This window comes from Streptomyces sp. NPDC001732 (genome assembly GCF_053596315.1).
The window spans coordinates 1-47,660 of sequence record NZ_JBSFFY010000052.1; the positions used below are offsets into that span (position 1 = coordinate 1).

Consider the following 47,660-nt stretch of genomic DNA (forward strand, 5'->3'; position numbering starts at 1 on the left):
CGAATACGTCCAGTATTCGGGCGTCCCTCCGCCTTGCGATGCACCGCGTCTGACGCCGCACGCTGATCCACCAGGGATTACGGGACAGCCCTTAGGGTGTGGCCATGACGATGTACGCGGCGCTGTTGCGCGGAATCAACGTGAGCGGCCACAAACGGGTCCCGATGGCCGAACTCCGCACACTGCTCACCGAACTGGGCCACGGAGACGTCCGTACCCATCTGCAGAGCGGCAACGCCGTCTTCAGCAGCGCGGCCGACGACGAGAACGCCCTCGCCGCAGAGCTGGAGCAGGCCATCGGGAAACGGTTCGGCTTCCCGGTCCCCTGCCTGGTCAGGGACGGCGCCTACCTGGCGGAGACCGCGGCGGCCTGCCCGTTCCCCGCCGCCGAACTCGAAGGCAGGCAGCTGCACATCACGTACTACGACCAGCAGCTCGACGCCGACCGCTTCGCCCCGATCGACCCGGCGGCCTTCCTCCCCGAGGAGTTCCGCCTCGGGAACCGCGCGCTCTACCTCTACACCCCCGGCGGACTGGGCACCTCGAAGCTCGGCGCCGCACTGGCACGCCCCTCCCTCACCAAGGGCCTCGTCGCCACCTCGCGCAACTGGAACACCGTGGTCAAGCTGGTGGAGATGACGGCGACGACCGGTACCGCACAGGACGGAGCCCGCACATGAGCGAACCGTCCCCCGGTGTGGCAGCGGCGGTCGAGGGCGAGCTGCGCCTCCTGGACCCGGCCGTACGCGCCTCCCCCGAACTCCTCTCCCGGGTGCTGCACCCCGAGTACCGCGAGATCGACCACGAGGGCCGGATCTGGGACCGCGACACGATCATCGCCGAACTCACCGCCGCGGACGCCCCCCGCCCCGGACCGCTCACCGCGTCCCGGATGAGCGGAGTCCAGTTCGGCGACGAACTCGTCCACCTCACCTACGACACCGAGACGAAGGGCCGCCTGTCCCACCGCAGTTCGCTCTGGCGGCCGACCGACGACGGCTGGGTGCTGTACTTCCACCAGGCCACCCCGTTCACCGCCACGGACCCCGGCACCACCTGCTGACCCGAGGTCTCAGGAGCGCTTTGCGCTTCCCGGGCGCGGGACCGGGAACCGGGGCGGGGCCCGGAAGTCGTGTGGATCGCTGTCGCCTTTCTTCAATTCCTGCTCCGGGGGCCGGTCATAGGCTGACGGCATGAAGAACGAGCACGCTCACATGACCGAAGTCGCCGCCGAGGCGGCCCGTATCGCCCGCTCCATCGGTGCCGGACAGCTCGACGCGCCGAAGACGCCCTGCGGTGACTGGGACCTGCGGGGGCTCATCAATCACTGGGTGCTCTACACCTCCCACGGCCTGGAACACCGGGCCCTGCGCAAGGATCTTCCGGACGAGCTCACCGGGCGGGACTTCACCGCCGACGCCGACTGGGCGCAGCAGTACGCCGAGCAGTTGGACCGGGCCGTCGCGGCCTGGGCGGACCCGGCCGTCTGGGAGGGGGAGGTGGACCTCGGGGGTTCGACCTCGCCGGCCGCCGACATCGCCGCGATGCTCATCGAGGAGACGGCCCTGCACGGCTGGGACGTGGCCCGGGTCGTCGGGGAGGAATTCCGGCTCTCCGACGAGGCGGCAGCGTACGTCCTCGGTGTCGTCGACAGCACCGCCGCGCTCTACCGGCAGTACGACGGCTTCGCCGACGAGGTCGCCGTGCCCGAATCGGCGTCGGTGTTCGAGCGCGCGGTGGCCCGCAGCGGACGCGACCCGTACTGGACCGCGGCCTGAGCCACGGTCTGCCGGAACCCCACCGGGTGCGGCCCGGCCCGGACGAGAGGCGTCAGTCCTGCCAGTAGAAGAGCAGGGTGCCGATGTCCAGGGGGCGGCGACCGCCGAAGTGGGAGACACAGAGGCCGGTGACCCGGATCTCGCCGGTGAGGCGGTGCAGTGCGTACGCCGCCCGCAGCTTCGCCTCGGTCGTCGGCGCCTCGCGGAGGTGGCCGCGGAGCCGGTCCGGGTCGGTGAGGAGATCCAGGAGCGCGATACGGGCCTCCGCCACGTCCTGCGGGTCGTGGGCGCGGGCACACAGGGCCTGCGGCGCCACCACGGATGCGCCGGATCGGTCACGTACTCGGCCAGTCCGTCCGCGTCGAACGCGCGCAGGCCATCGGTGTCGGTCTGCCCGGCCTGCGGGACCAGGGTTTCGACGGTGGGCATCAGCGGATGCCACCGCCTGCCGCCGACGCCCCGCCGCTGGATTGATTGGCCCAGGGGAAACGATGGCGAATGGCCCGGGACCGTATGCCACTTCGTGTCTACGCTCGACCCATGAACAGCACACCGCACACGCCCGGACCGGGCCGGACCACCGTCGACTTCTACTTCGACCCGGCCTGCCCGTTCGCCTGGATCACCTCCCGCTGGATGCTGGAGGTGGAGCAGCACCGCGACATCGAGCTCCGCTTCCGCGTCATGAGCCTCCATCTGCACAACATCGGCAACGAACTCCCCGACTGGTACCGGGACCTGGTCGACAGGTCGATCGGTCCGGTGCGGGTCGCGGTCGCCGCGGCGGCCGAACACGGCGACGGTGTCCTGCGCGACCTCTACACCGCGATGGGCACCCGCATACACCGGGAGAAGAACGAGGACTTCGACCAGGTCGTCGCCGAATCCCTCGCGGAACTGGGCCTGCCCGCAACCCTGGCGGACGCCGCGCACTCGCAGGCGTACGACGAGGCACTGCGGCGCAGCCACGACGCCGGCAAGGACCCGGAGGCGGACGCCTACGTCGGTACGCCCACCATCCACGTCGACGGCGCGGTCTGGTTCGGGCCCGTCCTGCGGGCCGCGCCGCGCGGCGAGGAGGCGGGGCGGTTCTTCGACAGCTTCCGCACGCTCGCCGGGAACCCGGACTTCTTCGAGCTCAAGCGGACCCGGACGGGCGGCCTGGACGTGGGGTGACCGCGCCGCGTCACGCGCTGAGCACGGCGGTCCGGGCCGCCGGGACCCGGGCCCCGTCGTACCGGGCCAGCAGCAGCCGCGCCAACTCCGGTGCCGGGCCCAGGACATCGGCCAGCACGTCCGCACCGGCCGCGCCCGCGGCGATCCGGTCGGGGAGCCGGCCGGGCGCGATGACACAAGGGGCCACCGCCACCCGTCGTACCCCCTCCTCCCGCAGGGCCCGTACCGCGTCCTCGGTGCGGGGGAACCCGTGGGGAGAGGTGGCGGAGGCGAACGCAGGCCGCACGGAACACCAACCGGTGTGCCGCAGCTCCCGCGCGATTTCAGCGATCACTGCGATCGCCTCCGGGTCCGTGGAGCCCGCCGAGGCCAGGACCAGCCCGGTCGAACTCCGGTCGCCGGGACGGATCCCGGCCTCGCGCAGCCGCCGTTCCAGGGCCGCGTTCAGCAACGGCGACGGGCCGAGCACCCCGGCCTGCCGGACGCGCAGCCGGGGCAGCCTCGTCCGGGCCTCGCGCAGCACCGCCGGGACGTCGGACTTGGCGTGGAAGGCCCGGGTGAGGAGCAGGGGGAGTGCGACGACCTCCGCCGCGCCCTGCGCCGCCAGCCGCTCCAGTACCCGCGGCACCGACGGCGCGTTGAAGTCCAGGAAACCGGTCTCCACGCGCAGCCCCGGCCGCAGCGACCGCACCCGCGCGGTGAGCGCGTGCACGGTCGCCGCGTGCCGCGGGTCACGGCTGCCGTGGGCGACGACGAGGAGTACCGGGGCGTTCATGACCGGGCTCAGTTCTTGACGAGGAGGCCGCGGCTGCGCAGCACCCACCGCTCCAGCGGGCTGAAGGCGAGCAGGTCGACCGCGATGCCGACGAACAGGATCAGGATGATGGCGAGGAAGATGCCCGGCATGTCCGCGTTGTTGCGGCCGTTCTCCAGCAACTGCCCGAGCCCCAGGCCGAGATCGGGGGAGGACGCGATGATCTCGGCGGCCATCAGCGAGCGCCAGGAGAACGCCCAGCCCTGCTTGAGCCCGGCCAGATAGCCGGGCAGTGCGGCCGGCAGCACGATGTGCCGGGTCCCGCGCAGCCCGGTCGCGCCGAGCGTACGGCCCGCCCGGAGGAACAGCGGCGGCACCTGGTCGACGCCGGAGACCAGCCCGTTGGCGACCGAGGGAACGGCGCCCAGCAGGATCACGGCGTACATCATCCGGTCGTTCAGCCCGAGCCAGATCACGGCCGGTGCGACCCAGGCCACCGACGGCAGGGACTGGAGCCCGGACAGGATCGGGCCGATCGCGGCCCGCACGAACCGCACCCGGGCGACCAGCAGACCCAGCGGCGTACCGATGGCCACGGCGAGCAGGAAGCCGAGCAGACCGCGCGAGACGCTGGTCCAGACGACGTCCAGGAGCGTCCCCTGCAACCACATCTGCGCCGCGCTGTCCCACACCGCGGCCGGTGACGGCAGCTTGTAGTCGTCGGTGACCTGGGCCCGGACGAGCAGCTGCCAGACGACGACCACCAGTCCCACCGCGAGCACCGGCGGCAGCACCTTGCGCACCAGCACCTCGCGCACCGGGGTGCGGCGCGGCTGCACGGTGTCCAGCGCGTCGAGCCCCGCCTCCAGACCGGCCAGGTCGTCGGGCTTCGTTTCAGTGCCGGCCATGACGGCGGATCTCCCCACGCAGTTGTTCGGTGATCTCGACGGACAGCTCCGCGACCGCGTTGTCCTCGATGCGGCGCGGCTGCGCGATGCCGACCGTCCACTCGCGGGCGATCCGGCCGGGGCGGGACGACAGCAGGACGACCCGCTCGGCGAGCCGCACGGCCTCGCGCACGTTGTGGGTGACGAAGAGGACCGAGAGGTTCGTCTCGCGCCAGATCCGGGTCAGCTCGTCGTGCAGCACGTCCCGGGTGATGGCGTCGAGCGCGGCGAACGGCTCGTCCATCAGCAGCAGTTGACTGTCCTGGGCGAGGGCGCGGGCCATTGCCACCCGCTGCCGCATGCCGCCAGAGAGCTCGTGCACCCGCTTCTTGTACGCCCCGCCGAGCCGTACGAGTTCGAGCAGCCGCTCCGCCTCCGCGCGGCGCTCCGGCCCGGCCACGCCGCGCAGCCGCAGCGCGAGCTCGATGTTCTTGCCCGCGGTCAGCCACGGGAACAGGGCGTGCTCCTGGAACATCAGGGCCGGCCGCCCGCCCGGGGTCTCGATGGACCCCGAGGTCGGGCGGTCGAGTCCGGCCACCAGATTGAGCAGGGTCGACTTCCCGCATCCGGAGGCCCCCAGGAGGGTGACGAACTCGCCCGGTGCGACATCGAGCGTGATGTCGTCGAGGACGAGCTGCCGCCCCTGCGGCCCGCCGAAGGACTTGGACACGTGCGTGATGCGGGCGGCGTGCCCGATCGCCGTACGGTCCTCGGCCCTGGTGAGAGTGTTCGCCATGGTCGTCACCTCCTGGGAATCCTGGGTTCGGGTCCGGACGGCTCGGGCCGCCCCGACCGCCGGTCTGCTACTCGACGCCGAGACCGGCGTCGGCGACCTCGGGCCTGCCCTCGGCCCTGAGGACCTTGTTCAGCGGCCTCAGGTCGTAGATCCCGTCGAGGTCCGGCTTCTCCAGCAGCCCGGCCTTCACCGCGTGCCGGGCCTGCGCGTCGAGCGTGGCGGCCAGCGGGTCGTCGGTGAGCCGGATCGACTTCCACGCGGGGTCGACGACATCGGCGGGCAGCGCCTTGCCGGTCAGCTTCTCCAGCGCGGAGTTGGCGGACTCCTTCGCCTTCTCGGGGTTGGCGTCGATCCACGCGTTGGTCTTCACCGAGCCGCGCAGCACCGCCTCGACGACGTCCGGGTGCGCGTTCAGGAACTTCTGCGACACGATGATGTTGGTGATCACGAACTTGTTGTCCGGCCACAGGCTCGACTCGTCGAGCAGTTCCTTCGCCCCCTCGGCGACCAGCTTGGACGCGGTGGGCTCGGGGACCCAGGCGCCGTCGACGGAACCGGACGCGTAGGCGCCCGGGGTCACCTTGTTGTCCGTGCGGACCACGGAGACGTCGCCCCTGCCGCTCTGGGCGTCGACCTTCCAGCCCTTCTCGGAGATCCAGTTGAGGAAGGCCACGTCCTGGGTGTTGCCGAGCTGCGGGGTGGCGATCCGCTTGCCCCTGAGGTCGTCCAGGGTCTTGATCTTCTTCGGGTTCACGACCAGCTTCACCCCGCCGGACGCCGAACCGCCGATGATCCGCAGGCTCTTGCCGCCGGACTTGGTGAAGCCGTTGACGGCGGGCGACGGGCCGATGAAGCCGATGTCGATCGAGTCGGCGTTGAGCGCCTCGATCTCGGAGGGGCCCGCGTTGAACTGGGCGGTCTTCAGCCGGGTGCCGCCCAGTTCCTTCTGGAAGATCCCCTCCCGGTCGCCGACCAGGGCGGTGGCGTGGGTGAGGTTGGGGAAGTAGCCGATCCGCACGGTGTCCGCGGAGAGCTTCCTGCCGTCGGCCGGCCCGCCCGCCTTCCCGGCGTCGTCCTCCTTCGCCTCGGAACCGTAACCGCAGGCGGTGAGCGCGACGGCGAGCAGCGGCAGTGCGGCGACGGCGGCGAGGCTTCGGCGCAGCGTGGTGCGGGGGGCAGGCACGGGAGGTCTTCCTCTCGTAGGCCCGGTGCTCGCGCCCCTCGGAGCTACGGGGACGCGGCCGGGCGGTCGGCAGGTTCTGACTGGCGGTTCGGGTGGTACGACCGGGCGCGCGGGCGGTGCGCGTACGTCATCGCGCACATCGCGCGACTCCGCCCTGGCCGCTGCCGAGGGCGCCGCTGCCGACGCGGCCGCCCTCCTTCGCGAACGTGGCGTAGACGTCGATGCTCATCAGAAGTCCCATTCGGCGTCGTCGGACGCGTCGTCGACGGACCCGGCCGCGGTGGCGAACGAGGCGCCCGCCATGCCGGCCGTCAGCGTGGTGCCGTCCGCCGGGTCGATCAGGAGGAACGAGCCGGTGCGCCGGGAGTCCGCGTACGAGTCCAGGGCGAGCGGCTCCGCGGTCCGCAGGACGACCCGGCCGATGTCGTTGGCGACGAGCCGGCCGGGCGCCGGGTGCTGGGAGAGGTCGTCCAGCGCGAGGCGCGAGGGGATGTCCTTGACGATCGCCTTGACCGTGCGGGTGGTGTGCTTGATCAGCACCCGCCGGCCGACGTCGAGCGGCTGGTCGGCGACGTGGCAGACGGTCGCCTCCACGTCCTGGGTGACCGCCGGGGCGTCGGCGGAGGGGGCGATCAGGTCGCCGCGCGAGATGTCGATGTCGTCGGCCAGCCGGAGCGTCACGGATTGCGGCGCCCAGGCGATGTCCACGCTCTCGCCGAGCGCGTCGATCGCGGTGATGGTCGACGTGCGGCCCGAGGGCAGCACGGTGACGGCCTCGCCGACCCGGAACGTCCCGGCCGCGATCTGGCCCGCGTAGCCGCGGTAGTCGGGGTGCTCGGCCGTCTGCGGCCGGATCACGTACTGCACGGGGAAACGGGCGTGGCAGGCGGTGAGGTCGTGGCTGACCGGCACCGTCTCCAGGTGTTCGAGGACCGTCGGGCCGCCGTACCAGTCCATGTGCGCGGACGGCTCCACGACGTTGTCCCCGGCCAGCGCGGAGATCGGTATCGCGGTGATCTCCGGGACGCCGAGCGAGGCGGCGTACGCGGTGAACTCCTCGGCGATGGCGGCGAACACCGGCTCCGCGTAGTCGACCAGGTCCATCTTGTTGACGGCCAGCACCACGTGCGGCACCCGCAGCAGCGCGGCGACGGCGGCGTGCCGACGGGTCTGCTCGACGACCCCGTTGCGGGCGTCGACCAGGACGACGGCCAGCTCGGCCGTCGACGCGCCGGTCACCATGTTCCGGGTGTACTGCACATGGCCCGGCGTGTCGGCCAGGATGAAGCGGCGGCGCGGCGTCGCGAAGTACCGGTAGGCGACGTCGATGGTGATGCCCTGCTCGCGCTCGGCCCGCAGACCGTCGGTCAGCAGCGCCAGGTCGGGCGCCTCCTGGCCCCGGCTGCGCGAGGCGTGCTCGACGGCCTCCAGCTGGTCGGCGAGGACCGACCTGGAGTCGTGCAGCAGACGCCCCACGAGGGTGGACTTGCCGTCGTCGACGGACCCCGCGGTGGCGAACCGCAGCAGGGTGGTGGCCGACAACTGCTCGGCTGTGGTGGTCATCTAGAAGTACCCCTCGCGCTTGCGGTCTTCCATCGCGGCCTCGGACAGCTTGTCGTCGGCGCGCGTCGCGCCCCGCTCGGTGAGCCGGGAGGCGGCGATCTCGGCGATCACGGCGTCCAGCGTCGTCGCGTCCGAGTCGACCGCGCCGGTGCACGACATGTCGCCGACGGTGCGGTAGCGCACCTGCCGGGTCTCGACGTCCTCGTGGTCCTTGGGGCCGCCCCAGTCGCCTGCGGTCAGCCACATGCCGTTGCGGTTGAAGACCTCGCGGTCGTGGGCGAAGTAGATCTCCGGGAGCTCGATGCCCTCGCGGGCGATGTACTGCCAGACGTCCAGCTCGGTCCAGTTGGAGATCGGGAAGACCCGGACGTGCTCACCGGGGGCGTGCCGGCCGTTGTAGAGCTGCCACAGCTCGGGGCGCTGGCGGCGCGGGTCCCACTGGGAGAACTCGTCGCGCAGCGAGAAGACCCGCTCCTTGGCACGGGCCTTCTCCTCGTCGCGGCGCCCGCCGCCGAACACGGCGTCGAAGCGGTACTGCTGGATCGCCTCGGTCAGCGGCACCGTCTGCAACGGGTTGCGGGTGCCGTCCGGGCGCTCGCGCAGCTTCCCGGCGTCGATGTACTCCTGCACGGAGGCGACGTGCAGCCGCAGTCCGTGCCGGGCCACCGCGCGGTCGCGGTATTCCAGCACCTCGGGGAAGTTGTGCCCGGTGTCGACGTGCAGCAGCGCGAACGGCACCGGCGCGGGCGCGAACGCCTTGAGCGCCAGGTGCAGCATCACGATCGAGTCCTTGCCGCCGGAGAAGAGGATCACCGGCCGCTCGAACTCGCCCGCCACCTCGCGGAAGATGTGCACCGCCTCGGACTCCAGCGAGTCCAGGTGGCTGAGTGCGTACGGACTGCCGGTGCCTTCCGACACGGTCGCGGCGGTCGTCATGCCACACCCCTCTCGCTCAGCAGCGCGTACAGCTCCGCCGCGGACTCCTGCACGCTCTGGCGATGCGACTCGATCCTCAGATCGGGCGACTCGGGCTCCTCGTACGGGTCGTCGACCCCGGTCAGCCCGCTGATCTCGCCCGCCGCCTGCTTGGCGTACAGGCCCTTCACGTCACGCTCGGAGCACACCTCGACCGGGGTCGCGACATGCACCTCCAGATACGGGGTGCCCTCGGTCCGGTGCCGTCCCCGCACCGCGTCCCGGCTGTCCGCGTACGGGGCGATGACGGGGACCAGCACCTTCACGCCGTTGGCCGCCAGCAGCTCGGCGACGAAGCCGATCCGCTGGACGTTGGTGTGGCGGTCCTCGCGGGAGAAACCGAGCCCCGCGGAGAGGAACTCCCGGATCTCGTCGCCGTCTAGCACCTCCACCCGGTGGCCCTCGCCGCGCAGCCGCCCGGCGAGTTCGTACGCGATGGTGGTCTTGCCCGCGCTCGGCAGACCGGTCAGCCAGATGGTGGCTCCCGTCTCCGTCACGCTCATCGAAGTCTCCTGATCAGTCGTCATCAGTCGTGCAGCCCGCACTCGGTCTTGCCCCGCCCCGCCCAGCGCCCGGCGCGGGCGTCCTCGCCCTCCAGCACCCGGCGGGTGCAGGGCGCACAGCCCACGGAGGCATAACCGTCCATCAGCAGCGGGTTGGTGAGCACGCCGTGCTCCGCCACGTACGCTTCCACGTCGTCCTGCGTCCAGCGGGCGATCGGCGAGATCTTGACCTTCTGCCGCTTCCCGTCCCAGCCGACGACCGGGGTGTTCGCCCGGGTGGGGGACTCGTCGCGGCGCAGCCCGGTCGCCCAGGCCGTGTACCCGGTCAGGCCCTCCCGGAGCGGCCCGACCTTGCGCAGCGCGCAGCACAGGTCGGGGTCGCGGTCGTGCAGCTTCGGCCCGTACTCGGCGTCCTGCTCGGCCACGGTCTGCCGGGGCGTGAGCGTGATGACGTTGACGTCCATCACCGCCTCGACCGCGTCGCGGGTGCCGATCGTCTCCGGGAAGTGGTAGCCGGTGTCGAGGAAGACCACGTCCACGCCGGGCAGGACGCGCGACGCGAGATGGGCGACGACCGCGTCCTCCATGGACGAGGTGACGCAGAACTTCCTGCCGAAGGTGTCGGCGGCCCACTTCAGGATCTCGGTCGCGGAGGCGTCCTCCAGCTCCCGGCCCGCCCGGCCGGCCAGTTCCGCCAGTTCCCCGGCGGTGGGTTCGGCGCTCAGCCGTCCGGCCGTCATGCTCCGTCCCCTTCCCCCGAGTCGCGTCGCAGGCCCCGGGTCAGCAGGCCCAGGAACCCGAGCTTGAACGCGCGGTTGCAGGAGGCGCACTCCCAGGCACCGTGACCGGCCTCGTGCGGGCGCAGGTCCTCGTCCCCGCAGTACGGGCAGTAGAACGGTGCGGCGCGTCCGCTCATGACAGCGACTCCGCACTGGCGCGCGCCGCCCAGGTCGCGAACCGCTCGCCGTCCTCGCGCTGCTCCTGGAAGCGGCCCAGGACCCGCTCGACGTAGTCGGGCAGTTCGGCCGAGGTGACCTTCAGACCGCGGACCTTGCGGCCGAAACCGGCCTCCAGCCCGAGGGCGCCGCCCAGGTGCACCTGGTAGCCCTCGACCTGGTTGCCGTCGGCGTCCAGCACGAGCTGGCCCTTGAGGCCGATGTCGGCGGTCTGGATGCGGGCGCAGGCGTTGGGGCAGCCGTTGATGTTGATGGTGAGCGGCTCGTCGAAGTCCGGCAGGCGGCGCTCCAGCTCGTCGATGAGCGAGGCGCCGCGCGCCTTCGTCTCGACGATCGCCAGCTTGCAGTACTCGATGCCGGTGCAGGCCATCGTGCCACGGCGGAACGGCGACGGCTTCACCTGGAAGCCGAGCGCCTCCAGGGCGGCGGCCAGCGACTCGACCCGGTCCTGCGCCACGTCGAGAACGATCATCTTCTGCTCGACGGTGGTGCGCACCCGGCCGGAGCCGTGCGCCTCGGCCAAGTCGGCGATCTTGGCGAGGGCGGCGCCGTCGACGCGTCCGACCCGGGGGGCGAAACCGACGTAGAAGCGGCCGTCCCGCTGCGGGTGGACACCGATGTGGTCGCGCCACCGGCTGCTGGGCTCCGCGGGCGCGGGCCCGTCCAGCATCGGGCGCTTCAGGTACTCGTCCTCCAGCACCCGCCGGAACTTCGCGACGCCCCAGTCGGCGACCAGGAACTTCAGCCGGGCGCGGTTGCGCAGCCGACGGTACCCGTAGTCGCGGAAGATCCCGACGACGCCGGCCCAGACGTCCACGACCTCGTCCAACGGCACCCAGGCGCCCAGCCGTTCGGCCAGCCGGGGGTTGGTGGAGAGGCCGCCGCCGACCCAGAGGTCGAAGCCGGGCCCGTGCTCGGGGTGCTCGACGCCGACGAAGGCGACGTCGTTGATCTCGTGCACCACGTCCTGCACGGGGGAGCCGGAGATCGCGGTCTTGAACTTGCGCGGCAGGTTGGAGAATTCGGGGTTGCCGATGTAGCGGGCGTGGATCTCCTCCAGCGCCGGGGTGCCGTCGACGATCTCGTCGGCGGCGATGCCCGCCACGGGGGAGCCGATCATCGTGCGGGGGCAGTCGCCGCACGCCTCGGTGGTGGAGAGCCCGACGGCCTCCAGCCTCTCCCAGATCGCCGGGACGTCCTCGATGCGGATCCAGTGCATCTGGACGTTCTGCCGGTCGGTGATGTCGGCGCTGCCGCGGGCGTACTCCTGCGAGATCTCACCGATGACGCGCAGCTGCTCGGTGGTCAGCTTCCCGCCGTCGATGCGGACCCGCATCATGAAGTACTTGTCCTCCAGCTCCTCGGGCTCCAGGACCGCGGTCTTCCCGCCGTCGATGCCGGCCCGCCGCTGGGTGTACAGGCCCCACCAGCGCATGCGTCCACGGAGGTCGTTGGGGTCGATGGAGTCGAAACCGCGCTTGGAGTAGATCGTCTCAATACGTGTCCGCACATTGAGACTGTCGTCATCCTTCTTGAACTGCTCATTGCCGTTCAGCGGGGTGTAGTGCCCCAGGGCCCACTGGCCTTCGCCGCGGTGGCGTCCAGCCTTGCGGCGGGGCGCGGCGGGCGCGGGCTGTTTCGGGGTGGCGGCCATGACGGTACGTCCTTCGGGACTGCGGGAGGGCGGCTCTGAACTGCACACTCGCATGGAGACGCGGCGGTGCGCAGATGCTGCAGAAGAAAGCGGGGAACGCGGCGGTGCTGGGACTCTCAGCCCGCCGGACAGATGGCGCTGGACATGCGGCCGAGGTCGACGTGGCGTCGACTCACCAAGGCGGTTCCAGTTCCGGGCATGACGGAAGCGTGGCACGCGCTTCTCGGGCCAGTCCACCACTATCCAATATGTGGACGAGAACCTCCCGCTGGGTGAGACGGTGTGGCGCCTGTCACGCGAACCGCTCCTTCCGGGCCGTCCGTAATCGCTGCAATTTCCCCACATGGTGGCGGTCGTCCGGAAGCGGGGGGCCCGGTCCCGGTGAAATTCCGGGGCCGGGCCCCCGCGCGGGACACGACGGAGAGGGATGCCGGGCCGGGCGCTACCGCTGTGCGCCGGGCCACGGCCCGGGGGTCGCCACGTCCGGCTCCAGCTCCACCTTCGTGTCGAAGAGCCGGAAGCCGCGCCGCAGATAGTTGTCCATGGCGTGCGGCCCGTCCTCGGAGCAGGTGTGCAGCCACACCCGCTTCGTCGGCGTCCGCTCCGGCCAGCGCTCCGCCAGGTCCCAGGCGCGGGCGACCCCGTACGAGAGCAGATGGCCGCCGATCCCGTGCCCCCGGAAGGCGGGCATCAGCCCGAAGTACACGACCTCGACCACACCCTCGTCCTGCGGGTCCAGCTCGATGTACCCGGCCGGAGTGCCGTCCTTGTACGCCACCCAGGTCTCGGCGCCCGGCCGGCCCAGGACCTCCTCCCACTGCGCGTACGTCAGGGCGAGCCGGTCCGTCCACCGGATGTCACCACCCACCGCCGTGTAGAGGAACCGGCTGAACTCGGGCAGCGGCACCTGTGAGCGCACGATCCGCACATCGCCCTTCGGGGCGGCGGCGGGACGCAGGTCGTCGGGGGAGGTCTGTTCCAGGGACCAGACGGTCACCTCGGTGGTGGCGGGCGGTGCGGTATGTGCGGGGTTGTTCATGGCTGTCAGGGAACCACGCCGCGCCGCCCGCCCCCAAGCCGGTCCCCGGGCCAGGCCGGCCCGCTCCGGCGACGGCCCCGCAGCCGTCCCGCTTCCCGGCGGCCCTCAGCCGGCCGCGCGCGCCCTGACCACCACCGGGGCCGTCGAGTGCGGCAGCAGGTCGGCCGGGTGGTCCGGATGGATCACCTCCACCTCGACGCCGTCGCCGAACCGGTACGGGCGGTGCGCGAGCACCTCCGCGAGGTGGCGGCGCATCCGCGAGATCTCCGCCCGCACCGTCACCGTCCGGGTCGCGTCGCCGAAGATGTCCTGGGCGAGTTCGGACGCCGTACGCCCCTCGCGGTGCAGCGCCAGGGCGTACAGCAGCTCCGCGTGACGGGGCGAGAGCCGCTGCGTCCAGGTGCCCACCGCCCCCACCACATTGACCGTGAGCCCGCGCGGCCGGCTCAGATCCAGCACCACCCGCTGCGGCGCCCCGTCCGCCGGCCCGTCCGCGACCTGCACCAGCCAGCCGCCGGGCAGCGGCTCGACCCGGCACATGCCGAGCGACGGCAGCCACACCCGCCCCGGCCGTAACGACTTGGGCAGCGGCAGCCGGTCCATCGGCGGCATCCCGGTCACCGCCGCGAGCCAGCCGTTGGTGTCCACCGCCAGGGCCCGCCCGCCCAGCCGGCACAGCAGCGGCGCCGCCACCGAACGCAGCCGGTCCAGCGCCTGCAGATGCCGGTTCCTGATCTCGCTCTCGGCCAGCCTGGCGACCGAACCGACCAGGGCGAGCGTCGTCGGATGGAACGTGGACGCGGGGCCGCTCATGTCGACGATGCCCATCAGTTTGCCGTCCCTCGGGTCACGTATCGGGGCCGCCGCGCACGTCCAGTTGTGCAGCGTCCGCACGAAGTGCTCCGTCGAGTGCACCTGGATCGGGAGGCGCGAGATCAGCGCCGTGCCGATCGCGTTCGTCCCCGTGCTCGCCTCCGCCCACGCCGCGCCCTCCGACAGACAGATGCTGTCCGCCCGGCGCAGCACCCGGGTGTTGCCCTGGCGCCACAGCACCCGGCCCTCCCCATCGGTGACCACCACGATCTGCTGGGCGGTGTCCGCCAGGGAGACCAGGCCGTCGTTCAGCAGGGGCATCACCTCGCCCAGCGTCGAGGTCCGGCGCCGGTGCTCGATCTCCTCCACCCCGAGCAGCACGCTCTCGGTGGACTGGTCGGGATCGATGCCGCTGCGCAGCATCCGGTCCCACGAGGCACCGATCTCGGCCCGCGGGGCGACCACCGGACGGTTGCCGGCGAGCCTGGCCTCCCTGGCCCGGTGAACCAGGCGGACGGCCTGGGCGGCCTGGGGGACGGCCGACCGCTTCACCTCGGCAGCACTGATCTCCACGCTTGCTTCCCCCCGTCCGACAGGGACTGCTCGACACTCCACGGCCCCATCCTGCCGCTGCGCGGGGCCCGATACCGCACACTCCGCACAATGGTTGCAACCCTTTGCAACTCTGGCGAGGACGTGCGGGTTCGTACGAGAGTGGGGGAACACCGTGCGGCGGAGCCTGTGCCCCCCGTCCGGTGTGCACAGCAAGGAGGGTGGTGCCGTGTCGGCGCAGCACCACCCTCCGTCGCTGCGCCCTCCCCGGACGGCTCTCGTCAGCCCTCCCCGCCCCGGCGGTCGGGACGGGCCCGTTCCACCACCGAGGCCAGGTCCAGACTGTGCGGCAGCGTCCCGAAGGCCGCCCCCCAGTCCCCGCCCAGCCGGGACGCGCAGAACGCGTCGGCCACCTCCGGCGGAGCCCAGCGCACCAGCAGCGAACCCTGGAGCACCAGCGCCATCCGCTCGGCCAGCCTGCGGGCCCGCGCCTCGATCCCGTTCAGGTCGGCGAGCTCCGTCAGCATGTCCCTGATCGCCCCGTCCAGCCGGTGGTCGGCCCCGCGCGCCGCACCGACCTCCTGGAGGAACGCGTTCAGCGCCACCGGTTCACGCTGCAGGGCCCGCAGCACGTCCAGCGCCTGCACGTTCCCCGAGCCCTCCCAGATCGAGTTGAGCGGCGCCTCGCGCAGCAGCCGCGGCATCCCGGACTCCTCGACGTAACCGTTGCCGCCCAAGCACTCCAGCGCCTCGCCCACCAGGGGCGTGCACCGCTTCGTCACCCAGTACTTCGCCACGGGCACCGCGATCCGCAGAAAGGCCCGCTCGCTCTCCGTACCGGCGTCGTACGCCGCCGCCAGCCGCATCGCCAGCACCGTCGCGGCCTCCGACTCCAGCGCCAGATCGGCCAGCACGTTGCGCATCAGCGGCTTCTCGATCAGCACCCCGCCGAACGCGCTGCGGTACGCGCAGTGGTGCACCGCCTGCGCGACCGCCTGCCGCATCAGCGCCGCCGAACCGAGCACACAGTCCAGCCGGGTCGCCGCGACCATCTCGATGATGGTGCGCACCCCGCGCCCCTCCTCGCCGACCCGACGCGCCCACGTGCCGTCGAACTCGACCTCGGCCGACGCGTTCGACCGGTTGCCCAGCTTGTCCTTGAGCCGCTGAATCGCGAAGGTGTTGCGGGTGCCGTCGGGCAGCACCCGGGGCAGCAGGAAGCACGTCAGGCCCCCGGGCGCCTGCGCCAGCACCAGGAAGCCGTCGGACATCGGCGCCGAGCAGAACCACTTGTGCCCGGTGAGCAGGTACTCGCCCGCCGCGGCCAGCGGTTCGGCCCGGGTGGTGTTCGACCGCACGTCGGTGCCGCCCTGCTTCTCCGTCATGCCCATCCCGAGGAGCGCCCCGGCCTTCTGGGCGGCGGGCCGCAGCCCCTGCTCGTACACGAACGAGGTCAGCAGCGGTTCCCACTCGGCGGCCAGCGCCGGATCGGTCCGCAGCGCGGGCACCGCCGCGTGCGTCATCGACAGCGGACAGCCGTGCCCCGCCTCGGCCTGCGTCCACACGAGGAAGCCGGCCGCCCGCCGCACGTGCCCCGCGGGCCGGTTCCAGGCGCCGGTGAGGCCCGCCGAGACCGCGTGGCCCAGCAGCCGGTGCCAGGCCGGGTGGAAGTCCACCTCGTCGATGCGGTGGCCGTACCGGTCGTGGGTGCGCAGCACCGGCGGATTCGCATTCGCTCGCTCGCCCCACTCCTGCGCCTGCGCGGAGCCGGCGGATTTGCCGAGGTCGCCGAGTTCGCCCCGGACCTCGGCCAGGAGGCCGGACGGAACGTGCCGTCGCACGGCCTCGGTGAGCACCCGGTCGGCGGCGAAGACGTCGTAGCCGACCAGCGGCGGGACCTGGTTGGACACTGTGTGGGTGGTGGCTGCCATGCCGATACGGTAAGGACGTGCAGGCAGCAGATGAAACACCCGAGCGGCCGGCCGGGCGACTCCACCGGGCCCGGGTCCTCTACCGCAACGTGTCCAAGCGGCAGATGGCCTGGCAGTTGCTCAAGGACACCGTCAACTCGTGCATGGAGTACCGCATCCTGGGGCTCGCGGCCGAGGCGGCGTTCTTCACCCTGCTGTCCCTGCCGCCCCTGCTCCTCGGCCTGATCGGGCTCCTCGGCTACGTCGACGAATGGACCAGCACCACCACGGTCGCCTCCATCGAGCGCAACATCCTCAACGCCGCACACACCGTGCTCAGCGAGCGCGGCGTCAACGACTTCGCCAAGCCGCTGCTGGCCGACATCACCACCGGCGCCCGGCCCGACGTCATCTCGATCGGTTTCGCGATCGCGCTCTGGTCCGGCTCCCGCGCGGTCAACGTCTTCATCGACACGATCACGGTGATGTACGGGCTCGACGGCCACCGCGGCATCGTCAAGACGCGCCTGCTCGCCTTCCTGCTGTACGTCGTCGCGCTGCTGCTCGGGGCCGTCGTGCTGCCGCTGCTGGTCGTCGGCCCCGACCGGGTCGTGGAGTTCGTCCCCTGGGGCACCGAGCTCATAAGCATCCTGTACTGGCCGCTGGTGATACTGCTGTCGATCGCCTTCCTGACGACGCTCTACCACGTGTCCGTACCGGTGCGTTCGCCGTGGATCGAGGACGTGCCGGGCGCGCTGGTGGCGCTCGCGATGTGGGTGCTGGGCAGTTTCCTGCTGCGGATCTACCTCACCAGCACGGTTGAGGGGCCCACGATCTACGGCTCGCTGGCGGCCCCGATCGCCGTGCTGCTGTGGATCGGCATCTCCGCGTTCGCGGTGCTGGTGGGAGCGGCGGTGAACGCGGCCATCGACCGGGTGTGGCCCTCGCTGGCCACGGCCGCCGCCCGCGCGGCCAACGACCGGCTGCGCGCGGCCCAGGCGGCGGAGCTGGTCGCCAGGGCGCAGGCGGAGCACCGGGACCGGTACCGCTGGGACGAGGACGACGAGGACGAGGACGACGACGAAGGCGACGAGGGCAGCCCCTACATGCCCTCCGAGTTCCCGGAACGCTGGTCGAAGTTCCTGCCGCCGGACGACGTGAAGTCCAGGCTGCAGCCGAGCCGCGACAAGGAACCGGACAAGGACAAGGACGGGGACAAGGACGGGGAGCAGGAGCCGCCGGACGGCGGTGCGGACCGGCCGGCCGGTGCTTGAGGGCCCCGTTCGTCCGGCGCCGGGCGGCGTGTCAGCCGGCGGGAGGCGCCGGGGGCGCGGTCGGTGCGGGAGGCGCGGGTGCGGCCTGGGCGGGCACCGGCGGCGTAGGTGATGCCGCGGTCGGCGGCGGAACGCTCGTCGCTCCGGCGGCGGGCGGTGCCGCCGCGTTCTCCCGCTCGGCCCCGGGGGACCAGGACAGCTTGACCACGAGGTGGCCCTCCACCGCGCTCTTGGCGATCACGGCCCCGGCCTCCGCCGTGATCTTCACCCCGAATTCGAGCTCCACCCCGTCGGGTTTCAGGGCGCCGTCCCGGAACACCGCGAGGGCGGACTCGGCCGCCGACCGCATGCCCGTGAGTGCACTGTCGAACGTACGACCGGCTCTGGTCAGGGTGTTGTCGTCGCCCAGGGCGACCAGATTCGCCCCCTGCGCCTGACGGTCGACCTCGACCGTCACCGTCGCGCCGCTGTCGGTGGTGAACTCCATCAGTGCCGTCACGAGTGCCCCCGGGAAGCCGATTACGTCCGCAGGCGAGATTAGCGTGTGGGCATGGGCAACGGGTACGAGGAACGGGCCTCGCGGTTCGACGGCGCGACCGTGTGGACGCTGGAGGTGACGGGCGGTTCTGCCGGTCCGGTGCTGCCCGACGGATGCATGGACCTGCTCTGGATCGGTGGACGGCTGCTCGTCGCGGGCCCCGACACCCGTGCCATGGTCCCGGACGTCGAGCCCGGCGGACGGTACGCCGGAATCCGCTTCGAGCCCGGCGTCGCCCCCGCCCTCCTCGGCGTACCGGCGCACGAACTGCGCGACTGCCGGACCGGGCTCGCGGACCTGTGGCCCGGTGCCCTGGTCCGCGAACTCACCGAGCGCGTCGCCGAGGCCTTCGATCCCGCCGCCGCGCTGGAGGCCGTCGCCCTGCGCCGGGCGGCCGGGACCGCGCCGCCGGACCCGCTGATGCGGGCCGTGGCCGCCCGGCTCGGTGCCGGAGGGTCCGTCGCGGACACCGCGCGCACGGCCGGTCTCGGCGCCCGTCAGCTGCACCGGCGCTCGCTCGCGGCCTTCGGCTACGGCCCCAAGACGCTCGCCCGGATCCTGCGGTTGCAGCGGGCGCTGGCCCTCGCGCGGGCCGGGACGTCCTATGCCGAGGCGGCGGTCGCGGCGGGCTGCACCGACCAGGCCCATCTCGCCCGGGAGATGCGCGACCTGGCCGGCACCACCCTGACCGCCCACCTGAAGCCGGACACGCCGTGAAAGCCCCCGCGCGGCCGGCGCCCGTCCGGACGGGAGGCGGACGACGCCCCGGCCGCGCGGCCGGACGCCCGCGCCTTCCGCGTGTCCGGCTCAGCCGTTCGCGGCGAACAGCGACACCTCGCAGCCGTCCGGGTCGAGGACCGTCGCGTAACGCTGCCCCCACACCGCGTCCCACGGCTTCAGCCGCCCCTCGTGACCGGCACCGGTCAGCTCCTCGTACACCGCGTCCACCTCGGCCGGGCTGTCGCAGCGGAAGGCGAGCCCGAGGCGCTGCCCGCCGAAGGGCTCGGTCCAGTCGGGGTCGTACGAGCGGATGACGTCCTCGGTGTCCCACATCAGGCGCATGCCGCCCGGGAGCGTCGCTTCGACATGGGGTGCGGAGTCGGCGTCGGCGGGGATGTCGAGTCCGAGCCGGCGGTAGAAGGCGAGCGATGCGGCCAGGTCCTTGGCGATGATGCCGATCGCGTCCATGCGTGGAGTCATGCCCCGACCCTAGGCCGGGGCCGGAGACGGGTCTTGTAAGAAACGGACATGTGCCCGACCGGAAGCGGGGGCGCGGGACCGGCCCGGCGCACGGCCTTGGGGGCAGGCCCGGCCCCGCCCCCAAGGCCGAGCCCGTGCGCCGGGCCGGGCGGTTCATGACCCGAAGCCCGAAGCCCGAAGCCCGAGATCCGTGTGCCGGGCCGGTCCCGCCCATGGTCCGAGGCCCGTGCGTGGGCCCCGCACCCGCGCTTCATGCGTCACGAGGGCGCGGGGCCGTCCACGCAGTCGGCGGGTGAGGTGCCCGGGTCCGTCAGCGACAGCCCGAGCAGGGCTCGTTCGGTGACCCAGCGGCTCGGGCGGTGGCGCGGGTCGTCCGTCGTGCGGTGCAGTGCCCGGTGCAGTTCCAGCATCCGTCCGGCACCGACCCGGTCGCCCCAGGCCAGCGGGCCGACGGGGTAGCCGAGCCCGGCGGTGACGGCCAGGTCGATGTCGCCGGGGGCGGCGATGGAACGCTCCGCGATCCCGGCCGCGACCGACACGATCGAGGCGAGCAGCCGCTGGGCGACCGAGCCCGCAGTGTCCCGCACCACCGAGACCGCGAAGGGCTCCTCGCCGTCCGCCGACCGGGCCAGCACCGCGCGGGCGTCGCGCGCGGCGGCCGGGTCCGCCGCCGGGGTCACGGCCAGCACCCGGCGCCGGCCCGCCGCGGGCAGCGGGTCCACCCCGAAGGTGCGCCCCGCGGGCAGCCCGTGCGCGGCGACCGCCCCGGCCACCGCGGTGCCCCAGACCGGAACCAGCACGAGGGCGCCGGCCGACGGCCCGTCGCCGGTCTCGACGGCGGCGCCCGCGGCGGTCAGCGCCGCCCGCAGCACCTGTGCGTCCCGGTCCTGCCCCTCGGTGGCGTGGACGAACACCGGGCGGTCCGCGTCGCCGGTGACCGGCGGCTCCGGGGCGGGAGCGGGTGCCTCGGGACCGTACGCGTACCAGCCGTGCCCGGTCTTGCGGCCGTGCAGCCCGGCCGCCACCCGGTTCGGGGTGAGGTAGGAGGGACGGAGCCGGTCCGCGTGGCGGAAACCCTGCCAGATCGAGTCGATCACCGCGGCCGTCACGTCCAGCCCGGTGAGGTCCATCAGCTCGAACGGGCCCATCCGCAGCCCGAGCACGTCGCGGGCGATCCGGTCGATGTCCGCCGGCTCTCCGACCTTCTCCTCCAGCAGCGCGAGTGCCTCGGTCACCAGCCCCCGCCCGGCGTGGTTGACGAGGAAGCCGGGGGTGTCGGCGACGGTGACCGCGCGATGGCCGCAGCCCTCGACGAACGCGGTGAGCATCGGCGGGATGGCGGGACGGGTGGCCGCACCCGGCACGATCTCGACGATCTTCATCAGCGGCACCGGGTTGAAGAAGTGCAGCCCGGCCAGGCGGCCCGGGTCCTTCAACTCGGCGGCGATCCGGGTGACCGACAGGGAGGAGGTGTTGGTCGCGAAGACGGCCGTCGCGGGCAGCGCCCGCTCCAGCCTGCCGAAGACCTCCGTCTTGGTGTCGAGGTCCTCCCGCACGGCCTCGACGACCAGCTCGACGTCCGGCCCGTCCGCCCACGGGTCGTCGAGCGGGATCAGGCGCGCCACGGTGGCGTCCCGGTCCTCGGCGGCCAACCGGCCCTTCTGCACGGCCCGTTCGAGCATGGACCGTACGAAGTCCACGGCTTCCGTCACCGCCTGGGGGCGTACGTCGCACAGCTCGACGGTGTGTCCGGCGGTCGCCGCCCACTGGGCGATGCCGCGGCCCATGGCCCCGGCGCCGACGATCCTGATGCGCATGGTGGTTGCGGTCCTCTCGGGGATGGCATGTGATCCGTCCCAGCGAAGATAGACGCGGTCAGGCTCCACGTCCTCGCGCAGCAGCCGGAGTTCGGCCGCGGTCGGCGGCGGTACGGTCCCGACCATGTCGTCCACCGCAGGGTCTCGGCCGGTGGCCGCGCGCATCCGCTCGACGATGCCCCCGGGGCGGACGACGACCGGCCGCAGCTCCTCGTCGAGGCCCGCACGGGCCAGGATGCCCAGCTCGGTGCTCCTCCGGCTCTGCGCGCGCGTCCTGACAGGGGCGTCGCTGCACCGTGTCAGTGGCCGTTGATCGCCCTCCGATGCCGAATTAGGCTCGCATCGAGACGTCTGGCTGATGAATGGTTTCCCGGGGCGATGTGCCCGGGGCCCATGGGTCCGGTCCACGGGCCGGGGACCGGAGGAGCGGCATGGAACTGCGTCGTCTGTCCGCGTTCGTCGCCGTGGCCGAGGAGCTGCACTTCGGGCGGGCCGCGAAGCGGCTGCAGATGGCCCAGCCGCCGCTGAGCCAGCAGATCCGCCGGCTGGAGCAGGAGTTGGGCGTCCAGCTCTTCGAACGCAACACCCGGTCGGTGCGGCTCACCGGCGCGGGGGAGTCCTTCCTCCAGCCGGTACGGGCCGTCCTCGCCGACCTCGACACCGCGGTGCGCGCCGCGCAGGCGGCGGGCCGCGGCGAGTACGGGCGGGTCACGATCGGCTTCGCGGGCGCCTCCAGCCACGAGACGCTGCCGCTCCTCACCCGGGCCGTGCGCGCCGCCCACCCCGCCGTCGAACTGGTCATGAAGGGGCAGACGTACGCCAACGTCGCCCTCGACCGGGTCGCCGACGGCTCGCTCGACCTGGGCTTCGTCCGGTTGCCGGTGACCCGGCCGGGGGTGGCCCACCGGGTGATCGACGAGGAGGAGCTGGTGTGCGCGCTCTCCTCCGACCACCCGCTCGCCCCCCTGGAGAGCATCCCCATCGAGGCGCTCGCCAACGAGCCCTTCGTCTCCTTCCCCGCCAACACCGGCTCCACCGTGCGCGACGCGATGGCCGGCGCCTGCGAGGCCGCCGGGTTCAACCCCCGGGTGGTGCAGGAGGCGCCCGACTCGTACACCATCCTCGCGCTGGTCGCCGCGGGCGTCGGCGTCACGCTCACCGTCACCTCCGTCCAGCACATCCAGCAGAACGGCCTCATCTACCGGCCCCTGTCCGGACCGCCCGTCCGGCTCCGGGCCGCCCGTCCGGCTCCGGGCCGCGCTGGCCTGGCGGACCGACAATCCCTCCGCCGCCCTGCGGGCGGTGCTCGCGGTGGCGGAGAAGGCCCTGCCCACCCCGGCGGCCCCGGTCGGCGAAGGAACCGCCGGGCTCCACGATTGAGACGCACCGCGTCTTGAGCCGAAGCGAACCGGATATTGGACCGAATCAGTCGTCGGGTGCAAGGGTCGGCGGCACACACCACTCGTCATCCGCCACTCGTCACTCGCCACTCGCCACTCGTCACTCGCCACTCGTCACTCGCCACCGAAAGGTCACGCCGTGCCCGACCAGCAGCCCGATGTCGTCATCTGCGAACCGCTGCGCACCCCCATCGGCCGTTTCGGCGGAGTGTTCGCACAGCAGACGCCGGCCGCGCTCGCCGCGCGCGTCATCGCCGAGGTCGTCGCCCGCACCGGGATCGAACCCGAGACGGTCGACGAGGTGATCCTCGGGCACTCCTACCCGTCCGCCGAGGCGCCCGCCATCGGCCGGGTCGCCGCCCTCGACGCCGGACTGCCCGAGACCGTCACCGGTACCCAGATCGACCGCCGCTGCGGCTCCGGCCTCCAGGCCGTGCTCGACGCGGCGATGCAGATCCGGGCCGGCTTCAGCGAGGTCGTCGTCGCGGGCGGCGTGGACGTGATGAGCGCCGCCCCGTACTACACCCACGAGGGCCGCTGGGGCATCAAGGGCCCCGGCCTCCAGCTGCACGACGCGCTGGCCCGGGGCCGGGTCACGGCCGGCGGCGTCAACCACCCGGTGCCCGGCGGCATGATCGAGACGGCGGAGAACCTGCGCCGCGCGTACCGCATCGGCCGTGCCGACCAGGACGCCCTCGCCCTGCGCTCGCAACAGCGCGCCGGCCGGGCGGCGGCGGAGGGCCGCTACGACGCGGAGATCGTGCCGGTCACCGTACGGACCCGCAGGGGCGAGACCGTCGTCACCACCGACGAGCACCCCCGCCCCGACACCACCGCGGAACAACTCGCCGCGCTGCGCCCGATCATGGCGAAGTCCGACCCGGAGGCGACCGTCACCGCGGGCAACGCCAGCGGCCAGAACGACGCAGCCGCCGCCTGCCTGGTGACCAGCGCGGCCACCGCCGAACGCCTCGGCCTCAACCCTCTGGTCCGGCTCGTCTCGTTCGCCCGCGCCGGAGTGCCCGCCGCAACCATGGGTCTCGGCCCCGTACCCGCGACCCGGGCCGCACTCGAACGCGCCGGACTCACCCTCGCCGACCTCGACCTGATCGAGCTCAACGAAGCCTTCGCCGCCCAAGTGCTCGCCTGCACACATGAGTTGGGGCTCGGTGAGAAGGACCACGAGCAGCGCGTCAACGTCAACGGCTCCGGGGTCTCCCTCGGCCACCCGGTCGGCGCCACCGGTGCCCGCATCCTCGCCACGCTCACCCGCGAACTGCACCGCCGCGAGGCCCGGTACGGCCTGGAGACGATGTGCATCGGCGGTGGGCAGGGCCTCGCCGCGATCTTCGAACGCATCGTGCACTGACAGCGCCGCCAGGACGACTGCGTCACGGTCGTCGCCACCCACGACCCGGCCGTGGCGGAGGCCGCCGACCGGGTCGTGGACAGGGCCGAACCGGCCGCCGCGGGAGCCGTCATCGCGCGCCCGGCCCGGCAGCGACACGGCGTACGTACGGACGCGCGGGGTCAGCCCGGGGCGGCGTCGCGGGCGCGCGCCTCGGAGATCCGGCGCCTGACCGGGGCGTAGCGCTCGCCCATGGCCTTCATGAAACCGGTGGTGTCGTCGGCCCGCGCGGCGTCCACGATGCTCTGGTACGCCGCGATCGTCTCCGCCTCGTCGGCCTGCGTGAATCCGTCGAGATGCGGCGCGACAACCGTGTACACGTCCCAGAAGGCCATCGAGAGCTGGCCGATCAGCCGGTTGCCGAGCGGGGCCACCAGCAGCTCGTGGAACGCGCGGTCCGCCTCCACGAAGTCGTGGTCGTCCCGGGTGCCGGTCTCGCGCATGGTGGTGACCAGCGCGTCCAGCTCGTCGAGCTGCTCCTCGTCGAGCAGCGAGACGATCCGGTCGGCCGTCCCGCGCTCGAACAGCTCGCGCACGTCGACCAGATCGGCCATCGCCTGGAAGTCGTCGCCGGGGGAGAGCAGCCCGCGGAAGGTCAGACTCTCCACCAGAGCGGACAGGCTCAGCCCACCCACGTAGGTGCCGTGCCCGTGGCGCACCTCGACGATGTCCAGTGCGTGGAGGATCTTGACCGCTTCGCGGACGCTGGAACGGCTGGCGCCGAGCGCCTCGCACAGGGCCGGCTCGGTGGGCAGCGGGTCCCCGGGGCGGAGCCGTTCCTCGAGGATGTAGCGCTTGATGCCCTCGACGACTTCCTGCCGTAGTAATTTCCGGCCGGACTTCGTACCGGGCGTGCGTGAACTCCCCACCTCTTGGCCCCTCTCGATTGTCGGGCTACATCCCCACGCTACCAAGGCATCAGACATCAGATGTCTTGCGTGTCGTCTTATGGGCCGACGCTTTTCGCACGGCCTGCCCGGACCGAGCGGGCCTGTCCCGAGTCGGAGCGGGCCCGGGAGGAGGGAGTGGAAGCGAGGACGGGGGCGGGAACGACGAAGGGGCGGGGTCCGCCGTCACAGCTGGGCTGCGACGGCGGACCCCGCCCTTCTCTACCTGCTACCTAGTGGCTTCCTGCCTGTTGTCCGAGGACCGTTCCGGTCAGTTCTGCGAGGCGCGGGCGCGGCGGACCAGCAGGGTCCCGCCGAGCACCATGGCCGCGCTGGCCCCGCCGGCCAGGCCGAGGTTCGCGTCCGAGCCGGTGTGGGCCAGCTGCGGCGGCTTGTGGTGCGGCGGCTTGTGGTGGTGCGGCGGCTTGTGGTGGTGCGCCGGCTCGGGGTGGTTCGGGTGGTGGTGCGTCGGAGGCGTGGTGGGCGGAGTGGTCGGAGGCGTGGTGGGGTGCGTGGGCGGGCAGTGCGGGGTGTGGTGGTGCGGCGGCTTGTGGTGGTGCGGCGGCTTGTGGTGGTGCGGCGGGTGAACCGGGGGCTTGTGCGGCGGGTGGACCGGCGGCTTGTGCGGGGGGTGCACCGGGGGCTTGTGCGGGGGGTGGACCGGGGGCTTGTGCGGCGGGTGGACGGGGGGCGGGGTGCTGTCGCCGCCCGACTCGTTCTCGCAGTTGTTCCCGGCCGCCGGGTTCAGCGCACCGATGACGTTGCCGGTGTTGCCGCACACGTTGACCGGCATGTCGACGGGCGCCTGGACGACGTTGCCGGAGAGCAGGCCGGGGGAGTTGACCGCGGCGCCCTCGGCGCTCGCACCCTGGTCGCTGTCGCTGTCGCTGTCGCTGTCGCTGTCGCTGCCGCCACCCTCGTTCTCGTTCTCGCACTCGTTGCCGAACGCGGGGTTCAGCGCACCGATGACGTTGCCGGTGTTGCCGCACACGTTGACCGGCACGTGCACCGGCACCTGCACGGTGTTGCCCGAGCCGACGCCCGGCGAACCGACGGCCGCGCCCTCGGCGGAGGTGTCCGCGAACGCGTACCCCCCGGATGCGGCCAGGATGCCTGAGGCCGCCGCCATCACCAGCACGCTCTTACTCAAGGCTTTTCGCATTGGTGCCCTTTCTCTAGGACATTCCGTGCGAGCGGAACGCTCGCTGTTCGTTCATCGGGCGGTGTGGACACCGCCGGGGTGCCATCCCCGGCGGCCTCCGTGCGTGAAACCGGAAAGCGGCGGTTACGGAAAACGCGGAGACCACGAAGACACGTTCTTCATGTACTGAGTACTGCTTCTGTTGGTCAAGCGACCGGACGTGCGCGCTTGTGACACTCATAACGAGAAGATTTTGTTCAGGAAACTCACGCGGCCGTGGAAGTTTCGTAACCACACGAAAGGAGTAATGCATAGGGGCCGGACCCGGTCCCGCCGGCGAGGTCGAGGGTGCTCTGTATTGGCGCGCGAATACGGTATGGAGGGCCGGGCGGCGGCCGGGGGTGCGCCTTTCTCTGCCGATCCGCGAGCGCAATTTCGCACGGATGTGCGCGCGCTCCGGGCATTCGAGTGAAAGGCGAGAAGTACGAGAACCAAAAGCCCGGTCGCGAGTTGGGCAGGGGGCTCCGGTACGGGGCATCCGGTACGAGAAGGGTTAAATGTGATCAAGAAGGTTCTGGCTACGGGCGCCGTTGCCGCTTCCATCCTCGGTATGGGCGCGACGCAGGCCATGGCCATCGGTGACGACGGCGGTACGACCTCGATCAACGGCAACGGGGCCTCGCAGTCGTTCGGAAACGCCGAGACCCGTGGTGACGGCAGCCCGCAGTTCGGCCTGGTCCAGGGGAGCCTGAACAAGCCGTGCATCGGCCTGCCGGCCAAGGCCAACGTCGGTTCGGTCCTCGGTCTGATCCCGATCGCCGTCCAGGACGTCAACGTTCTGTCCTCGCCGCAGAACCAGCAGTGCACCGAGAACTCCACCCAGGCCAAGGGCGACGAGCCGCTGTCGCACATCCTGGACGGCATTCCGGTGCTCTCCGGCAACGGCGCCGGCAACAGCTGACCGGTGGCTGATCGACACCTGACCCAGCCGTAACGACAGGCCCGGACCGCCGGCGTTCCTCCCCCGCGGTCCGGGCCTGTTGCTGCACTCCCGGGCGCCGGTGCGGGCGCGAGTGCGGGTTGCGGGTGCGGCGTGGACACGGGTGGACGCGTCGAGTGACCGGATGGGTTCACCCGTGGCGTCAAGTGATCGATATTGCACCATTCGGGCGAATCTTGATGATTTTCAGCCCCTCAAGTTTCGCCTACAGCCCTGAATCGTTACGAATGAGAGCGGCGGAGTTACGAGTGATCAGGATCGCGCTCGTGTGGCACGAAAGACGTGGCTGCTTCGGACTCCGTCCAAGAAAGGGAACAACGTGAAGTACACCAAGGTTGCCGCCATCGCCGCAGGAACCCTCATGGCGATGGGTGCCGCCGCGCCCGCCTTCGCAGACTCCGGCGCCGAGGGCGGCGCCGCGCACTCGCCCGGCGTGCTGTCCGGAAACAACCTCCAGGTCCCGATCCACGTTCCGGTCAACCTCTGCGGCAACACGGTCGGCCTGGTCGGTCTGCTCAACCCGGCCTTCGGCAACACCTGCGTCAACGCCTGACCTCCGGTCGGCCGGGCCGAACGCCCGTGACCGGAAGGCCCCGGAACGCATTCACTGCGTTCCGGGGCCTTTCCCTGTCCTCGTTCCGGGTTTTCCGGCAGTCGAACGAATGGCCCCGAAGAAAAAGTGTCCCCGCCCAGTTGCCGTGTCGCAACCGCATCGTTACCCCATGCGAAAGCGGCAGGAGAGCACGGCCACAGAGGGCTCGTGCGGCGCGGTTCCCGCGACCGATGAAGCTGCCGCTGCAGAAGGGAACCCGAAAGTGAAGTACGCGAAGACTGCCGCAATCATCGCCGGTTCCGTGGCTGCGCTCGGAACGGCTGCTCCCGCCTTCGCCGTCACCACCGCCACGGCCCCCAACTTCAGCCTCAACGGCGGTGTCAACCAGGTGGTGGAGAGCGCCCCGCAGGCTGTCGACCCGGTCGTCGACACGGTTGGCAACGCCGCCGGTGCGGTGAAGGGCGGCACCCTCGCCGACCTGGCGGGCAAGGCCACCGGTGCGGCCAAGGGCGCGGCCCCGCTCCTGGGCGGCATGCCGGTCGGCGGCTGATCCGTCGCGCCGCGGCAATTTCCGTCCGGCGAAGCCTTTCGCATTCCTCCGGTGCCGTGCATTCGGTGAACAAATGAACGCAAAGGCGCCGTTCGAGTGAATGGGCACAACCATCCCCGTAGCCGCGAGTTGATCAGGACGCTCCGGACAGGCGGGCAACAGATAAACCCCAGAAGGGCTATTTCATGATCAAGAAGATTATGGCCTCGGCAGCCGTCGCCGCTTCGATCGTCGGTGTCTCCGCCGCGGTCGCCCCGTCGGCCATGGCCATCGGCAACGACGGTGGCACGACGTCGGTCAACGGCAACGACGCCGTCCAGTCGTACGGCAACTCCGCCACCCACGGCGACTGGAGCCCGCAGTTCGCGCTCATCCAGGGCTCGCTCAACAAGCCCTGCATCGCGCTGCCGGCCAAGGCCAACGTCGGTTCGGTGCTCGGCGCTGTCCCGATCGCGGTCCAGGACATCAACGTCCTGTCCTCGCCGCAGAACCAGCAGTGCACCGAGAACTCCACCCAGGCCAAGGGTGACGAGGCCCTCTCGCACATCCTGGACGACATCCCGATCCTGTCCGGCAACGGCGCCGGCAACAACTAAGGCCGTACCGCCCCGGGCGCTCCCCCTCGACTCCTCGCACGCGCGGGGGAGAGCACCGCGGGCCGCTTCGGGCCCGCCTGCCCGCAGCATGTGAAGTACCCGTGGGGCCGGCACATCCACGCGGCAGCCGTTCGTCGGTTGCCCGGATGTGCCGGCCCCTCGTGCGTCCGGAGTCCCGCGCCCCCCGAATGAGCGGGTGCACTGGGCCGGTTGCCGTAGTGGCGGCGGACGTCGTCCGCCGCACCGGGTAGGGCCACTTCATGGACCAGTACGACAGCCAACGCCCCCACGGCCGGCAGGGACGCGCACAGGACGGCACCCCCATCTACGACCGGTTGCTCGCCGAATGGCGCGCCACCCACGGCGACCCGGAACAGGGGCCGCCCGCGGCGCCCGCCCCGCCACGCGCGGAAAGCCGGATTCCCGCGGCCCGTACCTCCGGCGAAGCCGTCGACGGATGAACCGGACGGTCGAACTCATGCCGGACCGGACCCGTTCGGGTGGTACTGCGGAACCCACGCTTCCGTAGCGGGTTGATCAGTACGTTCCACAACGGGACGCTCCGAAAGGTGAAGCGTGATGAAGAAGATGATGACCGGCGCAGCAGTGGCCGTGTCCCTGGTCGGTCTGTCCGCCGCGATGGCCCCGGCGGCCATGGCGATCGGCAACGACGGTGGCACGACGTCGGTCAACGGCAACGGCGCCGTGGACTCGTTCGGCAACAGCGTGACCGAGGGCAACGGCAGCCCGCAGGTCCAGCTCGTCCAGGGCACGCTGAACAAGGCCTGTGTCGGCCTGCCGCTCAAGGCCAACGCCGGTGCGCTCGTCGGCCTGCTGGTGCCGGTCGCGGTCCAGGACGTCAACGTCCTGGCCTCGCCGCAGAACCAGCAGTGCGCCGAGAACTCCACCCAGGCCAAGGGTGACGAGGCGCTGTCGCACCTCGTCAACGACATCCCGGTGCTGTCGGGCAACGGGATCGCCAACAACTGACGCGCCTGACGTGCGGGCGACCCGGGACCGTTCCCGCCGTCGCCCGCACCGCTGCGCCCCGTGTCCACGGGGCGCAGTCGGTCGCGGAGCAGGACCAGGGGCACGGCCCCCGGGCTTCGCACATGACGATGCCCACCGCGCCACGGGGGCGGTGGGCATCGTCATGCGCCGGGTGGGTCAGCCCAGGCTGCGCACCGGAAGGACGCAGTGGGCGGAGGACATGATGACTTCCGGGTCACCGGCGAAGGACCGCAGCCACTGCTCGTCGACCGGCCGTCCCGGAGCGCCCTGGGGCCACGGGCGGGTCGCGAACATCGCGTGCACCTCGCCCCGCTGGTTCGCGGCGGCGAGCCACTCGGGCGGAGCGGGGTACTGCGCGGTGAAGTGAGGCAGCGTCAGAACGGCCTGGCCCGCCTGGACGAGGAGCTTCACCTGGAGGCCGGGGTGCTCCGCCGCGTACACCGGACCGCCGCCGATCGGCAGTCCGCAGCGTTCCAGGGCCACACGCATGGCGGCCTCACCGGCGGCGGAGCCGTCCGTGCCGTCGCCCAGCGAGTAGACGAGGAGGAAGGCGACGTCGTGGCCGCCGTCAGGGTGTTCGCCGCTCCACCCGATCAGTGTGATCGTGCCCAACTGGGCCTGGGTGAACGTGCCGTTGGCGGTCTGGGGTGAGGTCATGCTCGGCACCATAACGGCCCCGGACCGGTGATTGTGCATGCGTATCACCTGATCGGGCGAGATGAATGGATAACTCCGACGAATACGGCCGGGATCGTGGTCCCCGGTCCGGTGGGTGCGAAGGACGCGGTGCGCGTCCCGGTAAATGTGTTGAGCCGCCCGACGGGCGCGGGCTATCGTGTGCGGAGTTGACCGGACGGCGTGTTGATCCGCCGATGTCGGGTTCGTGCGTGAACCAGGAGGTGAGGACCGTGATGACTGTCGTTGCGACGGGCGTTGCCCACAACCGGAAGAACACCGTTCCCACCCCCGTGGTCGCCGGCTGACCTCTCCACAACTCTCCGCGCCAGCAAGCGCGTTGCCGGGGCCACCCTTCGAAGGGTTTCCCTTGTCTCTCCAGTCTTTCTCGTCCGCTCTCTCCTCCTTCCAGGACTCGTCCGCCGTGCACCCGCTGTCCCCGTACGGCTGGGACGCCGGGTGGGAGGCCGAGTTCGCACCGTACGCCGAGCAGGGTCTGCTTCCCGGCCGTGTGGTGCGGGTCGACCGGGGCCAGTGCGATGTCGTCACCCCGGACGGCACCCTCAGGGCCGACACCGCCTTCGTCGTCCCGCGCGATCCGATGCGGATCGTCTGCACGGGCGACTGGGTCGCCGTCGATCCCGACGGCGATCCGCAGTTCGTACGGACGCTGCTGCCGCGGCGCACCGCCTTCGTCCGCTCGACGTCGTCGCAGCGCTCCGAGGGGCAGGTGCTCGCCACCAACGTCGACCACATCGCCATCTGCGTCTCGCTCGCCGTGGAACTCGACCTGGGGCGGGTGGAGCGCTTCCTCGCGCTCGCCATGTCCAGTTCCTCCGGTGACGCGCTGCTGCGGGAGGACGGGGCCGCCGGGGACGGCGCCGCCCAGCCGATCGTGGTGCTGACCAAGGCCGACCTCGTACCGGACGCCACCACGCTGTCCTACCTGGTCCAGGACATCGAGGGCGTCGCCCCCGGGGTGCAGGTGCTGCCCGTCAGCTCCACCACGGGGGAGGGCATCGACGTCTTCTCCGCCATCGTCTCGGGCGGGACGAGCGTGCTGCTCGGGGCGTCCGGCGCGGGCAAGTCGACGCTCGCCAACACCCTGCTCGGCCAGGACGTGATGGAGGTGCAGGCCGCGCGCGACGTCGACGGCAAGGGCCGGCACACCACCACCACCCGCAATCTGCTGGTCCTGCCCGGCGGGGGAGTGCTGATCGACACTCCCGGGCTGCGCGGGGTCGGTCTCTGGGACGCGGAGACCGGTGTCGGCCAGGTCTTCTCCGAGATCGAGGAACTGGCCGAGCAGTGCCGGTTCCACGACTGCGCCCACGAGACCGAGCCGGGCTGCGCGGTGCTCGCGGCGATCGAGGACGGTTCGCTGCACGAGCGGCGCCTCGCCAGCTTCCGCAAACTGCTGCGCGAGAACCAGCGCATCGTCGCCAAGACCGATGCCCGGCTGCGGTCGGAGATCCTGCGCGACTGGAAGCGCAAGGGTGCCGAGGGGCGTGCCGCCATGGACGCGAAGCGGGGTCGGCTGCGGTAGCCGCGGCCGTGGCCCCGGAGCCCTGCGCGCCGGCCGACCGCACGCAGGGCCGTGTCCGAAATCCGCCAGTGCGGTGCCGGGAGGTGCCGCACACTGGACGGCGTGATGGACGAACGGACCAGGTACGAGGCGGTGAGCAGCCGCGACGCCCGTTTCGACGGGGAATTCTTCTTCGCCGTCGAAACGACCGGCATCTACTGCCGGCCGAGCTGCCCCGCCGTGACCCCCAAGCGGAAGAACGTCCGCTTCTACCCGACGGCGGCCGCCGCGCAGGGCAACGGCTTCCGGGCCTGTCGGCGCTGCCGTCCGGACGCGGTGCCCGGCTCGGCGGAGTGGAACGTCCGGGCCGATGTCGTGGGCCGCGCCATGCGGATGATCGGCGACGGCGTGGTCGACCGGGAGGGCGTGCCCGGTCTCGCCCACCGGCTCGGTTACAGCTCGCGCCAGGTGCAGCGGCAGCTCAACGCGGAGCTGGGTGCCGGACCCGTCGCGCTGGCCCGCGCCCAGCGGGCCCACACCGCGCGGGTGCTGCTCCAGACGACCGGGCTGCCCGTGACCGAGATCGCCTTCGCGTCCGGCTTCGCCAGCGTGCGCCAGTTCAACGACACGATCCGGCAGATCTACGCCCGTACGCCGACCGCGCTGCGCACCGAGGCCGGTACGGGGCGGGGCGGGGCGGTACGGGCGGGGCGGGCCACCGGCATCCCGTTGCGGCTCGCCCACCGGGGTCCGTACGCGGCGCGCGAGGTCTTCGACCTGCTGGCCGGTGAGGCGGTCGCCGGGATCGAGGAGGTCGACGGCGCGGCGGGCGCCCGTACCTACCGGCGCACCCTGCGGCTCCCGTACGGGTCGGGCGTCGTGGCCGTCGACGAGCGGTCCGCGGGGTCCTGGCTGGACGCCCGCATCCACCTCACGGACCTGAGGGACCTGACGACGGCCGTCCAGCGGCTGCGGCGCCTGTTCGACCTGGACGCCGACCCGTACGCCGTCGACGAGCGGCTCGGTGCCGACCCGCTGCTCGCTCCGGGGGTCGCCGCCCGGCCGGGGCTGCGTTCGCCCGGTGCCGCGGACCCGGAGGAGTTCGCCGTGCGGACCCTGGTGGGCCGGGAGGCGGCGGCGCGGCTCGTCGAGCGGTACGGGACGGCGCTGGACGTGCCCTGCGGCGGGCTGACCCGGGTGTTCCCCGAGGCCGCCGTGCTGGTCTCCGCCGCGGACGACCCAGAGCTGCGGGCCCTGGCTGCCGCGCTCGCCGACGGGGAGGTGCGGCTCGACGCCGGGGCCGACCGCGACGAGGCCGAGCAGGCCCTGCTGAGGCTGCCCGGGATCGGTCCGACCCATGCGGCACTCGTCCGGATGCGCGCGCTCGGCGACCCGGACGTGGACCCGTGCGGGAGACCGGAGACGGAGCGGTGGCGGCCCTGGCGCTCGTACGGGGTGCGGCACCTGGAGCTGCTTGGCCCCCGCTGAGCCCGCTCCGCTCGTGCGACGGGGCCGGGAAATCCCCGAAAGGGGTGAAGACGTATCCATCATGACAGGTCAGCGGCCTTTTTCGTAGGACAGGAAGCACACCTGACCGGCCTTGTTCCGGGCCGTTCCCGGATCCCAGAATCACCGTCATGAATCCCACCGAGAACGTCGGTCAGGATGCGGTGCTGCGGGCGCGGACGGTGCTGCTCGGGTCGGGCAGGCCGGACGACCGGCAGGAGCTGGAGGCGTACCGGGTGCTGGCCGGGGTGAGCCCGCGGGCCTACCTGCCGAAGCTCTGCCGGGCGCTGATCTCGGCCGGCCGCGCGCGGGAGCTCCGGGAGCGCCCGGACGCACAACTGGCCCTGTACGCCGAGGCGGTGGCCGTCGCCCGGCGGATCGAAGCGGACGATCCGAACCGTACCGAGATCCTCATCAGGGCCCTCTCCGCCCACCAGCAGCAGCTGTACGAGGCCGGACGGCGGGCGGAGGGCTTCGCGTTGTGCGAGGAGATGGCCCGGGTCGGCCGACAGGGCTTCGAGGCGGGACAGGAGCGAAGCCCCCTGTGCGGGCACCACCGGCTGGCCGTCGTACTGGCGGAGGAGGGGCGCCACCGGGAGGCCGCGGAGATCCACAGGGGGTTCGCCGAGGCCCGTAGCGCGGAGAAGCTGGGCGGGGATTTCTTCTGGGACGCGATCGAGTGGGCGGCCGAACTGGATGCCGCCGGGGACCGGGAAGCCGCCCTGGACGCCTTCGCGGACATCGTGGCCACCGGCCGGGAGAAAGGCGCGTCCAGGAACAGACCACTGGCCATCCTGGTCTGGGAACTCGTCCGTCATTCCCAGATGCTGGACGCCGCCGGGCGCCGGGACGAGGCGACGGCGGCCCGGAAGGAGGCACTCGGCCTCCTCGCCGAGCTGGACGAAACCGGGGACCGCGGGAGCTGGGGCGGCGCCCTTTCCTGGTGGACCACGCTGCTCGCCCTGTCGGGCCGGGAACTGGAACCCCCGGCGTCCCCCGACTCCCCGGCACCGTCGTTCGGCTCGACCTCCTGGTCGGGCGACACCGCGCGGGCCTACTTCGACGCCCTCCCGGCCCTGGAGGAGCGGGCCGCCCGCCTGGCCGGAGCGGCCGACGCCGACCCCCGCACCCATCTGCCCGAACTGATCGCCGTGCACCGCCGAGCGACCATCCGCGCGGCGCTGCTCCGGGAGAAGCGCAGCCCCATCGTCCTGGAGCCGCTCCGGCCGTTCTTCGACCGGGGCGTGGCGCTCGCCCGCAGGCTGGCGGACCTGGCCGGGGCGGAGGGCCGGGACGCCCTGGCCGGGGCCCTGACCGACCGTTCCGTGTTCCTCCTGGCCGCCAAGCAGTACGGCGAGGCGCACGAGGACTTCCTGGCCGTCACGGCCCTGCCGGCCCCGGCAACGCGGGGGCGATAGGAGGTGAAGTGATGGGCTGTCAGAATGCCTGCTGGTGAGGTGGGTGCGGTGATCTGGCACTGCCTAGTGCCAGATCACCGCACCCAGCCAGGCCCCCGTGACCAGCAGGCACGCGAAGAGTTCCACGAGCACCGAGTAGCCCGTCGCCCGCATCACCGAGCGGACCGACGTCCAGCCCGCCGCGTGGCTGCCCAGCCGCAGTCGTTCCGCCCCGTAGATGGTCCCCACGTAGCCGACGATCGCGCCGGCCACCGGCACCACGAAGAAGCCCACGATCGCGCCGATTCCGCCGAGCATCAGCGTCCTGCGCGGCGCCCCCGACTCGTGGGGGCGCCGCGGGGGCAGCAGCGGCTTCAGGGCCTGGTCCAACAGCAGCAGCGCGGTGGCGCCGATCAGTACGCCCCAGGCGACCGGCGTCGTCTCGGTCAGCGCCCACCACAGCACGGCGGCCCAGACGATCGCCTGCCCCGGCACCCCCGGCACCAGCACGCCGAGCAGGCCGAGGAGCATGACCAGGCCGACGGCGACGAGTTGCCACACGCTCATCTGACCAGCCTGCCGGAGTCCGGCCGGTCCCGCCCGTCAGCACTCCGGGGACAGGGCCGTCCGTGCAGCTCAGGGCCGTGCCGGAGCCCTGCCGAGGACGGTGTCGGTCCGGTGGCGATGGCGCACCGGCACCGGGCCGGCACCGGGCGCGGCCGACGCCCGGCCGGGCATCCGCTCAGAGGTGCGGGGTACGGGCCACCCAGCCCCGTTCGTACGCGTGCCAGCCCAGTTGCAGCCGGGTCGACACACCGGTCAGCTCCATCAGGCCCTTCACCCGGCGCTGCACGGTCCGCAGCCCCAGATCCAGCTGCTTCGCCACGCTCGCGTCCGTCAGCCCGGCCAGCAGCAGCGACAGGATCTCCAGATCCGTCGGATCGGGCTCGGTGGACTCCTCCTGCGGCCTGCCGCTCTCGCCCAGTCTGAGCGGCATGGCCTGGCGCCACACCGCCTCGAAGAGACCCATCAGCGACTCCAGCAGCCCGGAGGCATGGACCACCAGGGCCGCGGGCTCGGCGCCGCGACGGGTCAGCGGGACCATCGCCAGGGCACCGTCGGCGACGACCAGCTTGGTCGGCACCCGGTCGATGACCCGGCACTGCTCGTTGCGGCTCAGCGCGGCCGACAGCTCCATGATCCCGAACGGCAGCGAGAGGATCTCGCGCTCCACCACCACCCGGTACGAGACCCCGCGGGTCGCGGCCCGCTCCTCGGACTCGTTCTCCATGCCGCTGACCGCGATCGGCTTCCCGGTGACCAGGGCGCACACCTCGTTCGCCGCCCCCAGCTGCAACTGGTGGAAGCGGTGCGACACCGCGCTCGCCCCCGTCACCACCTCGACCAGATCGTGCACGGCCGGTTCGGCGGACTCCGCCCGGTACTCCTCGGCGAGCAGTGCCGCCGCCAGCTCCGCCTGCTCCAGCTCATGACGCTGCTGGGTCAGCAGCGCCCCGAGCGCCACGCCCGGCGGCGCCGCCACCCAGCGCCCCGTGCGCGCGGAGGACTGGGCGGCGAGCCCGTGCTGCTCCAGCCTGCGCAGGGCCCGTTCGGTGTCCGGCTGGGGAAGTGCCAGCCGGTGCGCGAGATCGGAGACCTCCGCGGCTCCCACCGCCACGAGCGCGCGGTACGCCGACTCCTGTATCTCGTCGAGGCCTATGGCTCCCAGCATCCCCGGACCCTCCCGGACGCATTGATTCCGCACGATGTCGCCGTCGCCGGGTGTTCGGCCATGGCGGAAAACGGCCACGGCGTAAACCCGCCGTGCACATCATCCCTTCAACGCCCTTCGCTCTGCCAATGTGGCGCCACCGCAGTACCAACAACCTCCGGAAAGCTGCGGTTTACGCAGGTTGGTTCCGGATTCACTTGGGGAGAGCGATGCGTCCGATATCGCGCACGGCACTGGGGGCGGCCACCGCCGCCGTCCTGGCCGTCACCGCGATCGCACCGTCCGCGGCAGCGCCGCAGGACGAGGCGACGGGTAAGAGACCACTGACCGGCAGCGCCGCCGCCGAGGCCAAGCAGGGCAAGCCGGTCACCGTGACACTGGTCACCGGCGACAAGGTCCTGGTGAGCACGGACAGTTCGGGGGCCGCCTCGGCCACCGCGCTGCCCCGTGAGGACGGCTCCGTCCCCCTCATCCAGACCAGGCAGGCCGGCAAGGACCTCTACGTCTACCCCGACACCGCCACCGGCGCGCTGGCCGCGGGCCGGGTCGACGAGGAACTCTTCAACGTCACCGGTCTCATCCGGCAGGGCTACGACGACGCCCACGCCAAGTCGCTGCCGCTGATCGCCGTCTACGACAAGGCCGCGGCCCGCACCCTGGCGGCCACCCCGCGCGGAGCCAAGCGCGGACCGGCGCTCGACGCCATCGACGGCGTCGCGCTCAAGGCGGACAAGGAGAAGGCCGCCGACTTCTGGGCGGACGTCACCCGCGGCACCCGTTCCTTCGCGGCCTCCGGGCTGAAGAAGCTCTGGCTCGACCGCAAGGTCCAGGCCACCCTCGACAAGTCGACCAAGCAGGTCGGCGCCGACCTCGCCTGGGCCGCCGGTTACGACGGCAAGGGCACCAAGGTCGCCGTCCTCGACACCGGTGTCGACGCCGAGCACCCCGACCTCAAGGGCCGGGTCGCCGCATCGGAGAACTTCACCGACTCCAACACCGCCGACGACCGCCAGGGCCACGGCACCCACACCATCTCCACCGTCGGCGGCTCCGGCGCCGCGAGCGACGGCAAGAAGAAGGGCGTCGCCCCCGGCGCCGACCTGCTCGCGGGCAAGGTCCTCAACGACAGCGGCTTCGGCGCCGAGTCCTGGATCATCGCCGGCATGCAGTGGGCCGTCGACCAGAAGGCCGACGTCGTCTCCATGAGCCTGGGCAGCCCGGAGCCGACCGACTGCACCGACCCGATGAGCGTCGCCGCCGAGAAGCTCGCCCAGAGCAAGGGCACCTTGTTCGTGATCGCGGCCGGCAACTCGGGCCCGAGCCTGAACACCGTCTCCTCGCCCGGCTGCGCCCCGAGCGTGCTGACCGTCGGCGCCGTCGACCGCGACGACTCCACGGCCCAGTTCTCCAGCCGCGGCCCCGCGATCGTCTCGCACACCCTCAAGCCCGAGATCGCCGCCCCCGGCGTCAACATCTCGGCCGCCGCCGCCGGTGGCCGGGGCATCTACGCGTACCAGTCGATGTCCGGTACGTCGATGGCCACCCCGCACGTCGCGGGCGCCGCGGCCATCGTGAAGCAGCGTCACCCGGACTGGACCGCCCAGCAGATCAAGGCGGCCCTGGTGTCCTCCGCGAAGAGCGACATCCCCGGCGACGTGCGCGAGACCGGCGGTGGCCGGCTCGACGTCAAGGCCGCCATCGACACCACTCTCGTCGGCGCCCCCGCCATCCAGGGCGGCACCTTCGACTGGCCGCAGAGCCGCACCGACCGCACCACGGTCGACGTCCCGTACACCAACTCCGGCGACAAGCCGGTGAAGCTCTCGCTGAAGGTCCAGGGCGTCACCGGGAACGACGGCTCGGCCGTCCGTTCCGCGATCGCCGAGCTCGGCGCGCGCACCGTCACCGTGCCGGCCGGAGCCACCGTCAAGGTTCCGCTGGAGATCGACCCGACGGCGAAGCTGAAGGCCGCCCAGTACGGCGACGTCACCGGACGCGTGCTGGCCACCGGCCCCGACGGCGCCAAGGTCTCCACCCCGTTCTCGCTGTACGTCGAGGCCGAGACCGTCACCCTGCGCGTCAAGCTCGTCGACCGCGCGGGCAAGCCCGCCTCCGGCTCCTCCTCGCTGGACGTCATCGGCACCGACACCGCCAGTGGTGAGCGCCGCTTCAACGACGGCGCGACCGACCAGGTCTACCAGGTGCGCCCCGGCGCGTACTTCCTGTCCGGTTTCGTCACCACGGCCGACCCGAAGGACGCCACCGGCCGCACGGCCGACTCCGTCGCCTACCTCGCGAGGCCGCAGCTGAACGTCACCAAGGACACCACCGTGGTCCTGGACGCCGGCAAGGCCCACCGCATCCAGGTGAAGACCACGGACCGGGCCTCCGAGAACCGCTCCACGACGCTCGCGTTCGGCCGCAGCTGGGACGACGTCTGGCTGCACTCGGGCTCCATCACCGGCAACTCCATGGTGAAGAACTACCTGGCCGACGTGCAGGGCAGGGCGAGCGACGGCGACTTCGAGTTCGCCAGCTTCTGGCGCGCGTACGCCCCGCAGATCGAGAAGCTGTCGGTCGTCGGCGGCGCCGAACTGCACCCGAGGGCGGCGAGCACCGGCTCCGTCAACCTCGACGGCACGGGCCGCGCCGCGCTGGTCGACGCCGGCAAGGGCACCCCCGCCGAGCTGAAGGCCGCGGACGTCGCCGGGAAGATCGCCCTGGTCGAGGTCGGCGACGACGGCTACATGTACGCCCAGGCGCGCGACGCCAAGGCCGCGGGTGCGAAGGCCGTCGTCGCCCACCGCCCCTCCGCAGGCCCCTGGAGCCCGTCCGTCGGCTACGCCTCGGCGCCGGTGCCGTCGCTCGGCATCGAGGCGGACGAGGCCGCCGCGCTGAAGGCCGCCCTGGCCGACGGCCCGGTGGAGCTGAGCTGGAAGGCCACGGCCGTCAGCCCGTTCGTCTACAACCTGGCGTACCCCGAGACCGGCCCGATCACCTCGGACCGCACCTACAAGGTCCGTGACACCAAGCTCGGCAAGGTCACCGCCAACTACGAGGCGATGGGCATCGCGGCGGACTACGTCGACATGATGCTCATCAACCGCCCGTACGGCGGGAGGTTCTCCGCCATCACCGACTCCGTCGCCGTCCCCAGCAAGCGCACCGAGTACTACTCGACGGGCGACGACACCGCCTGGGAGCGGTACCTCTCCTCCAGCTTCCCCTGGGGCGAGCTGATGTACGACCAGCTGCGCACCTACGAGGCGGGCTCGAAGCGCACGGAGAACTGGTACCGGGGCATCCCGGCCCCCGCCGCCCCGCGCGACGCCGCCGGCGAGCTCCAGCTCGCCGCCGAGCGCCAGGACAACCTGATCGGCGTCGCCCCGGGCTTCTGGAGCGACAGCGAGCACGCCGGTCTCCAGGGCTCCTTCGGTGACGTGGGCAACATGAGCCTGTCCAGCGACGGCAAGCTGATCGGCGAGACCGGCTGGCCGTCCGGGGTGTTCACCGTCCCGGCCGAGGACGCCGCGTACGAACTCACCATGCGGACCACGAAGTTCGGTCAGCCCGCCGCCGCGTGGAAGCGGTCCACCGAGACCGAGACCACCTGGAAGTTCCGTTCGAAGCGTGACGAGAACGCGTACTCGCAGGGCATCCCGCTGCTCTTCCCGAGCTACGACCTGGACGCGGACGGGCTCAAGACCCTCGCGGCAAAGGACGGTCAGAAGATCGGCCTGAGCGTCACCGGTCACGCCGGCTACACGCCCGGCAAGCTGACCGCGGCCAAGGTCTCGTACTCGTACGACGGCGGCCAGACCTGGACCGCCGGGACCACCGCCCAGCAGGACGGCCGGTGGACCGCGACCGTGAACCACGCGGACGCGGCCGGCAAGCTGGTCACCCTGAAGACCGAACTGACGGATGCCAACGGCAACTCCGTCGTCCAGACCGTGACCGCCGCATACGCCGTGCGCTGATCACCCGGACCGGTCCGCCGGGCGTCCTCCCCGTGGGGGGTGGGGGCGCCCGGCGGACCCATGTCCGGGGCCACTTTTTCCGGATGCCCCGTTTTCGTACGGCCCGTGCGGCCGACAATAAGAGAATGAGTCAGCAGGGGGAGAAGCCCACCGCCCATGAGGACGACTGGTGGCACAGGCTGTACGACGAGGAGGTCCGGGACACCGGAACGGGCGACGCGGCCGACAGCCTCGACGACCGTTTCGACTCGGCGTCGGACGCGGTGGGACCGGACGCGACCGGTCCGGCGACGGCGGGCCGGGGAAAGGCGGGTTCGGGAACGGCGGTTCCGGACGCGACCGGTCCGGCGACGGTGGTCCTGGGAACGGCGGTTCCGGGCGCGTCTCCCGGACCGGCCGCGTTTGTCGAATCAGCCGAGTCCTCCGAATCGACCGCGTCTTCCGAACCGGTCCCACCTCGCAAGCCGACCGCGTCTCCCACCCCGTCGGTGCCACCCGCGCCAGCCACGCCGCCCGCTCCACCCGCCCCAAGCGCGCCGCCCGTCCCGTCGGCACCTCCCGTCCCGTCCGTCCCGCCGACGATCCGGCTGGAGGGGGAACGGGCCCCCTGGGAGCCGCCGGTCACGGCCGTACGTGCCCCGGGCACCCCTCCGGCGGATTCCCCGGCCGGGCCGTCGCAGCCGCGCACCTTCGCCGCACCGCGCGTTCCCGTGGACCCGCGGCAGGCCCCTTGTCCGCCGCCCGTCCCTGAGCCGGGCTCCGCCTCGGACCGGCCGTTCGGGCCGCCGGACACCGAAGCGTCGGCGTCGATGCCGCCGCTGCCCAGGAGACCGGTCGCCGAGAAAACCGCCGCCCCGGTGACGCCTTCCGCCCCGGTGACGCCCTCCCTCACCGAAGCCCCCGTCGCGCCCGCCGTCCCGGAGCCGGGGCCCGCGCCCGCCTCCCGTCCCGCGATCGGCCACGTGGGTGACCGGCCGCCCACCTACGACGCCGAGCCCACGGCCCTGCCCGCCGCCACCGCCGAGGAGCTGGACGGCCTCGTCGCCGACACCGTGCTCGACGGCGCCCGCTACGGCACGTACACCCTGCGCGCCGCCTCCGTGCGCGGGGACTCCGCGCGCTTCCGGGGCGAGCCCCGCCGGGACGCGCTGCTCACCGCCCGCTTCGGCGCCGACGAGAGCGCGCTGGTCCTGGTCGCCGTGGCCACCGGGGCCCGCGCCACCCGGCTGGCGCACCTGGCGGCGGCCGACGCCTGCCGCTGGATCGGCGAGGCCGTGGGCCGCAGCCACGTCCGGCTCGCCGAGGACATAAGGGCGGGCCGTCGCGGAGACCTCAAGTCCGGCCTGAACCGCCTCACCGACCGGGCCTGCGGCAAGCTGCGCGCCCGCGCCGCCGAACAGGGGCTGGAGCCGCGGGAGTACACGGCGGGACTGCGCTGCCTCCTGCTGCCCGCGGACCCCGACTGCCGCACCAGGATCTTCTTCGGCGTCGGCGACGGCGGACTCTTCCGGCTGCGCGACGCCGTCTGGCAGGACCTCGAACCCCCACGGGCCACGGCGCCGGGGAACGGCCCCGACGACGAACGTCCCGGCCCGGACCCGGCGACCGCCGCGCCCGCGTCCCCCTCCGCCGAGAACCCGACCGGCCCGCCTGCCGAACCGTTTCGCTTCCGGGCCTCGGTCGCCCGGCCGGGAGACGCCCTGCTGCTGTGCAGCGCCGGTCTCGCCGAACCGGTGCGCGGCGAACCCGCCCTGGCCGCGGAGCTCGCCGGGCGCTGGGCCCGCGGCGGGGCACCCGGGCTCGTGCCCTTCCTCGCGGACACCCAGCTCCGGGTGAAGGGGTACTCCGACGACCGTACGGGGGTCGGCGTCTGGGAGGCGTAACCGCGCGTGCCGTGGGTTGATGGATGCGGAGTCCGGAAGCCGAAGCGCGGAAAGGTACGCATCCATGGCCAAGCAGAACGTGTCGGAGCAGTTCGTCGACATCCTCGTCCGGGCGGGCGTCAAGCGCATGTACGGCGTCGTCGGCGACAGCCTCAACCCGGTCGTCGACGCCGTCCGGCGCCATCGCGGCATCGACTGGATCCAGGTGCGGCACGAGGAGACGGCCGCCTTCGCCGCCGGTGCGGAGGCCCAGGTCACCGGCTCGCTGGCGGCCTGCGCCGGATCGTGCGGGCCGGGCAATCTGCATCTGATCAACGGCCTCTACGACGCCCACCGCTCCATGGCACCCGTGCTCGCCCTCGCCTCGCACATCCCGTCGAGCGAGATCGGCCTCGGCTACTTCCAGGAAACCCACCCGGAGCTGCTCTTCCAGGAGTGCAGCCACTACAACGAGATGATCTCCAACCCGGAGCAGATGCCGCGGCTGCTCCAGACGGCCATTCAGCACGCGATCGGCCGGGGCGGGGTCAGCGTCGTCACGATGCCGGGCGACATCGCGGCCCGGCCCGCGCCGGAGAAGTCGATCGAGCACGCCCTGGTCACCTCGCGGCCGACGGTGCGGCCCGGGGACGAGGAGATCGAGAAGCTGCGCCGAATGGTCGACGGGGCGAAACGCGTGACCCTGTTCTGCGGCAGCGGCACGGCGGGCGCCCACGCCGAGGTGATGGAGTTCGCCGAGCGGGTGAAGGCCCCGGTCGGACACGCGCTGCGGGGCAAGGAATGGATCCAGTACGACAACCCGTACGACGTCGGCATGAGCGGACTGCTCGGCTACGGCGCGGCGTACGAGGCGACCCACGAGTGCGACCTCCTCGTCCTGCTCGGCACCGACTTCCCGTACAACGCCTTCCTCCCGTCCGACGTGAAGATCGTCCAGGTGGATGTGCGCCCCGAGCACCTCGGCCGCCGCTCCAAGCTGGATCTGGCGGTCTGGGGCGACGTCCGTGAGACGCTGCGCTGTCTGACTCCGCAGGTGAAGGCCAAGTCCGACCGCAAGTTCCTCGACCGGATGCTGAAGAAGCACGCCGACGCGCTGGAGGGCGTGGTCAAGGCGTACACCCGCAAGGTCGAGAAGCACGTTCCGATCCACCCGGAGTACGTCGCCTCGGTGCTGGACGAACTGGCCGACGACGACGCCGTGTTCACCGTGGACACCGGCATGTGCAACGTCTGGGCCGCCCGCTACCTCTCGCCCAACGGCAAACGCCGCGTGATCGGTTCGTTCAGCCACGGGTCGATGGCCAACGCGCTGCCGCAGGCCATCGGCGCCCAGTTCGTCGACCGGGACCGGCAGGTGGTCTCGATGTCCGGCGACGGCGGATTCACCATGCTGATGGGCGACTTCCTGACCCTGGTGCAGTACGACCTGCCGGTGAAGGTCGTGCTGTTCAACAACTCATCGCTCGGCATGGTCGAGCTGGAGATGCTGGTCGCTGGCCTGCCGTCCTTCGGTACGACCAACAAGAACCCGGACTTCGCGGCGATCGCCCGCGCCGCGGGGGCGTACGGGGTGCGGGTGGAGAAGCCCAAACAGCTCGAAGGGGCCCTCAAGGACGCCTTCCGGCACAAGGGCCCGGCGCTCGTCGACGTCGTCACCGACCCCAACGCCCTCTCCATCCCGCCGAAGATCAGCGCGGAGATGGTGACCGGCTTCGCGCTCTCCGCCAGCAAGATCGTGCTGGACGGCGGGGTGGGCCGGATGGTCCAGATGGCCCGCTCCAACCTGCGGAACGTGCCCCGTCCCTGACCGGGCCCGCAGAGGCGGGACGGATCGGTGCTGCCCCGCGCCGCCCCGGGCGGGGGCGGCCGGGCGCGGTGCGACGGGTCCGGCCGGTCGGATGACGGTTGATCAACCGACCCCGTACACACCCTTGGCGACCTCAAAGCAATGTGACATATTACTGACGTGCTCACGAGACACCCCCTGGATGTCGTCATCGTCGGTGCCGGAGTGGTCGGCGCCGCCTGTGCCCACTACCTCTCCCGGTCCGGACTCTCCGTGGCCGTCGTCGACCGCGGACCCGTGGCTGGCGGCACCACCGGAGCCGGCGAGGGAAACCTGCTGGTCTCCGACAAGGTGCCGGGACCCGAGCTCGAACTGGCCCTGCTCTCCGCCTCCTTGTGGCGCGAGCTGGCCGCCGAACTGCCCCCGGACATCGAGTACGAGAGCAAGGGCGGCGTCGTCGTCGCGGCCTCCGAGGACTCCCTGGCCGCCCTGTCCGCGACGGCCGACGGCCAGCGCGCGGCCGGGGTCGAGGCGCACCACGTCCCGGCCGACCGGCTCCGCGACCTGGAGCCCCACCTCGCACCGCACCTGGCGGGCGGCTGCCACTACCCGCAGGACGCACAAGTCCAACCGGCCCTGGCAGCAGCGGAGTTGATGCGTTCGGCCGGCCGGTCCGGGGCGCGCCCGTACCCGGGGGAGGAGGTGGTGGAGATACTGCGGGACCGCTCGGGAGCGGTACGCGGAGTGCGCACCACGCGGGGCGAACTGCACGCCCCCGTCGTGGTCAACGCGGCCGGCACCTGGGGCGGCGAGCTGGCCGCACTGGCCGGGGTGGACCTCCCGGTCCTCCCGCGCAGGGGGTTCGTCCTCGTCACCGAACCGCTGCCCCGGCTGATCCGCCACAAGGTCTACGCGGCGGAGTACGTGGCCGACGTGTCGAGCGGGTCCGCCGCCCTGCAGACCTCCCCGGTGGTGGAGGGCACTCCCGCGGGCCCGGTGCTCATCGGGGCGAGCCGCGAACGGGTCGGCTTCGACCGGACGCTGTCGGTCCCGGTGGTCGCCCGGCTGGCGGCCGGGGCCGCCGCCCTCTTCCCCCGGCTGGCGGACGTACGGGTGCTGCGCGCCTACCACGGGTTCCGCCCCTACCTGCCCGACCACCTGCCCGCGATCGGCCCCGACCCCCGGGTGCCCGGCCTCTTCCACGCCTGCGGGCACGAGGGGGCGGGGATCGGACTGGCACCTGCGACCGGGCTGCTGATCGCCGACGCGATCCGGGGCGAGCGGCCCGCACTCGACCTCGGACCGTTCGCGCCCGACCGGTTCGACGCCCCGGACCGTGCCGCATGACGGCGCGGAGCGGTACCCGCCCGCCCCAGGAGAGGACCCCGTGAGACGCACCCGTGCACGCACCCCGGCCGAACTCGTCGGAGCCGAGCCCGGACCGGAGTTCCGGATGACCTTCGACGGCCGCCCGATCCGCGCACTGCCGGGCCAGAGCATCGCCGCCGCGCTCTGGGCGGCGGGCATCATGACCTGGCGCACCACCCGGGTCAACGGCCGCCCCAGGGGCGCCTTCTGCGGCATCGGCGCCTGCTACGACTGCCTGGCCACCGTCAACGGCCGGCCCAACCAGCGCGCCTGCCTGCTCCCCGCCCGGCCCGGCGACACCATCACCACGCAGGAGGGGGACGGGCATGCCGCACTCGACGACTGAGGGACGCCCGCGCGAGACCGGGCGCGCCGACCTCGCCGTGGTGGGCGCGGGACCCGCCGGTCTGGCCGCGGCCGTCACCGCGGCCGACCACGGACTCGGCGTCGTCCTGCTGGACGCCGCCGCCGCGCCCGGCGGGCAGTACTACCGCAACCCGGCCGACGGCCTCGGCGCCACCCGGCCCCGGGCCCTGCACCACAACTGGGCCGCCTTCGCAGACCTGTCCGCACGGCTGGCCGCGCACCGGGAGACCGGCACCGTCCGACACCTGACCAGCCATCAGGTATGGACGGTCGAACGGGCCGATGACGGCGACTGGACCCTGCACGCGGTCACCGGGACCGACGAGGAGACCCGCACCGCCGTACGGGCCCGCCGGCTGCTGCTGGCGACCGGCGCCCACGAACGCCAACTCCCCTTTCCCGGCTGGACACTTCCGGGTGTCGTGAGCGCGGCGGGGGCCCAGGCCATGCTCAAGTCCGGCCTGGTGCTGCCGGGGCGCCGGATCGTGGTCGCGGGAAGCGGTCCGCTCCTCCAGGCGGTCGCCGCCTCGCTGACGCGGGCCGGCGCGCGCGTCCCGGCCCTGGTCGAGGCCGCCGGCTACGGGGCGTACGCGCGCGCCCCCCGGGTGCTGGCCGCCAATCCCGGCAAGGCGGTGGAGGCAGTCAGGTTCGGTACGACGCTGATGCGTGCCGGAGTCAGGGTGCTGAGCCACCGCGCGGTCACCGAAGTGCACGGCGACGGGCGCGTGGAGGCGGTGACCGTCAGCCGGGTGGACCACCGCTGGCGCCCCGTCGCGGGGACCGGTCGCCGGATCGCCTGCGACGCGCTCGCCGTGGGACACGGCCTCGTGCCTCAGCTCGAACTCGCCGTGGCGGCGGGCTGCGAAACGCGTCCGGGCACCGACGGCACGCACGCGGTCGTGCTCGACGAACAGCTCAGGACGACGGTTCCGGGCATCTGGGCGGCCGGTGAGACCGGAGGCGTGGGCGGGGTCGAACTCGCCCTGTGCGAAGGGGAACTGGCAGCGATCTCGATCGTCGGCCAGGCACGGGGCGGCCCGCCGGAGGGGGCGGGGCGCCCCGTGGCCGCGCTGCGCCGCACCCGGCGCCGCCTGCGGGACTTCGCCGCCCTGATGGGGACCGTGCACCGGCCGGGGGACGGCTGGCACACGTGGCTGACCGGCGACACGGAGATCTGCCGGTGCGAGGAGGTCCCGGCGGACCGGATCCGCACGGCGTGCGAGGAGCTCGGCGCCCGCGACCCCCGGACCGTCAAGCTCTTCACCCGCGCCGGGATGGGCTGGTGCCAGGGCCGGACCTGCGGATTCGCCGTCCGGGAACTCGCCGCCGCGCACGGCGGGGAACAGGAATCGGCCGGACCCGACCGGCGCCCGCTGGCCTGCCCCGTGAAGCTGTCCGCCCTCGCCGACCTGTCCGGCCCCTCCTGAGGGCTCTCCCGTAATCCCCGGCGGGCGCGCGACGACAGCTACAGCACCTCGCTGCGTTGTCGGAACGTCCGAATACATCCAGTATGCGGACGCCCCTCCGC

General features: G+C 72.3%; 44 protein-coding genes and 2 pseudogenes. 23 read left to right on the plus strand and 23 right to left on the minus strand.

The window, feature by feature from the left end; all coding sequences use genetic code 11:
• Positions 1-104 precede the first annotated feature (104 nt).
• The 3 genes from ACWCXX_RS31560 to ACWCXX_RS31570 all read left to right on the plus strand — a co-directional run bounded on the left by ACWCXX_RS31560 (position 105) and on the right by ACWCXX_RS31570 (position 1,778).
• Positions 105-680, plus strand: coding sequence for a DUF1697 domain-containing protein (locus ACWCXX_RS31560; RefSeq protein WP_451133226.1), 576 nt, complete (start codon positions 105-107; stop codon positions 678-680).
• Positions 677-1,063, plus strand: a complete 387-nt coding sequence (locus ACWCXX_RS31565; RefSeq protein ID WP_451133228.1) for a nuclear transport factor 2 family protein — start codon at positions 677-679, stop codon at positions 1,061-1,063. The genes ACWCXX_RS31560 and ACWCXX_RS31565 overlap by 4 nt, the downstream gene beginning before the upstream one ends.
• Before the next feature lie 130 nt (positions 1,064-1,193).
• On the plus strand, positions 1,194-1,778 hold the full coding sequence (locus ACWCXX_RS31570; protein ID WP_451133230.1) for a TIGR03086 family metal-binding protein: 585 nt from the start codon (positions 1,194-1,196) through the stop codon (positions 1,776-1,778).
• Positions 1,779-1,830: 52 nt separating this feature from the next.
• Here ACWCXX_RS31570 and ACWCXX_RS31575 read toward each other — a convergent pair whose 3' ends face one another.
• Complete coding sequence (locus ACWCXX_RS31575; RefSeq protein ID WP_451133232.1) at positions 1,831-2,097, minus strand: hypothetical protein; 267 nt, start codon at positions 2,095-2,097, stop codon at positions 1,831-1,833.
• Between the two features lie 221 nt (positions 2,098-2,318).
• On the opposite strand from ACWCXX_RS31575, the gene ACWCXX_RS31580 reads away from it, so the two are divergent.
• Positions 2,319-2,954 carry a mycothiol-dependent nitroreductase Rv2466c family protein gene (locus ACWCXX_RS31580; protein WP_451133234.1) on the plus strand — a complete coding sequence of 212 codons (636 nt, stop codon included), beginning with the start codon at positions 2,319-2,321 and terminating at the stop codon, positions 2,952-2,954.
• 10 nt (positions 2,955-2,964) lie between these two features.
• On the opposite strand, the gene ACWCXX_RS31585 is transcribed toward ACWCXX_RS31580, so the two are convergent.
• The 14 genes from ACWCXX_RS31585 to ACWCXX_RS31650 form a co-directional block, all read right to left on the minus strand.
• Positions 2,965-3,729, minus strand: coding sequence for a sirohydrochlorin chelatase (locus ACWCXX_RS31585; protein WP_451133236.1), 765 nt, complete (start codon positions 3,727-3,729; stop codon positions 2,965-2,967).
• 8 nt (positions 3,730-3,737) lie between these two features.
• The gene (locus ACWCXX_RS31590; RefSeq protein ID WP_451133238.1) at positions 3,738-4,616 is read right to left on the minus strand and encodes an ABC transporter permease; all 879 of its coding nucleotides are present in this window, start codon (positions 4,614-4,616) and stop codon (positions 3,738-3,740) included.
• Entirely contained in the window at positions 4,603-5,391 is a 789-nt protein-coding gene (locus ACWCXX_RS31595; protein ID WP_451133240.1) for an ABC transporter ATP-binding protein, read from the minus strand. Before ACWCXX_RS31595 ends, ACWCXX_RS31590 begins: the two co-directional genes overlap by 14 nt.
• 67 nt (positions 5,392-5,458) lie before the next feature.
• Entirely contained in the window at positions 5,459-6,574 is a 1,116-nt protein-coding gene (locus tag ACWCXX_RS31600; protein ID WP_451133242.1) for an aliphatic sulfonate ABC transporter substrate-binding protein, read from the minus strand.
• A gap of 228 nt (positions 6,575-6,802) precedes the next feature.
• Positions 6,803-8,137: a sulfate adenylyltransferase subunit 1 gene (locus tag ACWCXX_RS31605; RefSeq protein ID WP_451133244.1), complete on the minus strand. Its 1,335-nt coding sequence runs from the start codon at positions 8,135-8,137 to the stop codon at positions 6,803-6,805.
• Complete coding sequence (gene cysD, locus ACWCXX_RS31610; protein ID WP_451133246.1) at positions 8,138-9,073, minus strand: sulfate adenylyltransferase subunit CysD; 936 nt, start codon at positions 9,071-9,073, stop codon at positions 8,138-8,140.
• The gene (gene cysC / locus ACWCXX_RS31615; protein ID WP_451133248.1) at positions 9,070-9,615 is read right to left on the minus strand and encodes an adenylyl-sulfate kinase; all 546 of its coding nucleotides are present in this window, start codon (positions 9,613-9,615) and stop codon (positions 9,070-9,072) included. Before cysC ends, cysD begins: the two co-directional genes overlap by 4 nt.
• Positions 9,616-9,638: 23 nt before the next feature.
• Positions 9,639-10,355, minus strand: a complete 717-nt coding sequence (locus tag ACWCXX_RS31620) for a phosphoadenylyl-sulfate reductase (protein WP_451133250.1) — start codon at positions 10,353-10,355, stop codon at positions 9,639-9,641.
• On the minus strand, positions 10,352-10,531 hold the full coding sequence (locus ACWCXX_RS31625) for a hypothetical protein (RefSeq protein WP_451133252.1): 180 nt from the start codon (positions 10,529-10,531) through the stop codon (positions 10,352-10,354). Before ACWCXX_RS31625 ends, ACWCXX_RS31620 begins: the two co-directional genes overlap by 4 nt.
• Positions 10,528-12,225: a nitrite/sulfite reductase gene (locus ACWCXX_RS31630; RefSeq protein ID WP_451133254.1), complete on the minus strand. Its 1,698-nt coding sequence runs from the start codon at positions 12,223-12,225 to the stop codon at positions 10,528-10,530. Before ACWCXX_RS31630 ends, ACWCXX_RS31625 begins: the two co-directional genes overlap by 4 nt.
• Positions 12,226-12,341: 116 nt before the next feature.
• The gene (locus ACWCXX_RS31635) at positions 12,342-12,425 is read right to left on the minus strand and encodes a putative leader peptide (protein ID WP_451133299.1); all 84 of its coding nucleotides are present in this window, start codon (positions 12,423-12,425) and stop codon (positions 12,342-12,344) included.
• A gap of 242 nt (positions 12,426-12,667) precedes the next feature.
• Positions 12,668-13,264 carry a GNAT family N-acetyltransferase gene (locus ACWCXX_RS31640; RefSeq protein WP_451133256.1) on the minus strand — a complete coding sequence of 199 codons (597 nt, stop codon included), beginning with the start codon at positions 13,262-13,264 and terminating at the stop codon, positions 12,668-12,670.
• A 105-nt stretch (positions 13,265-13,369) separates the two neighbouring features.
• On the minus strand, positions 13,370-14,650 hold the full coding sequence (locus ACWCXX_RS31645; protein WP_451133258.1) for a GAF domain-containing protein: 1,281 nt from the start codon (positions 14,648-14,650) through the stop codon (positions 13,370-13,372).
• A gap of 260 nt (positions 14,651-14,910) precedes the next feature.
• Entirely contained in the window at positions 14,911-16,560 is a 1,650-nt protein-coding gene (locus ACWCXX_RS31650; RefSeq protein WP_451133260.1) for an acyl-CoA dehydrogenase family protein, read from the minus strand.
• A gap of 17 nt (positions 16,561-16,577) precedes the next feature.
• Between ACWCXX_RS31650 and ACWCXX_RS31655 the strand changes: the two genes are divergently transcribed.
• Entirely contained in the window at positions 16,578-17,813 is a 1,236-nt protein-coding gene (locus ACWCXX_RS31655) for a YihY/virulence factor BrkB family protein (protein WP_451133262.1), read from the plus strand.
• Positions 17,814-17,988: 175 nt separating this feature from the next.
• Here ACWCXX_RS31655 and ACWCXX_RS31660 read toward each other — a convergent pair.
• Positions 17,989-18,312: pseudogene (locus ACWCXX_RS31660) on the minus strand (CU044_2847 family protein); the annotation flags it as partial.
• A gap of 51 nt (positions 18,313-18,363) precedes the next feature.
• Here ACWCXX_RS31660 and ACWCXX_RS31665 point away from each other — a divergent pair.
• A complete protein-coding gene (locus tag ACWCXX_RS31665) occupies positions 18,364-19,068 on the plus strand; it encodes a DUF6597 domain-containing transcriptional factor (RefSeq protein WP_451133264.1) in 705 nt (234 codons plus the stop codon).
• Positions 19,069-19,158: 90 nt separating this feature from the next.
• Here the strand turns inward: ACWCXX_RS31665 and ACWCXX_RS31670 are convergent, their stop codons facing one another.
• Together ACWCXX_RS31670 and ACWCXX_RS31675 are read right to left on the minus strand one after the other, a co-directional pair.
• A complete protein-coding gene (locus ACWCXX_RS31670) occupies positions 19,159-19,551 on the minus strand; it encodes a VOC family protein (protein ID WP_451133266.1) in 393 nt (130 codons plus the stop codon).
• Positions 19,552-19,808: 257 nt separating this feature from the next.
• Complete coding sequence (locus ACWCXX_RS31675; RefSeq protein ID WP_451133300.1) at positions 19,809-21,368, minus strand: 3-hydroxyacyl-CoA dehydrogenase; 1,560 nt, start codon at positions 21,366-21,368, stop codon at positions 19,809-19,811.
• 431 nt (positions 21,369-21,799) lie between these two features.
• Between ACWCXX_RS31675 and ACWCXX_RS31680 the strand changes: the two are divergent.
• Together ACWCXX_RS31680 and ACWCXX_RS31685 are read left to right on the plus strand one after the other, a co-directional pair.
• Positions 21,800-22,748, plus strand: a pseudogene (locus ACWCXX_RS31680) (LysR substrate-binding domain-containing protein).
• A gap of 159 nt (positions 22,749-22,907) precedes the next feature.
• Positions 22,908-24,137, plus strand: a complete 1,230-nt coding sequence (locus tag ACWCXX_RS31685) for an acetyl-CoA C-acetyltransferase (protein WP_451133268.1) — start codon at positions 22,908-22,910, stop codon at positions 24,135-24,137.
• A 161-nt stretch (positions 24,138-24,298) separates the two neighbouring features.
• Here the strand turns inward: ACWCXX_RS31685 and ACWCXX_RS31690 are convergent, their stop codons facing one another.
• Together ACWCXX_RS31690 and ACWCXX_RS31695 are read right to left on the minus strand one after the other, a co-directional pair.
• Positions 24,299-25,045: a FadR/GntR family transcriptional regulator gene (locus tag ACWCXX_RS31690; RefSeq protein ID WP_451133270.1), complete on the minus strand. Its 747-nt coding sequence runs from the start codon at positions 25,043-25,045 to the stop codon at positions 24,299-24,301.
• 289 nt (positions 25,046-25,334) lie between these two features.
• Positions 25,335-26,201: a chaplin gene (locus ACWCXX_RS31695; protein ID WP_451133302.1), complete on the minus strand. Its 867-nt coding sequence runs from the start codon at positions 26,199-26,201 to the stop codon at positions 25,335-25,337.
• 562 nt (positions 26,202-26,763) lie between these two features.
• Between ACWCXX_RS31695 and ACWCXX_RS31700 the strand changes: the two genes are divergently transcribed.
• The 6 genes from ACWCXX_RS31700 (at position 26,764) to ACWCXX_RS31725 (ending at position 29,893) form a co-directional block, all read left to right on the plus strand.
• Positions 26,764-27,165, plus strand: a complete 402-nt coding sequence (locus ACWCXX_RS31700) for a rodlin (RefSeq protein WP_356935225.1) — start codon at positions 26,764-26,766, stop codon at positions 27,163-27,165.
• A gap of 358 nt (positions 27,166-27,523) precedes the next feature.
• Positions 27,524-27,757, plus strand: a complete 234-nt coding sequence (locus tag ACWCXX_RS31705; protein WP_451133271.1) for a chaplin — start codon at positions 27,524-27,526, stop codon at positions 27,755-27,757.
• A gap of 262 nt (positions 27,758-28,019) precedes the next feature.
• Positions 28,020-28,307, plus strand: a complete 288-nt coding sequence (locus tag ACWCXX_RS31710) for a hypothetical protein (RefSeq protein ID WP_451133272.1) — start codon at positions 28,020-28,022, stop codon at positions 28,305-28,307.
• A 185-nt stretch (positions 28,308-28,492) separates the two neighbouring features.
• Positions 28,493-28,903, plus strand: coding sequence for a rodlin (locus ACWCXX_RS31715; protein WP_451133273.1), 411 nt, complete (start codon positions 28,493-28,495; stop codon positions 28,901-28,903).
• 260 nt (positions 28,904-29,163) lie between these two features.
• On the plus strand, positions 29,164-29,364 hold the full coding sequence (locus ACWCXX_RS31720) for a hypothetical protein (RefSeq protein WP_451133275.1): 201 nt from the start codon (positions 29,164-29,166) through the stop codon (positions 29,362-29,364).
• Between the two features lie 118 nt (positions 29,365-29,482).
• A complete protein-coding gene (locus ACWCXX_RS31725) occupies positions 29,483-29,893 on the plus strand; it encodes a rodlin (protein WP_451133277.1) in 411 nt (136 codons plus the stop codon).
• 177 nt (positions 29,894-30,070) lie between these two features.
• Here ACWCXX_RS31725 and ACWCXX_RS31730 read toward each other — a convergent pair whose 3' ends face one another.
• Positions 30,071-30,571: a DUF5949 family protein gene (locus ACWCXX_RS31730; RefSeq protein WP_451133279.1), complete on the minus strand. Its 501-nt coding sequence runs from the start codon at positions 30,569-30,571 to the stop codon at positions 30,071-30,073.
• A 388-nt stretch (positions 30,572-30,959) separates the two neighbouring features.
• On the opposite strand from ACWCXX_RS31730, the gene rsgA reads away from it, so the two are divergent.
• The 3 genes from rsgA (at position 30,960) to ACWCXX_RS31745 (ending at position 35,038) form a co-directional block, all read left to right on the plus strand.
• Positions 30,960-32,135, plus strand: coding sequence for a ribosome small subunit-dependent GTPase A (rsgA, locus tag ACWCXX_RS31735; protein ID WP_451133281.1), 1,176 nt, complete (start codon positions 30,960-30,962; stop codon positions 32,133-32,135).
• A gap of 105 nt (positions 32,136-32,240) precedes the next feature.
• A complete protein-coding gene (locus ACWCXX_RS31740; protein WP_451133304.1) occupies positions 32,241-33,602 on the plus strand; it encodes a bifunctional transcriptional activator/DNA repair enzyme AdaA in 1,362 nt (453 codons plus the stop codon).
• A gap of 149 nt (positions 33,603-33,751) precedes the next feature.
• Complete coding sequence (locus ACWCXX_RS31745; protein WP_451133283.1) at positions 33,752-35,038, plus strand: hypothetical protein; 1,287 nt, start codon at positions 33,752-33,754, stop codon at positions 35,036-35,038.
• Between the two features lie 63 nt (positions 35,039-35,101).
• On the opposite strand, the gene ACWCXX_RS31750 is transcribed toward ACWCXX_RS31745, so the two are convergent.
• Together ACWCXX_RS31750 and ACWCXX_RS31755 are read right to left on the minus strand one after the other, a co-directional pair.
• Entirely contained in the window at positions 35,102-35,584 is a 483-nt protein-coding gene (locus ACWCXX_RS31750) for a DUF456 domain-containing protein (protein ID WP_451133285.1), read from the minus strand.
• 175 nt (positions 35,585-35,759) lie between these two features.
• Complete coding sequence (locus tag ACWCXX_RS31755) at positions 35,760-36,749, minus strand: helix-turn-helix domain-containing protein (RefSeq protein WP_451133287.1); 990 nt, start codon at positions 36,747-36,749, stop codon at positions 35,760-35,762.
• Positions 36,750-36,958: 209 nt separating this feature from the next.
• On the opposite strand from ACWCXX_RS31755, the gene ACWCXX_RS31760 reads away from it, so the two are divergent.
• The 6 genes from ACWCXX_RS31760 (at position 36,959) to ACWCXX_RS31785 (ending at position 47,559) form a co-directional block, all read left to right on the plus strand.
• Complete coding sequence (locus ACWCXX_RS31760) at positions 36,959-40,729, plus strand: S8 family peptidase (RefSeq protein ID WP_451133289.1); 3,771 nt, start codon at positions 36,959-36,961, stop codon at positions 40,727-40,729.
• Positions 40,730-40,854: 125 nt separating this feature from the next.
• On the plus strand, positions 40,855-42,612 hold the full coding sequence (locus ACWCXX_RS31765) for a protein phosphatase 2C domain-containing protein (RefSeq protein WP_451133291.1): 1,758 nt from the start codon (positions 40,855-40,857) through the stop codon (positions 42,610-42,612).
• Between the two features lie 64 nt (positions 42,613-42,676).
• Positions 42,677-44,419: a pyruvate dehydrogenase gene (locus ACWCXX_RS31770; RefSeq protein WP_451133293.1), complete on the plus strand. Its 1,743-nt coding sequence runs from the start codon at positions 42,677-42,679 to the stop codon at positions 44,417-44,419.
• 159 nt (positions 44,420-44,578) lie between these two features.
• Entirely contained in the window at positions 44,579-45,745 is a 1,167-nt protein-coding gene (locus ACWCXX_RS31775; RefSeq protein ID WP_451133295.1) for an NAD(P)/FAD-dependent oxidoreductase, read from the plus strand.
• Positions 45,746-45,851: 106 nt separating this feature from the next.
• Positions 45,852-46,112: a (2Fe-2S)-binding protein gene (locus ACWCXX_RS31780; RefSeq protein ID WP_451133306.1), complete on the plus strand. Its 261-nt coding sequence runs from the start codon at positions 45,852-45,854 to the stop codon at positions 46,110-46,112.
• A complete protein-coding gene (locus ACWCXX_RS31785; RefSeq protein ID WP_451133297.1) occupies positions 46,093-47,559 on the plus strand; it encodes an FAD/NAD(P)-dependent oxidoreductase in 1,467 nt (488 codons plus the stop codon). Before ACWCXX_RS31780 ends, ACWCXX_RS31785 begins: the two co-directional genes overlap by 20 nt.
• The last annotated feature ends 101 nt before the right edge of the window (positions 47,560-47,660 follow it).

What these genes read in the sequence shown, in the direction of transcription:
- ACWCXX_RS31560 (WP_451133226.1), top strand. Translation starts at nt 105, where the DNA reads ATGACGATGTACGCGGCGCTGTTGCGCGGAATCAACGTGAGCGGCCAC.
- ACWCXX_RS31725 (WP_451133277.1), top strand. Translation starts at nt 29,483, where the DNA reads ATGAAGAAGATGATGACCGGCGCAGCAGTGGCCGTGTCCCTGGTCGGT.
- ACWCXX_RS31590 (WP_451133238.1), bottom strand. Translation starts at nt 4,616, where the DNA reads ATGGCCGGCACTGAAACGAAGCCCGACGACCTGGCCGGTCTGGAGGCG.
- ACWCXX_RS31630 (WP_451133254.1), bottom strand. Translation starts at nt 12,225, where the DNA reads ATGGCCGCCACCCCGAAACAGCCCGCGCCCGCCGCGCCCCGCCGCAAG.
- ACWCXX_RS31785 (WP_451133297.1), top strand. Translation starts at nt 46,093, where the DNA reads ATGCCGCACTCGACGACTGAGGGACGCCCGCGCGAGACCGGGCGCGCC.
- ACWCXX_RS31670 (WP_451133266.1), bottom strand. Translation starts at nt 19,551, where the DNA reads ATGACTCCACGCATGGACGCGATCGGCATCATCGCCAAGGACCTGGCC.
- ACWCXX_RS31745 (WP_451133283.1), top strand. Translation starts at nt 33,752, where the DNA reads ATGAATCCCACCGAGAACGTCGGTCAGGATGCGGTGCTGCGGGCGCGG.
- ACWCXX_RS31765 (WP_451133291.1), top strand. Translation starts at nt 40,855, where the DNA reads ATGAGTCAGCAGGGGGAGAAGCCCACCGCCCATGAGGACGACTGGTGG.
- ACWCXX_RS31570 (WP_451133230.1), top strand. Translation starts at nt 1,194, where the DNA reads ATGAAGAACGAGCACGCTCACATGACCGAAGTCGCCGCCGAGGCGGCC.
- ACWCXX_RS31625 (WP_451133252.1), bottom strand. Translation starts at nt 10,531, where the DNA reads ATGAGCGGACGCGCCGCACCGTTCTACTGCCCGTACTGCGGGGACGAG.
- ACWCXX_RS31665 (WP_451133264.1), top strand. Translation starts at nt 18,364, where the DNA reads ATGGGCAACGGGTACGAGGAACGGGCCTCGCGGTTCGACGGCGCGACC.
- ACWCXX_RS31650 (WP_451133260.1), bottom strand. Translation starts at nt 16,560, where the DNA reads ATGGCAGCCACCACCCACACAGTGTCCAACCAGGTCCCGCCGCTGGTC.
- ACWCXX_RS31780 (WP_451133306.1), top strand. Translation starts at nt 45,852, where the DNA reads ATGACCTTCGACGGCCGCCCGATCCGCGCACTGCCGGGCCAGAGCATC.
- ACWCXX_RS31770 (WP_451133293.1), top strand. Translation starts at nt 42,677, where the DNA reads ATGGCCAAGCAGAACGTGTCGGAGCAGTTCGTCGACATCCTCGTCCGG.
- ACWCXX_RS31740 (WP_451133304.1), top strand. Translation starts at nt 32,241, where the DNA reads ATGGACGAACGGACCAGGTACGAGGCGGTGAGCAGCCGCGACGCCCGT.
- ACWCXX_RS31620 (WP_451133250.1), bottom strand. Translation starts at nt 10,355, where the DNA reads ATGACGGCCGGACGGCTGAGCGCCGAACCCACCGCCGGGGAACTGGCG.
- ACWCXX_RS31640 (WP_451133256.1), bottom strand. Translation starts at nt 13,264, where the DNA reads ATGAACAACCCCGCACATACCGCACCGCCCGCCACCACCGAGGTGACC.
- cysC (WP_451133248.1), bottom strand. Translation starts at nt 9,615, where the DNA reads ATGAGCGTGACGGAGACGGGAGCCACCATCTGGCTGACCGGTCTGCCG.
- ACWCXX_RS31585 (WP_451133236.1), bottom strand. Translation starts at nt 3,729, where the DNA reads ATGAACGCCCCGGTACTCCTCGTCGTCGCCCACGGCAGCCGTGACCCG.
- ACWCXX_RS31675 (WP_451133300.1), bottom strand. Translation starts at nt 21,368, where the DNA reads ATGCGCATCAGGATCGTCGGCGCCGGGGCCATGGGCCGCGGCATCGCC.
- ACWCXX_RS31635 (WP_451133299.1), bottom strand. Translation starts at nt 12,425, where the DNA reads ATGCCCGGAACTGGAACCGCCTTGGTGAGTCGACGCCACGTCGACCTC.
- ACWCXX_RS31580 (WP_451133234.1), top strand. Translation starts at nt 2,319, where the DNA reads ATGAACAGCACACCGCACACGCCCGGACCGGGCCGGACCACCGTCGAC.
- cysD (WP_451133246.1), bottom strand. Translation starts at nt 9,073, where the DNA reads ATGACGACCGCCGCGACCGTGTCGGAAGGCACCGGCAGTCCGTACGCA.
- ACWCXX_RS31760 (WP_451133289.1), top strand. Translation starts at nt 36,959, where the DNA reads ATGCGTCCGATATCGCGCACGGCACTGGGGGCGGCCACCGCCGCCGTC.
- ACWCXX_RS31595 (WP_451133240.1), bottom strand. Translation starts at nt 5,391, where the DNA reads ATGGCGAACACTCTCACCAGGGCCGAGGACCGTACGGCGATCGGGCAC.
- ACWCXX_RS31755 (WP_451133287.1), bottom strand. Translation starts at nt 36,749, where the DNA reads ATGCTGGGAGCCATAGGCCTCGACGAGATACAGGAGTCGGCGTACCGC.
- ACWCXX_RS31750 (WP_451133285.1), bottom strand. Translation starts at nt 35,584, where the DNA reads ATGAGCGTGTGGCAACTCGTCGCCGTCGGCCTGGTCATGCTCCTCGGC.
- ACWCXX_RS31715 (WP_451133273.1), top strand. Translation starts at nt 28,493, where the DNA reads ATGATCAAGAAGATTATGGCCTCGGCAGCCGTCGCCGCTTCGATCGTC.
- ACWCXX_RS31720 (WP_451133275.1), top strand. Translation starts at nt 29,164, where the DNA reads ATGGACCAGTACGACAGCCAACGCCCCCACGGCCGGCAGGGACGCGCA.
- ACWCXX_RS31730 (WP_451133279.1), bottom strand. Translation starts at nt 30,571, where the DNA reads ATGACCTCACCCCAGACCGCCAACGGCACGTTCACCCAGGCCCAGTTG.
- ACWCXX_RS31605 (WP_451133244.1), bottom strand. Translation starts at nt 8,137, where the DNA reads ATGACCACCACAGCCGAGCAGTTGTCGGCCACCACCCTGCTGCGGTTC.
- ACWCXX_RS31565 (WP_451133228.1), top strand. Translation starts at nt 677, where the DNA reads ATGAGCGAACCGTCCCCCGGTGTGGCAGCGGCGGTCGAGGGCGAGCTG.